This window comes from Actinomyces sp. W5033 (assembly GCF_051303165.1).
In genome coordinates, this window is sequence record NZ_JBPPGD010000007.1 from 74,322 (window position 1) to 130,573 (window position 56,252).

The window sequence follows — 56,252 nt, forward strand, 5'->3', positions numbered from 1 at the left end:
TGCGCGCCCAGGTACTTGCCGCCGGACAGCAGCCCGATGGCGCCGGGCACGCCCTCGGGCGCGACCGAGTAGCCGTGGTTGTCCGCCGTGTACTCCTGGGCACGCGACAGGGCCTGGCTGAGGAGGGGGATGTTGGAGGCCAGCATCGTCGCGACGATCCGGAACCAGGAGACGTGCCCGGCTGCGAGGTGGCCCACCTCGTGGCCGATGACGAAGCGCAGCGCCTCGGGGTCGCGTGCCTTGCCGCCGATCTCGAACAGGTCTGAGTGGACGACGATGAAGCGCCTGAACCCGTGTCCTGAGGCGAAGGCGTTGATCGTGCCGTTGCCGAGCACGACGTAGGCGTCCGGGACGCGGCGCAGGCCGAAGTGCTGGGCCGCCTCGACCACCATCCGGTACCCCTCGGGGAACTGGGTGGGGCTCATCTGGACGGCCAGGGAGCGCTGCTGAGCGTAGAGCAGAGCGCGCACGACCCACACGATGACGGGAATGAGGGGGACGAAGAGGAGGAACTGCGCCCCGTAGGACGTGGCGTCCCCGACGAGGAACTCGCGGACCTCAGCGAGCCAGCCGGTGGGCTCCGGCACGGTGAGGAGCCAGCCGCACAGCACGGCCCACAGGCCCAGGCCCAGCCCGCTGAGGAGGACGCTCGCCCACAGCAGGGGCAGCTCGGCAGGGTGCCGCAGCGGCTTGATGCCCCCAAGCCCGTGCACGGTGGCTCCGTTGAGGAGGGTTGGCGGCGTGGCCTCGGGGGCCGGGACCCCCGCGGGTGGCACCGGCGCGGTGCTGGAGACGGGTGAGGGGCCTTCGGGGGCAGGGGAGCCGGGTCCGGGGACCTGAGGGGTGAGGTGATCGGTCATGATCTCACGCTATGGCTGTGCACCGGTCCACTGGATGGGCCGCGGAGACGATCTGCCACCGGTGCGGCGTCCTTCTGCAGCAGGAGCACTGTCGTCCTCCTGGGGGAGGAGCGCCAGCCGGGGCGGGGCCTGGGTGCCTCCGGGCACGGGCGGCGCCAGAGCGTGGGGCGAAACGCCTGCGATAGGGCGGGGCTAGGGTCGGGCGCGTGACCGACCCGCAGCCAGGACCCGCCGCCGTGCCCGCCATCGCCGTGACCGGGGCCCCGGCGCCGCCGGCCTCCCCTCTTGACCCCGGTGCCGAGGTCGCGCCCGGGACCGAGTGGGGCATGCAGGTCACGGTGCGCTACGACAAGGTCCACCCCTCGCGCCGCATCGACGTCGCCGAGGCCACCGCGCGCGCCGTCGTCGCCCTGCTCGCCTCAGCCGAGGCCGCCCCCGGCGGGCCCTGGCACGACGCCGTTAGCTACTGGCACGACGGGCGCATCCGCAAGCTGGTGCGCCGTGCCCGCGGCCGACGCTGGGACGAGGTCCAGCGCCTGCCAGGAGTCACCGTCACCCAGGACGGCCCCCTGGGCTGGGCCCCCGCCGCTGCCCGCGCCCTCGTCCCGGCCCCCGTGCGCCCGTTGCCCGCGGCACTGGCCAAGACGCAGGTCGAGGGCACGCACTTCCCCCACGGCGACGAGCTGCCGCCCCCGCCTGCTGCGGTCACCGCCGCGGTCCACCGGGCTGGGGGTGCGTGCCGGACGGAGGAGCTGCTGGCCCTGGGCAGTGCCTCGACCTCGCAGCGAGCGCTCGTCACCATCGAGGTGACCCCGCTGCACGAGATGACCTCCGGCAAGCTCTGCGCCCAGGTGGCCCACGCCGCCCAGCTGGCCTGGCAGAGCCCGCAGATGCCATCGAGCCTGCGCAGCGCCTGGGCCGCGGACGGCTACCGCGTGCGCGTCGTCCTGCCCGGGCCCGGCTCGTGGCGCTCGACGCCCCGTCCGGTCTCGGTCACGGACGCAGGGCTCACCGAGCTCGAGGGGCCGACGGAGACGACCCGCGCCTTCTGGTGACGTGTCGCCCATGGATCCCGTTCGTCCGCGATCCTGGCCGGCCGCCGGGGCCACGGACGAACGGGACGCAGGCCTTGCGCCCGGGTTGCGGGACTCAGAGGGCGACGGCGGAGGACACGCTCACGGCAGCCTCCGTCTGCACCGGCTCGGCCTCCTCCACCGGCTCAGGCGTACCCCTGAACACCCACAGGCGCATGAGCGTGTACAGGTACAGGCCCTCGCAGCAGGCCGAGACGACGCGTGCGAGCTCGGCGTTGACACCAGCCAGGTGCAGGAGGCTCGACAGCCCCACGATGAAGATGGCGTACTGGCTCACGAGCCCGACGACGTAGCGGCCGCCCTGAGAGGACAGCGAGCCGTGGGACTGGAAATTGAGCCACCGGTTGAGCACTAGCGAGTAGGCTCCGGCCACGAGGTAGCCGAGGGTCACGGCCAGCGGGTAGAACCAGTGCAGCCGCTCGTACATCACCCACAGCAGGCAGATGTCGATGACGAAGGCGGAGCCGTTGATGAGGGCGTAGCCGATGAAGGTCACGGGCACGAGGGCGCGCAGACGCCGGGGCAGGACCCGGTGGATGCGGGAGATGACCTTGAGGAAGGCGCGCGGGGCGCGACGCGAGGGGTCGTCGAGGACGTCGAGGCGGCCCCGAAGCCGGTCACGCACCGCGCCGGTCGCCGTCCGTGCCGCTACCGACATCACGTCCTCCTCCTGCGGCCTGCCACCTGCTGAGCGCCGCACGACGACGAGTCTTCCCTGCCCCGTCCGGTCCGGCAAGACCGCCAGGATGAGATCAGGGACGCACCCGGGTCCTCCCTGAGGAGGGGCTGCTCCTCACGCCGTCGCAAGGTGCCCCTCACGAGGGCTGCGAGAGCGCCTCGACCACGCCTCGGCGCAGAACCTGGCCGCCGGCGTCCGCCGGGTGGTGCAGGACCCGGAGCCCCACGGTGCGGGCCGACTCGATGTTCTGTGCGTTGTCGTCCACGAAGAGGGCCTCGTGGGCGCTCACGCCGACCAGGCGGACCACCGTCTCGAAGTAGCGCGGGTCCGGCTTGGCGACCCCGAGCGTGCAGGAGTAGGCGTCGATGTCGCACAGCCCGTCGTAGCCCAGCTGCGAGCGCATCCACCCCATGCGCTCGACCTGCTGGTTGGTGGCCAGCACCGTCACGTACCCGGCGGCCCTGAGGTCGCCCACCAGCTGGCGGGCGAGCGGGTCCGGGGTCGCCCGCCACCACACCTGCAGGAGGTCCTCGACGCTCGACGTCAGGTTCAGACGGTGCACGAGCCTGTCGAGCACGGCCGCAAGGGGTTCGCGGCCCTCCAGCGCGGGGTGCTCGGAGGCGAGGAACTGGTCTGCGAAGTCCTCGCCGCCCACCTCGGCCAGCGCCTGGTGCCAAGGGGTGCCGATGATCTGCAGGACGCCGTCGGCGTCGAGCAGGACGGCGCGCACGGGGCCGGTGCCCAGCGGGGGGACGGTGGGCTCGATCGGGGAGCCGGGCCCGCCGGCCGTGGTGGGGCGGCCTGAGGGGCGGGAGCTGAGGGGCTGAGGCGTCTCGGCACGGGGCATGGGCCGATACTGCCCGAGACGGTCCGACGGCGCAGCCGCCCGGGGCGGCCCACGCGCGGGGCGGTGGGACACTGGGCGCATGCATGAGCACGCCACCGACGCCACCGGGCGCGCGGCCGCGGTCCTCACGGACGCGGACGCCTACACCTCCTCACTCATCGAGCTCGTCACCGCCTCGCCGTCGAGCTACCACGCGGCAGCGGCCACCGCTGCCCGGCTGGCGGCTGCGGGCTTCGCCCAGGTGGACGAGACCTCCCCCTGGGGAGAGGACCTGCCCCGGCGCGGCTACGTGCTGCGCGACGGCGCCGTCGCCGCGTGGATGCTGCCCGACGCTGCCGGCCCCGGCACCGCCTTTCGCGTCGTCGGCTCCCACACGGACTCGCCGGCCCTCAAGCTCAAGCCCGCCGCTGCCGTCACCCGCGAGGGACACCAGCTCATCAACGCCGAGGTCTACGGCGGCCCGCTGCTCAACTCCTTCCTCGACCGCGACCTCGGCCTCGCCGGCCGTCTCGTCACACATGACGGCGCCGTCCACCTCGTGCGCACCGGCCCGGTGGCGCGCGTCGCCCAGCTGGCCCCGCACCTGGACCGCAGCGTCAACGAGGACCTGCACCTGGACCGCCAGGCCCACCTCATGCCCCTGTGGTCCCTGTCCAGCCAGGCGGCCGGTGCCGAGGACGCCGCCAGCCGCGGTGCGGCCGACGCCGTCGAGCAGTACCTGTGCGAGCTGGCGGGGATCGCGCCCACCGAGCTCGCCTCACACGACGTCCTCACCTACCCCACCGAGGCCCCGGGGCGCCTCGGCCGCCACAGCGAGATGCTCGCCTCCTCGCGCCTGGACAACCTCAGCTCCGTGCAGGCCAGCCTCGTGGCCCTTGAGTCCCTGGCGGCCGGTGTGGGCGTCGGCGCGGACGGCACGCAGAGCTGGGAGGCGGCCACGGCGCGCGACGCCGTCGTCCTCATCGCCAACGACCACGAGGAGGTCGGCTCCGAGACCCGCTCCGGCGCCGCGGGACCCTTCCTCGAGTCGGTGCTGCGCCGCCTCGCGCGCCGCATGGGCCTGGAGGGTGAGGACTGGGAGGCGCTCCTGGCCCGCTCCGTGTGCGTGTCCGCCGACGCCGGCCACGGTGTCCACCCCTGCTACCCGGACAAGCACGACCCTGCCGTGCGCCCGGTGCTGGGAGGCGGCCCCCTGCTCAAGGTCAACGCCAGCCAGCGCTACGCCTCCGACGCCGTGGGCGCGGCCGTCTGGGAGCGGGCCTGCCGCGCCGCCGGTGTTCCGCACCAGGTCTTCGTGTCCTCCAACGCCGTGCCCTGCGGCTCGACCATCGGGCCCATCACGTCCACCCGTCTGGGGATGACGACGGTGGACGTGGGCCAGCCGCTGCTGTCCATGCACTCCCAGCGAGAGCTGTGCGCCGTCGTGGACGGTCCCTGGCTCGCTCAGGCGCTCGCGGCCTTCTGGGCGGGGCTGTGAGCGCAGCGCTCTGGCGCGACGTCCCGCCCGTGCGCAGCGCCGGGGCGCGCCCCACCGACCCCTGCCCCTGCGGCAGCGGCCAGGGCTTCACCGACTGCTGCGAGCCGCTGCTCGACGGCGCGCCCGCGCCCACCGCGCAGGCGCTCATGCGCTCGCGCTACACGGCCTTCGTCGTCGGCGACGAGGACCACCTGTTTCGCACCTGGCACCCGCGCACCCGACCGCCCGGCCCCTACTGCCAGCCGGGCACGCGGTGGCTGGGCCTGACCGTCCACGAGTGCGTCGGGGGAGGTGGCGAGTCCGCCGACGGCGAGGAGGCCCTCGTCGAGCTCACCGCCCGCTACGAGGCACCTGACGGGCGCGGCGGGACCGTGGTCAACGCGCTGCACGAGCGCAGCACCTTCCTCAGGCGCGCCGGCCGCTGGCTCTACGTCGGCGGCGAGCACCAGGCACTGCGCTGAGCCGCCGTGCCGGCGCGCCCGCCGGCTCAGTGCCAGGTGCCGCGCCAGTACTGCTCGGGGAAGCCCGCCTCCTGCCAGCCGTCCACACCCAGCTCGTGGGCCCAGCGCAGCGGCGCGTACGGGTCGCGCAGCGCGTAACGGCCCACCGCCACGGCGTCAGCCTGCCCCGTCATGAGCACCTGCTCCGCCTGCGCCCCGTTCTCAATGCGTCCGACGGCGACCACCACCGGGGCGGTGCCGCCCGGCGTCGTCATCCCCGCCACGGCCGCCCTCACCTGCGCCGCGAAACGCACCTGGTAGCCCGGACCGCTGGGCAGGTGCGCCGGGACGTTGCCAGCCGTGGAGACGTGCAGGACATCCACCCCCGCCTCGACGAGCTCGGGCGCCAGAACGGCCGTGTCCTCGCCGGTCAGACCGCCCTCCACCCAGTCGGTCGCCGACAGACGGATACCCAGCACCCGGCCCTCGGGCCCCGCGCCGAGCGCCTCGCGCACGGCCCGCACTGTCTCCAGGGCGAAGTGGCGGCGTCCCGTGACCGAGCCGCCGAACTCGTCATCACGCGTGTTCGACAGGGGCGAGAGGAACTCGTGGATGAGGTAGCCGTGCGCCCCGTGCAGCTCGATGAGGTCGTAACCGGCGGCGACAGCCCGCCGGGCAGCCGCCGCGAAGGCCTCCACCACCTCGTAGGCCTGCGCGGTGCTCAGGGCCCGCGGCACGGCGTGCCCCGGGTAGGCGATGGCCGAGGGCCCCACCAGGTCCCAGCCCTCCAGGGTGCTGGTGCGTGCCCCGGCGCCGTCCTCGGCCGCCGTCGGCCGCCACGGCGGGGTGCCGGCCTTGCGGCCCCCGTGACCGAGCTGGATCCCGGCGAGCGCGCCACCGGCGTGGATGGCGTCGACGAGGCGCCGGTGACCCTCCACCTGGGTGTCCTGCCACAGCCCGAGGTCCTTGGGGGACAGGCGGCCGCCCGGCGCCACCGCCGTCGCCTCCACGACGACCGTTCCGAAGCCGCCCTGGGCGCGGGTCGCGTAGTGCAGCAGGTGCCAGTCGGTGACCACGCCGTCGTCGGCGCTGTACATGCACATGGGCGGCAGCCACAGGCGGTTGCGCGCCGTCACCCGGCGCATGGTCAGGGGCTGGAGCACAAGGGGCGTGCTCGCTGAGGTCCGTGTGGAGGTCCGTGCGGTTGTGCTCATGTGACCGACGCTACGTCAGGTGCCCCCGCGTGCGGCAAGGGCCGGGCGGCAGGGGATCCGGGCGGTGAGCGCACCGTGTGGGGCAGGCCTCAGTGACCCCGGGCGCCCCGGCCCCGATAGCCTGCGTGCGATGACCACCTCCGGCCCCTCGCTCCGCTCCCGTCCTGTCCGCTACGGCCTAGCCGGCCACGCCCCCGCCCCCGTCACCACCGAGGTTGACGGCGTCGCCCTCGTCTTCGAGGGAGGGGGCATGCGCGGCACCTACACAGCCGCGCTCGTGCAGGTCATGCTCGAGGCGGGCCTCGCCTTCCCCTGGGTAGGGGGCATCTCCGCCGGCTCGACCAACACCGTCAACATGGTCTCGCGGGACCTGTGGCGCACCCGCGAGGCCTTCGTCGGCCTGCCTGCTGACCCCGAGGCCGGTGGCTGGTCCTCCTTCGCCCGCGGGCAGGGCTACTTCAACTCCGAGCACATCTACCAGCACACCTCGCTGCCAGACGAGCGCATCCCCTTCGACTGGCCCGCCTTCGCCGCCTCGACCTCCACGGTGCGCATCGGCGCCTTCCGTTGCGACACCGGTGAGGAGGTCTACTGGGGGCTGGAGGACATGGCACAGCTGACGGACCTCACGGCGCGCTGCCAGGCCTCCTCCTCGATGCCGCTGCTCATGCCGGTTGTCCACATCGACGGCGTGCCCTACCTCGACGGCGCCCTGGGGCCGACCGGCGGCTTCGCGACGGACGCGGCGCTCGCCGACGGCTACGAGCGCATGCTCGTGGTCTCCACCCGGCCGGCGGGCTACCGCAAACCGCCGGAGAGGCGCGCCGCGGCCTACCGGCACCTGTTCCGCCGGATGCCGGCGGTGGCACAGGGCATCATCGAGCGCCCGGACAGCTACAACCGGACGGTGGAACGGCTCGAGGAGGAGCAGCGGGCGGGACGCGTCTACCTCTACCGGCCCGAGCGCATGCCCATCGAGAACGGCGAGCTGCGCTACGACCGCGTCTCGGGCGCCTACGAGGCGGGGCTGGTGCAGGCGCGCCGCGAGCTGCCGCGGATCCTGGAGTTCCTGGGCCTGTGAGCCGGCCGGCGCGGGCGAGCCGGGCCGCGGCCCGCCACGCGCGCCGTCAGCCGCGCGGCCCCTCGGGACGCCCCCCGTCGAAGCCGAAGACCGTCACCGCGGGCACCCGCGGCCCTCCGCGCAGCTGCGCGGCCAGCAGGTCCATGACCTGCCGCTCGTGCGGAGGGACCCGGCTGGGCAGGGCGTCGAGCGGGTACCAGGCGAGCCCCGCGCTGCGCGCCGCCTCCGCCCGGGTGGGCTCGCCCTGCCAGCGCCACAGGGCGAAGAACCAGTCGACGCGCTGCTCGATGGGGTCTGCGCCGAGGTCGTTCGTACGGTGCGTGACCGTCAGAGGATCCAGCGCCGCCGCCTCGACGCCGACCCCCAGCTCCTCGCGGGCCTCACGCACCGCCGCGTCGAGGACGGACTCGCCGGCCTCCACGTGGCCGGCGGCACCGCAGGCCCAGTAGCCGTCCATGTAGCCGGTGCCCAGGCGCAGCTGGAGCAGGACCTCAGGCAGGGCGTCAGGCCCGGCGCCGGGGGGCTCGCGCAGGAGCAGGACGTAGGCGGCGGGGACGAGGGCGAAGCGAGGCAGGGGCACAGCCACACGCTACCGGCGGCGCAGGCGCTCACAGGCCGGCCACAGCGCGCTCATGCCCGGCTGAGAGCGCGGCCGCACAGGCTCGTGGTGCGGCGCCCGCACGGCCCCGGACGCCGCAGCGCCGTCACCAACACGCTAGGAGCTGCCATGACCCGCTCGCACCGTCTGCCCGCCTCGGCAACCGCCACCCCCAGCACCTCACACGTGCCCGCCCGCGTGCCCGGTGGGCCGCTGCTGCGCCGGCGTGGAGTCCTGCTGGGTTCCGTCGCCCTGGCCACCACCGCCGCAGCCACCGCCACCGACCGTGGCGCCCTCACCGTCCACCGTCACCGTCAGCGGCGCGGCCGGGTGGGCCGCGGGCGGCATCCGCCAGAGCGCTCTTGTGGTAATCCTACAAGCATTGGCTCATGTCGCCGACGTCGTCGTGGGATGTCCCGAGGCGTGTGGAGGTCTACGGTTGTCGCATGTCGCTGAACGAGAACCGATCCTCCTCCCAGTCCCGCCTGCGTGCGGCGGGTGCGGCCGGGGCCGCTGTCAGCGCCGTCCCGACGGCGCGCGCCACCTCCGCCTCCCTCCTGGGCGTGCTCGCCCGCGAGAGCCTGCTCGTCATCGCCGGCACCGGCGCCATCGCCCTCGTCGGCCAGCTGCGGGTGCCGCTGCCCTTCACACCCGTCCCGGTCACGCTGGGCACGCTGGCCGTCCTCGGGGTCGGCGCCGTCCTCGGCTCGCGGCGCGGTGCGACCTCCGCCCTGCTGCTGGCCGCGGCCGCGGCCCTGGGACTTCCGGTGCTCCAGGGCTTCACGAGCGGTGTCACGGCGTCCTTCGGCTACGTCATCGGCTACGCGCTGGTGGCGGCCCTCGCCGGGCGGGCCGCGCGCGCCACCTCCTGGCCCCGCCGCCTGGGCCTCATGCTCCTGGCCTCCGCGCTCGTGTACGTGCCTGGCCTGATCTGGCTCGCCGTGGCCACCGGCGCCCCGCTGGGCGCGGTCATCGCGATGGGGCTGGCGCCCTTCGTCGTTGGCGACGTGCTCAAGTCGCTGCTGGCCTCGCTCCTGCCCGCCCGCCGCCAGGCTCTGTGACAACGTTCCCCCTCCCCTCCCTGTGCGGCGGCCTGCTGCGCGGTGCGGTGCCCTCGGGCGCTGCCCGGGCGGCAGGCCGCCGCGTCCCACCGTCACCGCCCCTCGGTGGCCTAGCCTGAGGCACATGCCCTCCAGCGCCCCGGTCCTGTCCGTCCTCGACCTCGTCCCCGTCAGCGCCGGACGCAGCCGGGCCCAGGCGCTGGCCGAGATGATCGAGCTCGCCCACACCGCCGAGGCCAGCGGCTACCACCGCTACTGGATCGCCGAGCACCACGGCTCGACCACCTACCTCGCTGCCGCCACCACCGTCCTCATGGGGCAGGTGCTGGCGTCCACCGAGCGCATCGGCGTCGCCTCGGGCGGCATCATGCTTCCCAACCACGCCCCGCTCGTGGTGGCTGAGCACGTGGGCACCCTGGCCGAGCTCTATCCCGGCCGCGTCGGCCTGGGTCTGGGGCGGGCCCCCGGCACCGACCCGCTCACCGCCTCCGCCCTGCGCCGCCGCGCGGCGGACCCCCGCTCCTTCGCCCAGGAGGTCCTAGAGACCCTGGCCTACCTCGGGCAGGTGCCCGACGGCCTCGCCGCCGCCGTCCCGGGCTCCCTCCTGCCCGGTGGTGGCTCGCCCGCGGCCCCCGTGTGCCGGGTGCGTGCCGTACCGGGGGAGGGCACCGACCCTCAGACCTGGGTGCTGGGCTCCTCCGTCAACGGCGCCCGCGTGGCCGGCGCCCTCGGGCTGCCCTTCGCCGTCGCCTCGCACTTTGCCCCCGCCCAGGCGGAGGCTGCCGTCGTCACCTACCGCTCCGTCTTCGACGCCTCCGCCCCCACCTCGCCCGAGGCCCGCCCCCGCGTGGCCGCGGTCGTCAACGTCCTGGTCGCCCCCACCGAGGCGCAGGCGCAGCACCTGTTCACGACGGCGATGGCCGCCGCAGCGCGGGTCGTCGGGGGCTGCCCCGCCCCGCTGGACCCTCCCAGCAAGGACCTCGAGGCCTGGCGCGACCTGGCCCCGGGCCGGCAGGACGCCGTCGAGCAGGTCATGGCACTGTCCTTCGTGGGCACGCCCCCCGACGTCGCCGCCCGGCTACGGGCGCTGGCCGAGCGCTGGGGCCTGGACGAGGTGCTCGTGCTCAGCCACGCGCACGACGCCCGCGCCCGGCGCCGCTCCTACGAGCTGCTGGCCGGCGCCTGGGGGACGTGATCACTCTCACGATGCATCATCATGCGTCAGGCGCTGCGGGAGCTGAGCGGCCTCGCTATCGTCCTGAACGTGCATTCGTGCTCTCAACCGAGGTGACGGCTCTGGTCGCCCCCTTGGCCGTGCCCGTGTATTCTCATACGGTCCACGGTGTATATAACCTCGACAACAGCCTTGCGCACCCCGCCGAGGCTGGCGCGTGACCCACCGGCCAGGCGCCATCCCACCCCATCGGAGGTCCCCATGACCACTACACAGATCTCTCGCCGCATGTTCGGCGGCCTCGGTGCCGCAGGCATCACGGCCCTTCTGCTCGCCTCCTGCGGTTCGAGCTCCTCCGGCTCCGGCTCCTCCGAGGGCTCCGGCCAGGCCGCCTCCACCGCCGGCAAGCTCACCCTCGCCTACAACTCCGACGGCCCGCACAAGGCCTGGGTCGAGGCCGTGTGCAACTCCGTGTCCAACACGCTGGGCGTCACCATGGAGCCGCTGCCCTTCGCCCAGTTCTCCGAGATGCGCGCCCAGATCACGGACCACACCCTCGTCGGCGCCTTCCGCACCGGCTGGCAGGCCGACTACCCCTCGATGGCCAACTTCCTCGGCGCCTGCTACCAGACCGGCGCCGGCGCCAACGACTCGCGCTACTCCAACAGCGAGTTCGATGAGGTCCTCGACGAGGCCGCCGCCGCCAAGACCGACGACGCCGCCCTCGCGCTCTACCTCAAGGCGCAGTCCATCCTCCTCAAGGACCTGCCCGCGGTCCCGCTGTGGTACCAGAACGGCTTCGGCGGACACTCCAACAACGTCTCCAACGTCGTCTTCAACTGGCGGTCCGTGCCCGAGTACCACGCGATCAAGACCACCGCCCCCAACGGCATCATCACCGCCAACGACACCGAGCCGCAGAACGCCCTCATCCCCTCCAACACCAACGAGGTCGGTGGCGGGCGCATCGTTGACCTCGTCTTCGCCAACCTCGTGCGCTTCGAGACCGACGGCACGGTCGTCAACGAGGTCGCCGAGTCCATCGAGACCGAGGACAACCAGACCTACACCGTCAAGATCAAGTCCGGCTGGACCTTCACCGACGGCACCCCCGTCACCGCCGACTCCTTCATCAAGGCGTGGAACTACGGCGCCCTGCTGTCCAACGCCCACCTGTCGAGCTACTTCTACGAGGTCATCGAGGGCTTCTCCTACGACAAGGACTCCGAGCTCACCGGCCTGACCAAGATCGACGACCTCACCTTCACGATCAAGCTCACCGCCCCCGCCTCCGACTTCAAGCTCCGCCTGGGCTACTCCGCCTTCGCGCCGCTGCCCGAGGCCGCCTTCGCGGACATGGAGGCCTTCGGCCAGGCCCCGATCGGAAACGGCCCCTACAAGGTGGACAGCTGGACGCACGACACCGAGATCGTCCTGTCCAAGAACGCCGACTACAAGGGCGGGCGCACCGTCGCCAACGAGGGCATCACCTTCACGATGTACACGGACTACGACTCCGCCTACAACGACCTTCTCGCGGACGCCCTCGACGTCATCGACGCCCTGCCGGACTCCGCCCTGTCCTCCTTCACCGAGGAGCTCGGCCAGCGTGCGATCAACCAGCCGGGCGCCGTCGTCCAGCTCTTCGCCATCGACTGCGAGTCCGAGCACTTCAAGATGGACGAGGAGGGCCGCCTGCGCCGCGCCGCCCTCTCGCGCGCCATCAACCGCAAGGAGATCTGCGACACGCTGTACTTCGGCACCCGCACCCCGGCCTCCGACTTCACCTCCCCGGTGATCGCCGGCTGGACGGACGATGTCGAGGGCAACGAGGTCCTCACCTTCGACGAGGCCGAGGCCAAGAGCCTGTGGGACCAGGCCAACGCCATCGCCGAGTTCTGACGCTCACGTGAGACCGTCTCTCAGGCCCTGACGGCCGGACGGTCCCACCCTTCACCGTGCACCGGGCCCGTACCCTGCGAGGTGCGGGCCCGGCGCACGTCGGGACCAGCCCGACCTGCCCGTCCCACTCCCGACCCACCCAAAGGAGACGCCGATGGTCCGCTACGCCGGACGCAGGCTGCTGCAGATGATCCCCGTCTTCTTCGGGGCCACCCTCCTGATCTACGCGATGGTCTTCGCTCTTCCCGGGGACCCCGTCGCCGCCCTCGGAGGCGAGCGTGCGCTGAGCCCCGCCGTGCAGGAGCAGATCCGTGCCAGCTACAACCTCGACAAGCCCTTCCTCGTGCAGTACCTGCTGTACCTCAAGGGCGTGTTCACCCTCGACCTGGGCACCACCCTGCGCGGCTCGCGCCCCATCGCTGAGGTCCTGGCCGGCGCCTACCCGGTGACCATCAAGCTCGCCCTCATGGCCCTGACCTTCGAGGCCGTCGCCGGCATCACGGTCGGCTTCATCGCCGGCGTGCGCAAGGGCCGCTGGTTCGACGCCACCGCCCTCGTGCTCTCCCTCGTCGTCATCGCGGTGCCGACCTTCGTCATCGGCTTCCTGCTGCAGTTCTTCATCGGCGTGCGCCTGGGGTGGCTGCCGGTCACCGCCGGCACGAGCCCGGGCCTCAAGGAGCTGCTCATGCCGGCCCTCGTGCTCGGCGCGGTCTCCTTCGCCTACGTGCTGCGCCTGACGCGCACCGAGGTCGCTGAGAACCTCTCCGCCGACTACGTGCGCACGGCCCGTGCCAAGGGGCTGTCCGGCACGCGCGTCATGGTGGTCCACGTCCTGCGCAACTCTCTCGTGCCCGTCATCACCTTCCTCGGCGCGGACCTCGGCGCCCTCATGGGCGGGGCCATCGTCACCGAGGGCATCTTCAATATCAGCGGCGTCGGCGGCACCCTCTACCGCGCCATCCTCCAGGGTGAGGGCCCCACCGTCGTGTCCTTCACGACCGTCCTCATCCTCGTGTTCATCATCTCCAACCTCGTCGTGGACCTGCTCTACGCCGCTCTCGACCCGAGGATCCGCTATGCCTGACAACCAGCACACCCTCGCCCGCCCCGGCCAGGAGCGCTTCGTCGCCGAGATCGACGAGCAGGGCCTGGGCGCCGTCGACGCCGTCTCCGACGAGTCCGCCCCCTCCTCCATGTGGGGGGAGGCCTGGAAGCAGCTGCGCCGCCGCCCGATCTTCTGGGTCTCCGCCGTCCTCATCGTCGGCGCCCTCCTGCTGGCCGCCGCCCCGGGGCTATTCACCCGCGTGGACCCGACCTTCTGCCAGCTGCGCGACTCCTACGGGCCCGCCGCGTCCGGCCACCCCTTCGGCTTCGACCGGCAGGGCTGTGACATCTTCTCGCGCACCATCCACGGTGCCCGTGCCTCGGTCACCGTCGGCGTGCTCACCACGCTTATCGTCGTGCTCATCGGCGCCGTCATCGGGTCCCTCGCCGGCTTCTTCGGCGGCTGGCTGGACGCGCTGCTCGCCCGCTTCACCGACATCTTCTTCGCGGTGCCCTTCGTGCTGGCCGCCATCGTCGTCATGCAGATGTTCAAGGGCCGTTCCTCCATCGCCACCGTCGTGCTGGTGCTCGCGGTCTTCGGCTGGCCCCAGATCGCCCGCATCACCCGCGGTGCCGTCATGAGCGTCAAGAACGAGGACTTCGTCACCGCCTCGCGCTCACTGGGATCGGGCCGGATCGCGATCCTCGTGCGCCATGTCCTGCCCAACGCCGCGGCCCCCATCATCGTCACCGCGACCGTCCAGCTCGGCGCCTTCATCGTCTCCGAGGCGACCCTGTCCTTCCTCGGCGTCGGCCTGCCGCCCTCGATGGTCTCCTGGGGGGCGGACATCGCCTCCGCGCAGGCCGCGCTGCGCGACCACATCTCCGTCCTCCTGTACCCGGCCGGGGCCCTGGCGCTGACCGTCCTGGGATTCATCATGATGGGTGACGCCGTGCGCGACGCCCTCGACCCGAAGGCCCGCAAGTGACTACCGCGAACACCCCCACCACCGCAGGAGCGGACACCTCCGCCCTCCTTGAGGTCCGCGACCTCGAGGTCGCCTTCCGCTCCTCCACCGGGCTCGTGCCCGCCGTGCGCAAGGCCAACCTCACGCTCTACCCGGGACAGTCCGTCGCCATCGTCGGTGAGTCCGGCTCCGGCAAGTCCACCCTGGCCTCCGCGGTCATCGGCCTGCTGCCCGGCACCGGGCGGGTCACCGGCGGCACCATCACCTTCAACGGCAAGGACATCACCCACGCCGGCGCCCGCGAGTACCAGGCCCTGCGCGGCAGCGAGATCGGCCTGGTCCCCCAGGACCCGATGAGCAACCTCAACCCCGTGTGGTCCATCGGGTTCCAGGTCAAGGAGGCCCTCAAGGCCAACGGCCTTGCCGGTGTCGCCGACGACCGCCTGGCCGCCCTGGCCGCTGCCGAGAAGGGCGACGAGGTCTCGGCCGGCGCGCGCATCGGCGTTGACGAGCAGGTCGCGCTCCTGCTGGAGGAGGCGGGGCTGCCCGACGCCGCACGTCGCGCCCGCCAGTACCCCCATGAGTTCTCCGGCGGCATGCGCCAGCGTGCCCTCATCGCCATCGGCCTGGCCGCCCGCCCCAAGCTGCTCATCGCCGACGAGCCCACCAGCGCCCTGGACGTCACCGTCCAGCGCCGGATCCTCGACCACCTCGGCGAGCAGATCCACCGCCTGGGCACCGCCATGCTGTTCATCACGCACGACCTGGGCCTGGCCGCCGAGCGCGCCGAGCACATCGTCGTCATGCACCGCGGCCGCGTGGTCGAGTCCGGTCCCTCCGTCGAGGTCCTTCAGGACCCCCGTCACCCCTACACCCAGCGCCTGGTCCAGGCGGCCCCGTCACTGGCCTCGCGCCGCATCCAGACAGCTCACGCCGCCGGTATCCAGGTGAGCGAGGACGAGCTCGGTGTGCACGAGATCCCCGACGACGTCGATGAGGTCCTGCGCACCGAGCACCTGACGAAGATCTTCAACATCCGCGGTGCCAAGGGGGAGGCCAAGACCCTCAAGGCCGTGGACGACGTCACCTTCGGGGTGCGCCGTGGCACCACGACGGCGCTCGTGGGGGAGTCCGGCTCCGGCAAGTCCACGGTTGCCAACATCATCCTCAACCTCCTGGACCCCACCTCGGGCAGGGTCCTCCACAACGGGGTTGACCTGTCCACGCTGGGTGACAAGGAGCTCTTCGCGCTGCGCCGCATCATGCAGCCGGTCTTCCAGAACCCCTACGGCTCTCTCGACCCCATGTACTCGATCTTCCGGGTCATCGAGGAGCCGCTGCGGGTGCACCGAGTCGGCACCCGGCAGGAGCGCGAGAAGCGGGTGGCTGAGCTGCTGGACCTCGTGTCCCTGCCGCGCTCGGTCATGCGCCGTTACCCCAACGAGCTCTCCGGCGGCCAGCGCCAGCGCGTCGCCATCGCCCGAGCCCTGGCCCTCAGGCCCGAGATCATCGTGCTGGACGAGGCGGTCTCGGCCCTCGACGTCCTCGTCCAGGCGCAGGTGCTGCGCCTGCTGACGGACCTGCAGGCCGAGCTGGGCCTGACCTACCTCTTCATCACCCACGACCTCGCCGTGGTCCGCCAGATCGCGGACGACGTCGTCGTCATGGAGCACGGGCGGGTCGTGGAGTCCGGGCCCTCCGACGAGCTCTTCGATCACCCGCAGCAGGAGTACACGCGAGAGCTCATCAACGCCGTCCCGGGAGCCTCCATCCCCTTGTTCGGCGCCTGAGCCCTCACGGGCCCTCTCCACGCCGTCGGGCCGCCCCGCGCAGGGGCGGCACGAAGGCGTGAGAGGGGGCACAAGGGAGGTGTCGTTTCCGTCATGGCGAGGCCCTGAGCCAGCCCCGTACCCTGGCGACGGTGTGCCCGTCGCCTGCGGACACCGGTCCCCAGGCGCGCCGACCGACCCTGGGCGCGCCTCCCGGATGGAGGAAGAGCCCCATATGACCGTGCGCCAGGACCTGCGCAACGTCGCCATCGTCGCCCACGTCGATCACGGCAAGACCACCCTCGTCGACGCGATGCTCTGGGAGGCAGGGGCCTTCGGCACCCGCGCCACCCAGGAGAACACGGCCGAGCGTGTCATGGACTCCGGAGAGCTCGAGCGCGAGAAGGGCATCACCATCCTCGCCAAGAACACGGCCGTGCACTACGCGGGGCCAGCCGCGGTAGCCGCCGGGCTGCCCGAGGGCCTGACCATCAACGTCATCGACACCCCCGGCCACGCCGACTTCGGCGGTGAGGTCGAGCGCGGCCTGTCGATGGTTGACGGAGTCGTCCTGCTCGTGGACGCCTCCGAGGGACCGCTGCCCCAGACGCGCTTCGTCCTGCGCAAGGCCCTGGCCGCGAGCCTGCCGGTTATCGTCGTCGTCAACAAGGTGGACCGCCCCGACTCGCGCATCAGCGAGGTGGTCGAGGAGACCACGGACCTGCTGCTCGCCCTCGCCTCCGACCTGGCAGACGAGCACCCCGACATCGATCTCGACGCCGTCCTCGACGTGCCCGTCGTCTACGCCTCCGCCAAGGCCCGCCGTGCCGACACCGTCCAGCCGGCCGACGGCGAGCTGCCCGCCAACACGGACCTCGAGCCCTTGTTCCGCACCATCATCGAGCGCATCCCCGGCCCGTCCTACGACGAGGGAGCCCCGCTCCAGGCGCACGTGACCAACCTCGACGCCTCCCCCTTCCTGGGGCGTCTGGCGCTGCTGCGCATCCACAACGGCACCCTGCGCAAGGGCCAGACCGTTGCCTGGGCGCGCCATGACGGCACCATGTCCAGCGCCCGCGTCTCTGAGCTGCTCGTCACCGAGGGCCTGGACCGCGTTCCCGCCCAGGAGGCGCACGCCGGTGACATCGTCGCCGTCGCCGGCATCGAGGACATCACCATCGGCGAGTCCCTCGTGGACCCCGAGGACCCGCGCCCGCTGCCTCTCATCACCGTGGACGACCCCGCCATCTCGATGACGATCGGCATCAACACCTCCCCGATGGCCGGGCGCACCAAGGGCGCCAAGGTCACGGCCCGCCAGGTCAAGGACCGCCTGGACCGTGAGCTCGTCGGCAACGTGTCCCTGCGGGTGCTGCCGACCGACCGCCCCGACGCCTGGGAGGTCCAGGGACGTGGGGAGCTGGCCCTGGCGATCCTCGTTGAGCAGATGCGCCGCGAGGGCTTTGAGCTCACCGTCGGCAAGCCGCAGGTCGTCACCAAGATGATCGACGGCAAGCGTCATGAGCCCGTCGAGCGCATGACGATCGACGTGCCGGAGGAGCACCTGGGCGCCGTCACCCAGCTCATGGCCGCGCGCAAGGGCCGCATGGAGACCATGACCAACCACGGCACGGGGTGGATCCGCATGGAGTTCCTCATCCCGGCGCGCGGGACCATCGGCCTGCGCACCCAGTTCCTCACCGAGACCCGTGGCACGGGCATCGCCTCCTCCATCGCGGAGGGCTACGAGCCCTGGGCGGGGCAGATCATCTCGCGCACCACCGGTTCGCTCGTCTCCGACCGTGCGGGAGCCGTCACCGCCTACGCGCTCGTGCGCCTGCAGGACCGTGGCACCTTCTTCGTCGAGCCGACGCAGGAGACCTACGAGGGGCAGGTCGTCGGAGAGAACCCCCGCAACGAGGACATGGACGTCAACGTCGTGCGTGAGAAGCAGCAGACGAACATGCGCTCGTCCACCGCGGACTCCTTCGAGGCCCTCACCCCGCCGCGCCGTCTCACCCTGGAGGAGAGCCTGGAGTTCGCCGCCGAGGACGAGTGCGTCGAGGTCACCCCTGAGGCGGTGCGCATCCGCAAGATCATCCTCGACACGCAGGAGCGCTTCAAGGACGCGGCCCGTCGTCGTCGTTCCGAGGCCTGACCGGCCCGCAGCGGACCTCCACCACGACCCTGCCCAGGAGCGCCCCATGGACAGCACCCCGACCCCCGACGACGCCACTACCGAGGCCCCGGACCCGGCCGAGGAGCCGGCCGAGGCCCCGGACCCGGCTGAGGAGCCGGCTGAGGCCCCGGACCCGGCCGAGGACCCGGCTGAGGCCCTCACCGCCGAGCTCACGCCCGTAAGCGAGGAGGGCGCCGTCGGTGCCGAGGACGGTCCTGCCCGGTCCTACGGCTGGTGGCCCCCCAGCTCGTGGCCCCGCGGCCGGTGGTCCCTGAGCAGGGTCCTGGGCCTGGGCGCCGCGGCCCTCCTCCTCATCGTGTGGGGCGGCACCGCGGTGGCCACCACCCAGCACGTCTTCACAGGCTCGAGCGTCTCGGGCGTCGCGGTCGGCGGCATGAGCGCCTCCCAGGCCGAGCACGTGCTCACCCAGGCCATCGGGGAGCAGCTCGCCCAGAGCGTCACCGTCGCCGTCCCCGGCGACGACTCCACCCCCGTCGCCACCGACACGCTCGTCCCCGACCAGTGCGGCGTCAGCCTCGACGCCGCGGCGAGCATCGACACGCTGACCTCCTTCACCCTCAACCCCGCCACCCTCATCGACCGTCTCACCGGCGCCCGGACCCAGGCCGTCACCACCGTGGACGCCCAGGCCCTCACGGCCGCCCTCAACGCCAGGCTCGACACCCTGTCCCAGGGCACGGTGGACGCCACCGTTACCCTCGACGGCACCACGCCCGTGCTCACCCCCTCCTCCGCCGGGACCGGCGTCGATGTCGCCGCCTCCGTCCACGCCCTGAGCCAGGGCTGGCCACTGGGGCAGGAGACCGTCACCCTTGTCGCCGGCCGGACCGAGCCAGCCATCACCGACGCCCAGGCCCAGGCCCTCATCGACGGCGTCCTGACGCCCCTGCTCGCCTCGGACGTCACCGTCAGCGCCGCCGGCACCGAGGTGGCCTCCCTCGCCCAGGCCGACGCCGTCCTCAGCCCCGCACAGCTCGCCGGCGCCACCAGCGTCGTCAACGAGTCCGGGACCCTGTCCGTCCACCTCGACCCGGCACTCCTGCGCGAGGACGTCCTGGCGCAGATGGGACCCGCGGTGGAGACCGCGGTCGTCGAGGCCACCTTCACCATCGAGGCGAGCGCCTCCGCCAGACCCGTCTTCGTCCCCGGCACCGCCGGGCGCGGCATCGACGGCGAGGCCCTGGCCTCCGCGGTGCTCGGCACGGCCACCGGCCCGCGCACGGTCACGCTCCCGGTGGCTGTCACCGAGCCTGAGCACACCGAGCCGCAGGCGCAGTGGGGCATCACCGAGGTCGTCGGCGAGTACGCCACACCCTTCTACTACGACCCCCGGCGCACCCAGAACCTCATGGCCGGGACAGCCGCCATCAACGGCACCGTGGTGATGCCAGGGCAGACCTTCTCCCTCACCGAGGCCCTGGGGCCCGTGGACGCCGAGCACGGCTTCGCCTCCGCCGGCGTCATCACCAACGGCGTGCACTCCGACGCCGTCGGAGGTGGCCTGTCCCAGGTGGCCACCACCGTCTTCAACGCCGGCTTCGAGGCCGGGATGGACGACGTCGAGCACCACCCCCACAGCGTGTGGTTCCCCCGCTACCCGGCCGGGCGCGAGGCCACCTTGTGGACGGGCTTCCTCGATGTCAGGTGGACCAACTCCACCCCCTACGCCGTCCTCGTCCAGGCCTGGGTGTCCGAGGACGACGTCCACGTGCGCCTGTGGTCCACCCACTACTACGACGTCACCATCGTCTCGGGCGAGCACACCGGCTACCGTCCGGTGCGCACCGAGACCTCGACCGCGCCCGGCTGCGAGCCCTACGGGGGCGGCGAGCCCGGCTTCGACATCACGGTCACCCGTACCCGCAAGGCACCTGACGGCACCGGCCCCGACGACGACGTGCTCACCACCTCCTACGCGGCCGACAACATCCTGCGCTGCGTGGACCCGAACGCGCCCGCCACCGTGGCCCCCACCGCCTCGCCGGGCGTCTAGCGCGTGGCGGGGCGGTGGGGGCCACGTGCCCGCCACCACGGCCGACTGCCTTGGGGTGCGTCCACGCAGCGGCACATACTTGCCACAGACCCACCGCCGCGGACCCCGCCTCCTGCGGCAGCCGGCCCGAGGAACGAGGAGAGCACATGACCTACGTGATCGCCCAGCCCTGCGTCGATGTCAAGGACAGGGCCTGCGTCGATGAGTGCCCCGTGGACTGCATCTACGAGGGTGCGCGCACCCTCTACATCAACGCTGACGAGTGTGTGGACTGCGGGGCCTGCGAGCCCGTGTGCCCCACCGAGGCGATCTTCTACGAGGACGACGTCCCCGAGGAGTGGATCGACTACACGCGCGCCAACATCGACTTCTTCGAGATCAAGGGGCTCGGTGCTCCCGGCGGCGCACAGCGTGTGGGCCCCCTCGACTACGACGACCCCATGATCGCCGCCCTGCCCCCGCAGAACGAGGAGTGGAAGGCCGCGAACGGCTGACGTCCTGCGGTCGGTGGCCGCCCCGCCCGCCAACCGTCCCGGCCGCCGACCGTGCCGGGCGCCGCCCCGCCCGCTGGGACACAATCAGGCCATGACCTCCACGACCCCCGCGCTGCCCAGGCCGCTGGCCCTGCCCGACTTCCCGTGGGACTCGCTCGTGCCCTACCGCCGGCGGGCCGCCGAGCACCCCGAGGGCACTGTTGACCTGTCCATCGGCACCCCCGTTGACCCCACCCCCGCCCTCGCCCGCGAGGCGCTGGCCGCCGCCTCCGACGCGCCCGGCTACCCGGCCGTCGTCGGCACCCCGGCGCTGCGCGAGGCGGCTGTGCGCTGGTTCGCCCGCCGTCGCGGCGTCACAGGCCTCACCGGCTCCCACGTCATCCCCACCACTGGCTCGAAGGAGGCCGTCGCCCTCCTGCCCAGCCACCTGGGTGTGCGTCCCGGAGACCTCGTCCTGCACCCCCGGGCCGCCTACCCCACCTACGACGTCGGTGCCCGTCTGGCCGGGGCCACACCCGTGCCGGTCGATGTCGAGGCCGACCCCACCACCTGGAGCCTGCCCGAGGGCAGCCCGGTCATGGTGTGGCTCAACAGCCCCGGCAACCCGGACGGCCACGTCCTGTCCGTGGAGCAGATGGCGCGCGTCGTCACCTGGGCGCGGGCGCGCGGCGCCGTCGTTGCCAGCGACGAGTGCTACGCCGAGCTCGCCTGGGCCGAGCCGTGGGCCAGCCAGGGCGTGCCCAGCCTGCTCGACGCCCGCGTCAGCGGCACCCTGCCCGACGGCGCGCCCGACCTCACCGGGCTCATCGCCCTGTACTCCCTGTCCAAGCAGTCCAACCTCGCCGGCTACCGCGCCGCCCTCATGGCCGGCGACCCGCGCCTGCTCGCCGCCGTCACCGAGGTGCGCAAGCACTCCGGCCTCATGGTCCCCGCCCCCGTCATGGCGGCCATGACCGCCGTCCTGGCCGACGACGCGCACGTGGACGCCCAGCGCGAGACCTACCGGCGCCGCCGGGAGCTGCTCCTGGAGGCCACCCACGCCGCGGGCCTCGTCAACGACGAGGACTCGGCCGCGGGCCTGTACCTGTGGCTGCGCGGCCCCGCGCACATGAGCGCCTTCGACCTCGTGGGCGCCTTCGCCGAGCTGGGCATCGTCGTCGCCCCAGGGGACTTCTACGGGCAGGCCGGCGCCGGACGCGTGCGCGTGAGCCTGACGGAGACCGATGAGCGCGTCGAGGCCGCCTGCCGGCGCCTGGCGGCCACCGACCTCCTGCGAGCCTGAGGCGACCGCTCCCACGACCCTGCCGCTACAGTGACAGACGGCTCAGTCCCCCGCTCACGTCAGGAGGAACCATGACCAACCTCAACGACGCCGACGGCCCCGGCGTCCTCACCATCGAGGACACCAGCCTCGTGCTGCCCCGCGTCCACGCCACGGACGGCTCCGACGGCCTGGGGATCTCCACCCTCTTGGGCGCCACCGGCATGGTCACCCTGGACCCGGGCTTCACCAACACCGCCTCCACCACCTCGGCCATCACCTACATCGACGGCGGCGCCGGCATCCTGCGCTACCGCGGCTACCCCATCGCCGAGCTCGCCCGCTCCTCCACCTTCACCGAGGTCTCCTACCTGCTCATCAACGGCGAGCTGCCGGACGCCGACACCTTCGAGCGCTTCGAGCGGCGCATCGCCCGCCACCGCCTGCTGCACGAGGACTTCCGCTCCTTCTTCACCTCCTTCCCGTCCTCCGGGCACCCCATGGCGATCCTCCAGGCCGGTGTCGCCGGGCTTGCCACCTACTACGAGGACACGCTCAACCCGCACGACCCCTACGAGCGCGAGCTCGCCACCGTGCTGCTGCTGAGCAAGGTGCCCACCATGGTGTCCTACATCGCCCGGCGCGCCATCGGCCTGCCCCTGATGTACCCCGACCCTCGGCGCGGCTACGTCGAGGACTTCCTCCACATGACCTTCGGCATGCCCTACCAGAGCTTCGACATCGACCCGAGCGTCGTGCGCGCCCTCGACATGCTCCTCATCCTCCACGCCGACCATGAGCAGAACTGCTCCACCTCCACCGTGCGCCTGGTCGGCTCCTCGGACGCCAACATGTACGCCTCCGTGGCGGCCGGCGTCGGCGCCCTGTCCGGACCGCTGCACGGCGGTGCCAATGAGGCCGTCCTGCGGATGCTCGACCGCATCCAGAACGACGGCATGAGCACCGCCGAGTTCGTCCGCAAGGTCAAGGACAAGGAGGACGGGGTGCGTCTCATGGGCTTCGGGCACCGCGTCTACAAGAGCTACGACCCCCGTGCGGCCCTCGTCAAGGCCGCCGCCCACGACGTGCTGGCCCGCCTGGGCTCGGACGACGGCGACCGCAAGCTCGAGATCGCCATGGAGCTCGAGCAGGTCGCCCTCAGCGACGAGTACTTCGTCTCACGCAACCTCTACCCCAATGTGGACTTCTACACCGGGCTCATCTACCAGGCGATGGGATTCCCGACGACGATGTTCACCCCGCTGTTCGCCCTCGGCCGTCTGCCGGGCTGGATCGCGCAGTACCGCGAGATGATCTCCGACCCGGCCAAGCGCATCGGCCGCCCCCGCCAGGTCTACACCGGCCAGGTCGAGCGGCACTACGTCGCCATGCACCGCCGCGAGCGCGACGCGCACGAGTACCCGGACTTCCGCAGCGGGCAGCACGAGATCGACCGCGTCAACCGCGTCTGACGCGCGCGGCTCAGTCGTCGCGCCCCGCACCGACCGCGGCCGCGCGCAGCACCTCACGGCCGACCAGCGCGATGGCCTCCAGCGGGATGCCCGCCGGGCACGTCGGCACGCACTCGCCGTACAGGGAGCAGGGGCCGAAGACCTCGTCGAGCACGTGGCTCATCGCGCGGGCCCGCTGGGCCCGCTGCCCGGAGGCGGCCGGGATGAGGGACAGGTGCGCGAGCTTGGCGCCGGCGAAGAGCATCGCGGACCCGTTCGGGCAGGCGGCCACGCAGGCCCCGCAGCCGATGCAGGAGGCGAAGTCGAGAGCCCTCTCGGCGCGCGCGTGGGGCTGGAGCACGCTGTCGGCGTCCGGGGCAGTGCCCGGGGCGACGTCCACCGTCCCCCCGGCCCGGATGAGCTCGTCGAGCGCGGAGCGGTCCACGACGAGGTCACGGATGACGGGGAAGGCCCCGGCGCGCAGCGGCTCGAGGCGGAAGTGCGTGACGCCCGGGAAGACGCGCAGGTGCTGGCGGCAGGCGGGCGTGTGGTCCGCGGGCCCGTGCGGGCGCCCGTTGACGAGGAAGCCGCACATGCCGCACACGCCCTCGCGGCAGTCGGACTCGAAGACGACGGGCTCGCGCCCCTCCTCGACGAGCGTGTCGTTGAGCCGGTCGAGCAGCTCGAGCAGGCTCATCTCCGCGGTGGCGTCCTCGACCGTGTACGACTCGAAGCGGCCTTCGGCGCGTGGGCCGTCCTGGCGCCAGACCGACAGCTCGACCCTCATCGGTAGCTCCTCACCTGCATCGGGACCATGGAGAACTCGAGCGGCTCCGAGCGGCGCACGTGCCGCCCGTCGCGGTCCGTTAGCCAGGCCGAGACCGTGCACCAGTGCTCGTCGTCCCGGCGGGCCTCGCCAGAGTCCTGGAACTCCTCACGGAAGTGGGCCCCAGCGGACTCGCGCCGGTCGAGGGCGTCGAGGACCATGATCTCGGCCAGCTCGAGGAAGTCGGCGACGCGCAGCGCCTTCTCCAGCTCCTGGTTGAGGCGCTGCGCGTGGCCCGTGACCTTGACCTCGCGCCAGAACTGCTCGCGCAGGGCCCGCACCTGCTCCAGGGTCTCGCGCAGCCCCTCGTGGCTGCGCGAGACCCCGCAGCCGGCGTAGAGGATCTCCCCGAGCCGACGGTGGAACCACACGGGCCGGCGCGTGCCGGGGCAGGCGAGGAGGGCATCGACGCGCGCTCGGGCCTGCGCGGCGGTGGCCAGCGCCTCCGGGGCGTCGGGCGCCAGCGGCGCCGTCCCCACGAGACCGGCGAGGAAGTCGGGCACGGAGAGCGGGAGCGTGAACCAGCCGTCCACCGAGGCGCTCAGCAGCGAGTTCGCGCCAAGGCGGTTGGCGCCGTGGTAGTTGTTCGAGGCCTCGCCGCCCACGAAGAGCCCTGGGATGGTGGACATCTGGTTGAAGTCCACCCACAGGCCTCCCATCGTGAAGTGGGCGCCTGGCGCGATGCGCATGGGGACCTCGTAGGGGTCCTCGCCGGTCGCGTCGAGGTACATGGCGAAGAGGTTGCCGTAGCGCGAGGCGATGACCTCGCGCCCGACGCGTGCGATCGCGTCGCGGAAGTCGAGGTAGACGGAGTTCCTCAGCGGCCCGACGCCGTGCCCGGACTCGATCCGCTCGCGGGCGTTGCGCGAGGCCACGTCGCGGGGCGTGAGGTTGCCGAAGGCCGGGTACCTGCGCTCAAGGTAGTAGTCGCGCTCGTCCTCGGGGATGTCGTTGGCCGGGCGCGGGTCACCCGGCTGCAGCGGCACCCAGATGCGGCCGTCGTTGCGCAGCGACTCGCTCATGAGGGTCGTCTTGGACTGCCAGCTGGAGGAGACGGGCAGGGCCGTGGGGTGGAACTGCACGAGGGAGGGGCTCGCGAAGGCCGCCCCGCGCCGGTGCGCGCGCCAGGTCGCCGAGGCGTTCGAGGCCATGGCGAGCGTCGAGTAGTGGTAGACGCTGCCGTAGCCGCCGGTGGCGAGGATGACGGCATGGGCCGTGTGGACACCGATCTCGCCGGTGAGCAGGTCGCGTACGACGATGCCCTGGGCGCGCCCGTCGGCGACCACGAGGTCGAGCATCTCCGTGCGCGTGTGCATGTGGACGCGGCCGGCGGCCACCTGCTCCTGCAGGGCCTGGGCACAGGCGATCTCGAGCTGTTGGCCCGTCTCCCCGCGGGTGTAGTACGTGCGTGAGACCTGCACGCCACCGAAGGAGCGGGTGGCGAGCCTCCCGCCGTACTCACGGGCGAAGGGGGCGCCGATGGCATCCATGTGGTCGATGACGCGCACGGACTCCTCGGCGAGGCGCACGACGTCGGCCTCGCGGGCCCGGTAGTCGCCGCCCTTGACGGTGTCCTTGACGAAGCGGTGGAGGGTGTCGCCGTCAGCTTGCCGGGCGCGGGCGGCGTTGATCCCTCCCTGGGCGGCGACGGAGTGGGCGCGGCGTGGGGAGTCGTGCAGGCTGAAGCACTCGACACGGTAGCCCAGGCGCCCGAGGGTGGCGGCGGCGCCGGAGCCGGCCAGGCCCGTGCCGACGACGATGACGGTCATCGTTCGCCGGTTGGCGGGGCTGACGAGCCGGTACTCGTCACGGCGCCGCTGCCAGGCCTGCTCGCTCGGGCAGTGGGGCAGGTGCGCGTCCAGGTCCTCGCCGACGTCGTAGAGGCCGTCGACGGGGGCTGGCACGCGGGGGCTGCGGCTGCCCGGCTGCCCGCGGTCCCCGGGGTGCGCGCTCATGAGATGACTCCTGTCAGGACGAGGACCGGCAGCGCGCCGTTGGCCACCGCGACCGCGAGGGCGGCCGCGACGGCGACGACGGCGAGGAGGGTGCGCAGGCGGTGCCCCGTGGCACCGAGGTCGTGGGCGACGCTCCACAACCCCTGGGCCAGGTGGAGACCGAGGGTGAGCATGATGAGCGTGTAGAAGACCGCCATGCCGGGGCGCGAGAGGGAGGCGAGGAGGTTCTCGTAGGCGTGGGCGGTGACCTGCCCGCTGGAGCGGGCGGCCTCCTGGAAGGAGGCAGGGCAGACGAGCCGACCGATGGTGAGGTCGAGCAGGTGGACGACGACGAACACGAGGACGAGGCCTCCGGTGACGGTCATGGAGCCCGCCCCGAGCGCTGCCGGCCTCAGGCCACGGCGACGGAATGCGCCCCGGGCGCGCCGGCCCCGCAGCCGCAACGTGAGGCCCGCGGTCACGTGCAGGAGCAGGCAGACGCCCAGGACCGCTCGCAGCGCCCACAGGACGCCGTCGTGGGGGACAAGCGGGTAACCGACGTCGCGCAGCCAGGCCGCGTAGGAGTTGTAGGCCTCGGCCCCCTGGAAGGCCTTGAGGTTGCCGACCATGTGGACGAGGACGAAGGCGCCCATGATGCTGCCCGTCACGGCCATGACCGGCTTGAGAACGGCGTTGGAGACCCACCGGGCACGCCGACGCCCCGGGCGGGGGACCGGAGCGTCGCCCAGCGGGTCGCGTCGTGCGGTGGCCGGCGTCATGAACGTTCCTCGGGCTCGACGGGGGTCCTCAACTATAGCGCAGATCACACTGCGCCGTGGGCTGGTTGAGGCTGTCCGCCCGTCTGGCCCAGGGCCCGTGGCCGGGCTCAGGCGGACGGAAGAGTGATCTCCTTGCCCCCGCGCGGCATGGCCTCAACGGCCCCGGACTGGGAGTTGCGGCGGAACAGGACGTTCGAGGCGCCCGCCAGAGCCCGCGCCTCGACCACGCGCGGCTGGCGGAACTGCCCGTGCGGCCCCGGGACGACGCCGCCCGAGGGCAGCAGGGCCACGCGCGTGTCCGCGGTGAGGTAGAGGCCCGCCTCGACCACACAGCTGTCCCCCAGCGGGATCCCCAGGCCGGAGCTGGCTCCCAGCAGGCAGCCCTCACCCAGGCTCACGCGGGCCATGCCGGGGGCGAGGGTGCCCATGGTCGAGGCGCCGACGCCGATGTCCGAGCCCGCCCCGATGACGACACCGTGGGCGACGCGCCCCTCGACGAGGGAGCGGCCCAGGGTCCCGGCGTTGTAGTTGACGAAGCCGGACTGCATGACCACCGTGCCCTCCGACAGGTACGCGCCCAGGCGCACGCTGCCGGCGTCACCCACGCGCACGCCCGAGGGCATGACGTAGTCGAGCATGCGCGGGAAGCGGTCCACCGAGCGGACCGTCACCGGGTGGCCGAGCTTGGCCAGCAGGCGCGTGCGCGTGGTCTCGAAGTCCTCAGCCGCGCAGGGCCCCTCGCTCGTCCACACGACGTTGGCCAGGCGCGAGACGATCCCGTCGAGGTTGACGGTGCCGGGCAGCACGAGGCGGTGTGACAGCAGGTGCAGGCGCAGGTAGGCGCCCGCCACCGTCTGGGGGGCGTCGTCCAGGTCCGACCACGTGCGCACGACCGTCGTGCGCACGCCACGGGCCTCGTCGCGCCGCTCCATGGCAGACAGGGTGGCGCGCAGGTCGGCGTGGCCGTCGGCGGGCTCGTCGCCCAGCACCGGCCTGGGGTACCACACGTCCAGGGTGTTGCCGTCGTCGGTCACGGTGGCCAGGCCCAGCCCCCAAGCGCTGCGAGTCGTCATGGCTCACACGATACGGGAGGTCATGAGGGCCGTGGGGGCAGCCAGCCGGGCGTGAGAGGATCGCGCCATGGCGAGCACGGCACGCACGACGATCCACCTCATGAGGCACGGCGAGGTCCACAACCCCGAGGGCGTCCTCTACGGGCGCATGCCCGGGTACCACCTGTCCGCGCTGGGCCGTCAGATGGCCTCCCAGGTCGCTGACGTCCTGTCCTCCTCCGGCCACGACCTCGCGGCCGTCATCACCTCCCCGCTCGAGCGCGCCGTCGAGACCGGCGCCCCCACGGCCGCGGCCTTCGGCCTCGAGGCCCAGACGGACGTGCGGCTCATCGAGGCGGACAACCACTTCGAGGGCGTGCCCGTCAACGCCAACCGGCTGGTCCTGGCCCACCCCGGCCACTGGCGCTACTACCTCAACCCCCTGCGCCCCTCCTGGGGTGAGCCCTACACCGAGCTCGTCGCCCGCGTCAGCGCCGTTGTGCGTGAGGCCCGGGCGCGCTACGAGGGCCACGAGGTGCTGCTCGTCTCCCACCAGCTGCCCGTGTGGGTCACCCGGCTGTGGCTCGAGGGACGCCCGCTCGCCCACGACCCGCGCCGTCGTGAGTGCTCGCTCGCCTCCCTGACCTCCCTCACCTTCGACGGCGCCACACTCACGGGCCTGGCCTACTGGGAGCCCGCGGGCGACCTCCTGCGCCGTGCGCAGGACATGGTCCCCGGCACCTCGGCCGCCAGCGAGGCGATGCCCGAGGGAGCCGGCAGGTGACCTCCCCCGACGCCCAGGAGCCCGAGGTCCTGCGGCCCGGTGAGCACCCCGGGGGGGCGCTCGTGCCCAGCGCGCCCGCCCCCCTCATCGGCCCCGGGCGGCCCCGGCCCCAGCGATCGTGGACCGGTCAGGACTTCGTGTGGTGGCACACCGCCGGTGTCCTCGGCTCGCTGCGCAGGGGCCAACGGCCCAACCCGGTCTCGCCGGTGGTGGACCCGGTGCGCCGGGCCTTCGCGGCCGACGAGGTCATGCTCGCCTCCTGCGACGCCGAGATGCTCGTCTACAGGCGAGGGGACGCGACCTACAACCCCTCGCGCGGGTTCTTCCTCGCCGGCGGCCCTGTGGGCCTGGCCCTGACGGCCGCCTTCCTCGGAGGGCAGGCCTACCTCAACAACCGGCGCCGCAAGGCCGCCGAGGCGGACGCCGTGGAGCGGTGGCGCCACCTGGCCGACGCGCGCCTGACGGTGTCAACGCACGGGATCTACATCGGCACGGGCGAGGGGATCATGCCGGTGGCCTTCCACGACGTGCAGGAGGTCATGCTCACCGGCACCGGCGAGGTCGTGATGGCGGCGGCCAACAGCAGCGGGTCAGCGCGCTGGAAGCTGCGCGCGCAGTGGGCCGAGCTCGTGCTCGTCCTGTGGTCCGCCCGGTACATGCCGCAGCACCCGCAGGTGGTGGCGGGCACGTGGCTGCCGCAGGACTGGTTCGTGCACGCGGCCGCGCACGGCTACGAGGTCTGAGGGACGCTGCCCGCCCGGGTCAGTCCTCGTCCCCCGCGCCCTGCCCGTCCTCCTTCTTGCGCCGCCTGATGTCGCGCTCCAGGCCGCGAAGGAACTCAGCGTCGTCGTCGGGCGCCACCGGCGTGGGCCGCTCGGGGCGACGCAGCCTGGTGCCCTCACGCGAGGACCACACGGTCGGCTCGACGTAGCCCCCGCGCTCCTCAGCCGCCTTGACCCGGCTCGTGATGATCCAGGCAATCGGCCCCACCACCGTGATGGCGGCGATGATGAGGATCCACAGGAACTTCGGCATCCTGGCCGGCATGGACCCGTCAGGCGTGCGCGCACAGTCCAGCAGAGAGTAGATCGTCAGGGCGATGACGAGGACGGTGAGGATCAGGCGCATGACCCACACCCTAGCCGACGGCGTGCCCCCGCCCTCAGGCGCGGCCCGAGGCTCTCGCTCACGGCGCACGAGCGTGGTGTGCGACGCTGGGACGGTGACCGTCTGCCCTCCCGCCCGTGAGGTCCTGCCGCTCGTGGGCGGCACCCGTCCCGGCGACGTCGCCCTCCTGCACCGGGCCCTGGCGCGCGCGGCGGCGCGGCCGGGGCACGGCCCCCTGCTCCTGCCCGTGGCCCAGGGTGAGGACCCTTCAGCTCTCGTGGACCTGGCGCGTGAGGCGGCCGCCCGCCGCCCCGGGCTCGCCGGGCGCGCCGACGTCCTGCTGCGCACCTCGGGCTCGACCACCGGAGCCGGCAGCCTGGTCGCCATGGGCGCCCGGGCGCTGCTCGCCTCGGCGCGCGCCACCCACAACCGCCTGGGGGGACCCGGGGCGTGGGTCCTGGCCCTGCCCGCCCACCACGTCGCCGGCCTGCAGGTGCTGCTGCGCAGCGTCGTCGCCGGCACCCGCCCGCAGGTGCTCGACACCTCGGCGGGCTTCGAGCCCGAGGCCCTGGCCGGCCTGCTGGAGCAGGTGCGCGCGCCGGATCGCGCCGGTGGGCGAGCTCGCCTGTACCTGTCCCTCGTGCCCACCCAGCTGCGCCGCTGCCTCGACAGCCCCCGTGGCGCCAGCGCCCTGGCGCGGTGCTCGGCCGTCCTGGTGGGAGGTGCCGCCACCGGCCAGGACCTGCTCGCCCGCGCCCGCGCGGCGGGCGTGCGCGTGGTCACCACCTACGGCATGAGCGAGACCGGAGGCGGCTGCGTCTACGACGGCGTCGCGCTCGAGGGCGTGGGTGTGGGCATCGAGGACCCGGGGCCGGACGGCGCAGGGCGCGTGGTCCTCACCGGCCCGGTGCTGGCCGAGGGCTACCTGCTCGGCCCGGCCGGCGCCACCACCTCCTTCCGGCCCTCCTCAGGCACGGCGCCGCGCGCGGTCGTCACGGCCGACCGCGGCCGCCTCGAGGGCGGTCGCCTCACCGTGCTCGGGCGCCTTGACGACGTCATCGTCACCGGCGGCGTCAAGGTGGAGCCGCGTGAGGTCGAGGAGGTGCTCACACAGGTGCCGGGCGTGGCCCAGGCCTGTGTCGTCGGCCTGCCTGACGAGCAGTGGGGCAGCGCCGTCATCGCCGTCGTCGTCGCCCGGCAGGGGCCGCAGGTGAGCGCTGAGGCGCTGCGCGCCGCCGCGCGCGCCCGGCTCGACGGCGCCCACGCGCCCAAGGAGGTCGTCGTCGTCGGCTCGTTGCCCGAGCGGGGGCCGGGCAAGACGGACCGGCGGGCGGTGGCCCAGGTCGCGGCGCAGGCCCTGGCCAGGAGGGCGGAGCCCGCCCCTTGCTAGGCTCCGCTCAGCCAAGATGAGGAGAGGAACCTCGTGACTGAGCCCACCAGTGCCGCCGCGTCGCAGCCGTCCGCCACGAGCTGGGCGGAGGTCGTGCGCCTGCGTACCCTGCCCGCCGCCGTCGCCCCGGTCATCCTCGGAGGCGGGGCGGCGGTGGCCCTGGGCACCTTCTCCCTGCCGCGCACCCTGCTCGCGGCGGGCGTCGCCCTCGCCCTGCAGGTCGGCTCCAACCTCGCCAACGACTACTCCGACGGCGTGCGCGGCACCGACGACGATCGCACCGGCCCGCCCCGGCTCACCGCCAGTGGCCAGGTGGCCCCGTCCGCCGTCAAGCACGCGGCCTTCGGCTGCTTCGGCCTCGCCGCGCTGCTGGGGCTGGCCGTCGTCCTGCTGACCCAGCAGTGGTGGCTCCTGCTGGCCGGCGTGGCCGCCGTGGCCGCCGCCTGGTTCTACACGGGCGGGCCGCGGCCCTACGGCTACGCGGGCCTGGGGGAGGTCTTCGTCTTCGTCTTCTTCGGCCTCATGGCCACCTGCGGCACCGTTTACATCCAGTACGCCGCCGACGGCGCCGGGCCCTCGGTACCCGGCTGGGTGTGGCTGGCGGCCTGCGGCATCGGGCTCATCGCCTGCTCGCTGCTCATGGTCAACAACCTGCGCGACATCGACACGGACCCGGCCCACGGCAAGAGGACCCTGGCGGTGCGCCTGGGGGCCGAGCGGGCCCGGACCGTCTTCGTCGTCATGGTGACTCTTCCCGTCATGCTGGGGGTCGGGTCCGTCGCCTGGGTGCAGATGGCGCACGGGCGTGGGACGGGGTGGGCCTCGCAGGTGCCGGTCCTGCTCGTGGCGCTGCTGGTCCTGTCCTGGGCGGCGCAGAAGGTCACCGGTCCCGTCGTCAACCGTGCCGTCGGCCGGGACCTCATCCCGGTGCTGCGCGACGCGGGGCTGTACGAGCTGCTCTACGGCGTCGTCATCGCGGCCGGGCTGGTGGCCGTCGCCTGAGGCCCCGGGCCGTCGGCGGTGGAGGTCCCGCCGTTGGAGGTGCCGGACCCGGCGGCGCTCAGACGGCAGGAACCCGGTCCTCGCGGCGGCGCCCCCGCCACATGACCAGGCCGGCGCAGGCCAGGACCACGACGGCGCTGATGAGCGAGTCGCCGAAGCCGCCGTCACCGCCGGTGAGCAGGGGGTTGTCGTCGGTGACGACGTAGTTGAGCAGCGCCCTGTCGGAGGGGGCGGCCGCGATGCTGGTGACGTTGAGGACGAGGTTCCACACGACGTGCCCCCAGGCGGCGCTCCACACGGAGCCGGACTGCTCCACGACGTAGGCGAAGTAGACCGCGATGGCTGTGGCCGTGAACATGAAGCAGGCGGCGCTCAGCGGCGTCCAGCCGCCGTTGGTCATGTGCGCCACCGCGAAGACGACGCCGGTGACGACGGCCGACCACCAGGGCGACAGCCACTTCTTCATCAGGGGGTACATGAGGCCGTGGAACACGACCTCCTCGACGATCGAGCCGAACATGCCCACGTAGATGATGAGGCCGACGACGGTGTCCACCGGCTCCCAGCTGGTGCCGGGAGCCTGCCAGCTCCCGGGGGTCACCAGGGTGATGAGGCCGATGCACGCCAGGGGGACGACGAAGGCGGCGACGGCCCACAACGGGGTGAGCACCGGCCCGCCGAGCCCGTAGGTGCGTGGGCTCCCCTTGAGCAGGAAGCGGATGATCGCCCACACGCTGGCGATGACGAGGACGTTGTACAGGATCGTGGCGAGCAGGAGACCGAGGTACTCGTTGGTCGCCAGCACCGGCGTCAGCGGCACCATGACGAGGACCTGTGCGACGAAGAAGGACATGATGCCTAGGACGATCGCCCAGACGGCACGACCGGTGGGGATCTTGGCGAGGGTCTCGGTCAGAGGGCTGGGAGCGGCCGGGGAGCTCGTGGGGAGCATGGGAGAAAACTACCAAACGGGCAGCGGCGCGCTCAGCGGGTGGCCTCGGCGAGGGGGACCTCGGCGTCGGGCTCGTGGGTGATGCGGTTGCGGATGTCGCGACGCACGATCTCAATGGACCACAGCCACACGATGTGGCCCCAGAGCTCAGAGAAGTGCTCGGACCAGGTCTGCGGCCCGTACTGGTTGACCCCCTCGAGGGCGACGTCGGCCCAGGGGAAGGGGTTCGGCGCCCAGCCCAGCAGCGGCATGACGATGACGTGCGCGAAGACGTAGACGAGGATGCCGAAGACGGCGCCCTGCCACATCTTGACCCGCGGGAAGTACTCAGCAGCGACGCAGTAGATGAGGGCGAAGACGATCGCGAAGCTGAAGTGGACGATGAAGGACATGATCGGCAGCTCGGTGTTGGAGAAGGACACCGTGGCGTGCGACTGGTCGTAGCTCATGCCGAACCACTCGAGCATGGCCTGAGGCGGGTTGGTGATCTGACGCTCGGGCGTGCGCGGCGGGAAGGGGACCTCCCAGCCGAACTTGACGATGGCGGAGAAGAAGCCACCGATGACGCCGACGATGACGGCCGCCTTGAGGCGACGTCGCGACGGGTCGGTGGAGCCGAGGAGTGTGGTGAGCCAGGTGGGCATGGGAACCTCCGGTAGGGGACCGGCTCGGGTGCCGGTGGAGCGGGCGGCCTGGGGTGCCGACCGTCCTGTGAACCCTTTCATGAAATGACAAGTGGTCCAAGCACCGTTGCCATGACGTAGGTCAAACGTGCGTCATACCGGGTGGGCCGACCGCCTCAGAAGTAGTAGGGGTACGGCGACCAGTCCGGCTCGCGGCGCTGGAGGAAGGCGTCGCGGCCCTCAACGGCCTCATCGGTCATGTAGGCCAGGCGCGTGGCCTCCCCGGCGAAGACCTGCTGGCCTGCCAGGCCGTCGTCGGCCAGGTTGAAGGCGAGCTTGAGCATGCGGATCGCCTGCGGGGACTTCGCGGTGACGGCGGCGGCGTACTCCAGGGCCCGCTCCTCCAGCTCGGCGTGCGGCACGGCCTCGTTGACCACGCCCCAGCGCTCGGCCTGTGCGGCGTCGTAGGTGCGCGCGAGGAAGAAGATCTCCCGGGCGCGTTTGTCGCCCGCCTGACGGGCCAGCAGGGCGGATCCGTAGCCGGCGTCGAAGGAGCCGACGTTGGCGTCCGTCTGCTTGAAACGCGCGTGCTCGATCGAGGCGAGCGACAGGTCGCACACGACGTTGAGGGAGTGCCCGCCGCCGGCCGCCCACCCGCTGACGGCGGCGATGACGACCTTGGGCATGGTGCGGATGAGCCGCTGGACCTCGAGGACGTGCAGGCGCCCTGCCCGGGCGGCGTCCACGCGCGCCTGGCGGGCCGAGACCTCAGCGTCGTGGGCAGCGGCTTGTGCTCGGTCCGCCGGGCTGCCGGCCTCGACCGTCTCGTAGTGGTAGCCGTCGCGCCCGCGGATGCGCTGGTCGCCGCCGGAGCAGAAGCCCCAGCCGCCGTCCTTGGGGGAGGGGCCGTTGCCGGTGAGGATGACAGCCCCGACGTCCCCGCTCATGCGCGCGTGGTCGAGCACCCGGTAGAGCTCGTCCACGGTGTGGGGACGGAAGGCGTTGCGCAGCTCGGGCCGGTCGAAGGCGACCCGCACGACCGGCAGGTCGCGCAGCCACGTGCCGTCGGCGTCGCGATGGCAGCCACGGTGGTAGGTGACGTCGCTCAGGCCGCCCGGAACGGTGGAGCGGTTGGCGAAGCCCTCGACCTCCCGCCAGCGGGTGGGGTCGAAGACCTGCGAGACGCGCTCGGGCAGCGGGTGGTGGGAGGCGGCGGGACGAGGGGCGCTCATGCGCCCAGGGTAGGGGCGCCTCGTGCCGGGCGCCGGTAGCCTGAGGCCATGACGCTCACGACGCCCATCTCCACCGCCCCGGACCCTGCCGCCCGCGCGGTCATCGCCGCGGAGGCCGGAGGCGGTCTCGTCGCCTCGGAGACCGGGCGCCTGCGCGAGGTCATCGTCCACCGCCCGGGCAGCGAGATCGCTCGCATCACCCCGATCAACGCCAACTCCCTGCTGTTCGACGACGCCCTCAACATCGCCCGCGCCCAGGCAGAGCACGACGCCTTCACCGCGATCCTGCGAGCCGAGGGCGTCATCGTCCACGACTTCCGTGACCTGCTCACCGAGGCCCTGGCGGTGCCCGAGGCGCGTGCGCTCGTCCTGTCCGAGACCGTCGGGCCGCAGGCGGTGGGCGTGTCCACCTCCGAGGTCCTTACCGACTACTTCCAGTCCCTGCCCGACGCCGACCTGGCCGAGGTCATGCTCGCGGGCATCACCCGCGCCGAGCTGCGCGAGCGGCTGACGCCGTCGGACGCCGCCACGCTGTTCTCCACGACCTTCCTGTCCACCCTGGAGGGGCAGTTCGTCGTCACCCCCCTGCCCAACCACCTGTTCACCCGCGACACCTCCTCCTGGCTGTACGGAGGGGTGAGCGTCAACACGATGGCGCTGGCGCCCCGGCGCCGCGAGGCCGTCAACTACGAGGCGGTCTACCGCTACCACCCGGCCTTCGCCGGACGCGTGCGCCTGTGGACCGAGGAGCACGCGGCGTCGTCGGCCACCGTCGAGGGCGGCGACTTCCAGGTGCTGGGCAACCGAACTCTCGTCATGGGGCTGACGCACCGCTCCTCGGCCGCGGGGGTCGAGCGGCTCGCCACCCGGCTCTTCGACGACGGCGTGGCCGACCGGGTCATCGGCATCCACATGCCCGACCGCGCCTTCTACACCGAGCTCGACGCCGTCATGCACCTGGACACCCTCATGACGATGGTCTCGCCGGACACGTACCTGCGCTTCTCCGGCTTCACCGACGTCACCACCGTCGAGATCGAGCCCGGCGCGGACCACGGCTCGACGAAGGGCCCGGCTCTGCGGGTCACCGTCCACGACGGCACCGACATGGACCGGGTGCTCGCCCGCGCGGCCGGCATCGACTCCTTCCGCGTCATCAGCCCCGACATGTCAGATGAGGCGGAGGCGCTGCGCGAGCTGTCGCGCGACTCGTGCAACGTCGTCGCCCTCGCCCCCGGGCGCGTCATCGGCTACGCCCACAACCAGGCCGCCAACGACGCCCTGCGGCGCGCTGGCGTCGAGGTCCTGGAGACGCCGGGCGTCGAGCTCGTGCGCGGGCGCGGCGGGGCGCACTGCATGACCTGCCCCGTCACCCGCGACGCGGCCTGAACCGCCCCGGCTCCCGCCCCGCGCCCCGTCCCCGCCCGCGCCCAACTCATCGGTTTGCGCGCGAGCGTACGGTGATACGCCGTACTTTCGAGCGCGAAGTGATGAGTTGGGCGGGGCCCGCCCAACGAGTCTCGCCGCTCGGTTGCCTGCGGGACCCTCGCCCGTTAGGGTGTCGTCCGGTAGCTAGGGATGAGACAGTGCCCCGAGCGCCGATTCGTAGGAGCCCCGCACCCGGTGCGGGGTTCCTTCGTGTGAGATCACGCGAGGAGATCCGTGCTGCTGGCATACATCGACGAGGTTGGTGAGCCGGGGGCGTTCGTCTCTCCCGAGCACAACAGGTTCAACACCAGTGCTGCCTTCGGTTACGCCGGCTTCGTCGTCCCGGAGGCAGCGGCGCGTGACTTCGGCGCTCGATTCACTCATGAGAAGCGAATCCTGTTCGCGCCTGATCTGGCGGACGCTGAGCATCCGGGTCGGTGGGAGATCAAAGGGGCGCAAGTGTTCCGGCCGACAACCCCCGAACGCTACCCGCAGCAGCTGAGGGTCTTCAACGCCCTCGTGAGGCACCTGCGCAACGAGAAGGGGAGTCTGTTCTACTACGTCGATGAGAAGCCACTGGGGACGCCCAAGCAGACCCGGCTGGATCCCGAGGCGCGTGAGACGCAGGCGATGGAGGAGTGCCTCAACCGTCTCGCCCGCCACGCCAACGGGCGTAACGAGAACATCCTCATCATGATTGACCAGATCAACGAGAAGACCCGATCAGACCGTCTTCCGAAAATGTACAGCCACATCCTCGGCCGGGCGAGCCGGCATCCTGAGATGCGTCGCATCGTCGAGCCCCCGATGCACATCGACTCCGTACTGAGCTCCAGTATCCAGTTCGCAGACTGGGTAGCGGCCTGTGTGAGCCGCGCGGTCGACTACCAGCTCGTGAGGACATCACGGCACCGGTGGGTCGTCGAGACGGATCTGTTGGGAGAGCTCAGAGGCTCGTTCACCTACGAGTCGAAGGTGCACCTCCACGAGCGGGCCGTGGACGACATCCTCCACTCCGAGCTTTTCGAGCGACGTCGTCGTCTGTTCCCGACGCCGAAGGGCCAATGCGTGGGGCTCTCGATCGACCCGGATGTTGCGCGCAAGATGCGCGGTATCGCCGAGAGCCCCAGGCACTGAGCTCAGGACAGGCGCTCGGCGCTGGGCCCCGGGCGGGTGACGAGGCCCGAGGCCCGAGGCCCCACCTCCGGGAAGGCGGCTCGGTAGCGCTCGAGCCACTGGGCGGCGAAGGCCTCGGCGTCTGCACGCGGCACGATGGAGTACACCGAGCCGCCCCAGCCGGCCCCGAAGGCCGAGGCGCCCAGCGCCCCCATCTCACGGGCCAGGGACACGAGCGCCTCCGTCTCGGGCACCTGGTTGAGCAGGTGCGATCCCGCCAGCGCGTGCGAGTGCTCGAGCACCTCGCCCACCGCCGTGTCGCCGGCCGCGATGGCGGCCGCGCCCGCCGGCACGAGCACCAGGGACTCCTGGAGGAGCTGCTCGACGCGGCGGCGCTCATAACCGGGCTCAGCCAGTGACAGCAGCGGCTCGAGCGCCGGGTCCGCGGCCGCCTCGGCACCCGTCGCCTCACCGATGAGGCAGGCCACCGCCTGCGCCAGGAGCTCGTCCGAGCGGCCGGTCGCCTCGTTCCAGCGGGCCAGCACCCCGCGCAGCGTGAGCGGCCCCCGGTTGTAGTCCTCCAGGGCGGCCCCCGTCTTCTCCGCCGCCACGCCGCTGACGCCGACGACGAAGGCCCAGTCCTGCGGGAAGGGGACGGTTGTCAGGACCTCCATCGGGGCGAAGCGGGCCAGGAGCAGCGTGTCCGGGGCGCCGCAGAGCATGCCCGTGTGGTCCTCGCTGCCGCCCTGCGTGCCCACGCCCTCAGCGCCCAGCAGCTCGCGCCACGGGCGGCCGGCCTCGACGCCGGCGAGGTAGCCGGCCGTCGCCAGACGGTCCGGCACGTTGCGCGCCCACAGGTCGCTGGCACTCCAGCCGTTGAGGTCCGCCAGGGCCAGGGCGCTGGCGCACACGAGGGCCGAGGACGAGCTCATCCCGGAGGCCGGCGGCAGGTCGGAGGTGATGGTCAGGCGCGCGGCCACCGGCGTGGACAGGGCCGCGAAGTTCTGCGCGAGGCGGTCGAGGACCGTCTGCAGGTAGCGTCCCCAGTGGCCGCTGGGCAGAGCGGGGTCGGTGCCGGCGACGAGGGTGACCGGTTCGCCGCCCGCCGTCGTCGTCGCCGTCAGGGACCCGGCGGGGCCGTCCACCACCTCGGCGGTGGCCGTGACACCCCGGTCCACGGCGCCCACGAGCACACGCCCGCCGGCGTAGTCCGTGTGCTTGCCCAGGACCTCGATGCGTCCCGGCACGCGCCAGGTGACGGGTGCGCTCACAGCGCGACCGCCGTCCCGGCCAGGCGGGCCTCGACGTCGGCGACGTCCTCACGGCGCGACAGGTCCAGGACCGGCGCCTGGGTGGTGACGACGGCGACCGGGCCGCTCAGGGCGCGCACGGCATCGACGATCTCGTACTCTCCGCGCGCCGAGGGGCCGATCGAGCGGCAGGCCTCGAAGATCTCGGCAGTGAAGCCGAAGCAGTTCATCGACACCAGGGCGTGCGCGCCGGCGGCCTCGACCACCTCGGGGGCGGGCTTCTCGATGATGCCGGTGAGCACGCCGTCGCGGGCCTCGACCAGGGCGAAGGCGGCCACGCGCTCAGCGGGGATGTTGGAGCCGGCCACGAGGGCTGCCCGGTCAAAGCCCAGCAGCGCGTTGCCGCCGCGCTCGGCGAGCTCGCGCATGCCCTCGACGGGGTAGTAGTTGTCCCCGTTGACCATGAGGAAGGGCTCGTCACCGATGACCTCGGCGGCGGACAGGACGGCGTCGGCCGTGCCCCGGGGCTCGACCTGGACGGCGAGCTCAACACGCAGGCGGCTCAGGCCGAGCGAGTTGATGTGGGCGGTGAAGTCCGCGTGCTCGGGGCCGACGACGAGGACGACGCGCTCGATGCCGGCGTCGGCCAGGGCGCTGAGGCAGTAGTCGATGAGGCGGTGCCCTCCGATGGGCATGAGGGCCTTGTAACCGCAGGCGGCGGCCGCGGCCTGGGCGGCCGTCATGTGCGAGGCGCCGCAGGCGGCGCGCATGCGCGTGCCCAGCCCCCGGGCCAGGACCAGGGCCGTGCGGGTGCGGCCGGGGGCCGCTGCGGTGTTCTCGGTCATGTCCTCAGTCCAGTGCGTAGTAGGTGGCGACGGCCTCGACGACGGCCTGCGCCTCGTCATGGGTGGGCATCTCGCTGAAGACGCGCAGCAGCGGCTCGGTGCCGGAGAAGCGGATGGTGGTCCAGCCGCCGTTGGTGAAGTACACCTTGCAGCCGTCGTCCCAGGTGACCTTGGCGGTCTCGTGGCCCAGGGCGGCGAAGTCCGGCAGGTCGTGGGCCTGGAAGACCCGTGCGGTGAGCTCGCTGCGGCGCTCGGTGGTGAATCCGTAGGCGGCCTCGACCATGACGAGCTCGCCGTAGCGCTCGACGAGGTCGGCGTAGAGCTCGGAGAGCTTCTTGCCGGAGGCGGCGACGGCCTCGACCAGCAGGCTGCCGGCGTAGACGCCGTCCTTGCCGGGGATGTGGCCGCGCACGGTGAGGCCGCCGGAGGACTCCCCGCCGATGACGGCGTCGGTGGCAGCCATCTTGGCGCTGATCCACTTGAAGCCCACGGGCACCTCGTAGCAGACCTGGCCGTGGGCCTCGGCGACGCGGTCCAGCAGGTGCGTGGTGGACATGTTGCGCACGGCCGGCCCGGACCAGCCCTTGCGGGTGAGCAGGTAGTCGTAGAGCAGGACGAGGACCTGGTTGGGGGTGAGGTAGTGGCCCGTGTCGTCGATGATGCCCAGGCGGTCGGCGTCGCCGTCGGTGGCGATGCCCAGGTCCGCGCCGGAGTCGAGGACGGCGTGGCGCAGGGCGGTGACGGTGCCCTCGGTGGGGGAGGGCATACGGCCGCCGAAGAGGGGGTCGTGACGGTCGTGGATGACGTCGACCTGGCAGCGGGCGGTCAGGAGGATGGTCTGCAGGCTCGTCTCGGACACGCCGAACATGGGGTCCAGGACGATGTGCATGTGCGCGTGGCGGATCGTCTCGATGTCGAGCTTGTCGATGATGGCATCGAGGTACCAGTTGAGGGACTTCTGGATGGTGACGAGCCCGCTCGTGCGCGCCACATGGGGCTCGACGGAGCGGACGTCGGCCTCGGTGAGGGTGCTGATGTGGGAGGTGAGCTCGTCGGTGACCTCGACGTCGGCGTCGCGCCCGCCGGGCAGGAAGATCTTGATGCCGTTGTAGACAGCGGGGTTGTGGGAGGCGGTGACGGCGATCCCGTAGGCGGCGTCGAGGTTGCGCACGGTCCACATGGTGGTGGGCGTGGGGCAGGGGCGGTCGATGATGGTCACGGGCACGCCGTTGGCGACGAGGACCTCGACCGCCCACCAGGCGGCGGTGTCTGACAGGAAGCGCCTGTCGTAGCCGATGACCACCCGCCCGGGCTGGCCGTCGGGGCGTGAGGCGGCCTCCTCGTTGACGCGGTCGGCGAGGCCCTGCACGAGCAGGCGCACGTTGGCCTTGGTGAACTCGTCGCCGATGACGGCTCGCCAGCCGCCGGTGCCGAACTTGATCATGGGAGTGTCTTTCTCGCAGGCTCGTGCGGTTCTCGTCGTTGAGCGCCGTCGTGGTCGGGCGTCCCCGCCCCGAATACTTCGGACTTCGAACAAACTACCGGACGTACCCGCGACACGCCAGTGCCCGCAGCCCGTCCATCGACGTCGGGTCCTCGAGCACCGTCTCCAGCGCCACCCGTGCCGCTCCCCACGACGGCGCCCACTGGCCCAGGGCCGAGACCTCAAGCCTCACGAGCGAGCGCACGTCCAGGCGCCGCGCCTCCAGGGCCGCCGCCGTCGGGGCCAGCAGCACGTCCGCGAAGACCGGCAGCCAGCCCGACAGCACGATGACCTCCGGGTTGAGCACGTCCACGAGCACCGACAGGCCCCGCTCCAGGCTCGTCTGCGCCTGCTCCAGCCGCCGCTCAAGCACCGGGTCCCCCTGCTCGAAGCGCTCGCGCAGCAGCGCCGTGCGCTCACCCACGGGCTGGGAGGCGTCACGCACCGGGTCGTCCTCGGGGTACACCGCCACCACGGACTCGAAGCCGATGAGCGTCTCCCAGCAGCCGCGCCGCCCGCACCGGCACCACTGCCCGTCCGGCTCCACCGGCATGTGCCCCACCTCGCCCGTGTAGCCCAGCCACCCGTGCAGCACGTGACCGTCAGCGACGATGCCCGCGCCGATGCCCTGCCCACTCGACAGGTACAGGAGGTTGCGCACCTGCGGGAAGGCGTCGTGGACAGCCAGCGCCGCCAGCCGGGCGTCGTGCTCGATGAGGACCGGCGGCACCGGGATCTGCGCGCAGCCGGCCTCCGTCAGCGACAGGCTGACCGCCCGGCTCACCCCGGCGGCCAGGTCGACGTCGTGCCAGCCGAAGGTCGCGGAGTAGTGGACACGTCCCGTGCCGTAGTCCAGCAGGCCCGGCTGTGCCAGGACGACGGCGGGCACCACGGTCCCGGCGGAGGCCAGCCGCACGAGCTCCTCGGCCAGCACGACCCCGATCCGTGCGATCACCGCCTCCGGGTCGCGGCTGGGGTCCTGGACAGGCTTGGAGCGCTGGGCCAGCACCTGGCCGGTGAGGTCGGTCGTCGTCAGCAGCAGGCAGTCGGGGCTGATCTCCAGGCCGACGCCGGCGACCGCGCCGGCGGCCACGTGCAGCGAGGTGCTGGGCCGTCCCACGGCACCGGAGGCCGCCGTCCTGCCCTCGGTGACCAGCCCGAGTCCCGTGAGGTCACCCACCAGCGTGGAGACCGTCGCCTTGGACAGACCGGTGTGCTGGGACAGCGCCGTGCGCGAGAGCGGCTTGTGCCTCAGGCTGCGCAGGATGAGGGACAGGTTGGACACGCGCACGTCCGTGTGGGCCCTGGGGCCGGCCGGACGCGTGGCGGCCAGGAGGGAGGCACTGGACAGGTCCGTGCTGGGCGGGACCACTCCTGCCACGTCCTGCCTCCCTTCGCCCGACGCGGACACCATAGTGCCTGCGGGCCGCCCGCGGGCCGAGTGGCGGGCGTGGGCGATACTGGGCGGCGGCACACCGACGAGAGGACCACCCATGACCTACACCCTGCCCGCCCCCGACGCCACCCTCCTGGCCGGCCTCAAGGGACGCAGCTTCCTGCGCGAGCTGGACTTCACCCCAGCCGAGTGGATGACCCTCATTGAGCTCGCGGCCGAGCTCAAGGCAGCGAAGAAGGAGGGGCGCGAGACCCGCAGCCTGCGGGGGCGCAACATCGCCCTGCTGTTCGAGAAGACCTCGACCCGCACCCGCTGCTCCTTCGAGGTGGGCGCCCACGACCAGGGCGCCCACGTCACCTACCTCGACCCCTCGGGCTCCCAGATGGGCCACAAGGAGTCCGTCGCCGACACCGCCCGAGTCCTGGGCCGCATGTTCGACGCCATCGAGTACCGCGGTGACGAGCAGGCCAAGGTCGTCCAGCTCGCCACGCTCTCCGGTGTGCCCGTGTGGAACGGCCTCACCGACGACTGGCACCCCACACAGATGCTGTGCGACTGCCTGACGATGATCGAGCACGCGGGCAAGGCCCCGCAGGAGATCTCCTACGCCTACGTCGGTGACGCCCGCTTCAACATGGGCCGCTCCCTGCTCGTGGCCGGCGCGATGATCGGTGCGGACGTGCGTATCGTCGCCCCCAAGGCGCTGTGGCCTGACGAGGACTGCGTGGCCCAGGCCCGCCGCGTGGCCGCCTCGACGGGTGCGCGTGTCACCCTCACCGAGTCCGTCGAGGAGGGCGTGACCGGCGTTGACTTCGTCCACACGGACATCTGGGTCTCCATGGGCGAGCCCAAGGAGGTGTGGGACGAGCGCATCGCCATGCTGCGCCCCTACCAGGTCAACGCCGACCTCATGGCCGTCGCCGGTGAGCAGGCCAAGCTCATGCACTGCCTGCCCGCCTACCACAACCGCGAGACCGCCATCGGCGAGGAGATCTACCAGGCCACCGGCATGGACGGCCTTGAGGTCACCGAGGAGGTCTTCGAGTCCGAGGCCTCCATCGTCTTCGACCAGGCCGAGAACCGGATGCACACCATCAAGGCCGTCATGGTGGCGACACTGGGCGACTGAGCCCCCAGGCGGCGGGCGCCCAGCCCGCCGCCTGGGGGCCGGGCGCCCGCCGGCTTGCCCTCCGCGCCCGTGGACCACCCCTGTGCCGGTGCGTGGGGGCCATCTCCTGGGCCCTCACGCCTGCCACCGGGCACGGCGCCGTCGCGTCACTGACACGATCGACGCGGCCACGTGCCGGGACGCCAGCGCCCGCGGCCGTATCCTGCGACCATGACCCCCTCAGTCGCAGGCGAGATCGACCTCGCCGCCCTGCGCGAGCAGGACCGCACCGGCCTGCTCGACGGCATCGACCGGGCCGTCGTGTGGGACCTACCCCTGCGCACACGCTTTCGCGGCCTGACCCGGCGCGACGGCGTCCTCCTGCACGGGCGCGCCGGCTGGGGCGAGGTCGCCCCCTTCTGGGACTACGGCGCTGACGCCTGCGCACCCTGGCTCGCCAGCGCCCTCGAGCAGGCGGTGACCGGCTACGCCGACCTGCCGTCCCACCGCACGAGCGTGGACGTCAACGTCACCGTCCCCGAGGTCAGCGAGGACCGCGCCCACGCCCTCGTCACCATCTCCGGCGCCACCACCGCCAAGGTCAAGGTTGCCGGCTCAGAGGCCACACTCACCGCCGACCTCCTGCGCCTGGGCGCCGTGCGCGATGCCCTCGGCCCCGACGGTCGGGTGCGCATTGACGTCAACGGCGCCTGGGACCTCGCCACCGCCCGGCGGGTCCTGCCCCTGATGGACGAGGCGGCCGGCGGGCTCGAGTACGCCGAGCAGCCCTGCGCCCGCGTCGAGGACCTCGCGGCCCTGCGCGAGGCCGTGAACGTGCCCCTGGCCGCCGACGAGTCCGTGCGCCTGTCACACGACCCCCTCGCCGTGCGCCGCCTGGGCGCCGCCGACGTCGTCGTCCTCAAGGCCGCCCCGCTGGGCGGCGTGCGCCGGGCCCTGGCACTCGCTGAGCGCCTGGCCCTGCCCGCCGTCGTGTCCTCCGCGCTGGACACGAGCGTGGGCATCGGTGCCGGCAGCGCGCTCGCGGCCGCTCTCGCCGACCTCATCCACGCCTGTGGCCTGGGCACGGTCAGCCTGCTAGGTGCGGACGTCGCGGTGCCCAGCGCCGTGCCCCTGGGCGGACGGCTGCCGGTGAGGACCCCGCACGTGTCACAGACGATGCTCGCCGCCGCGCGTGCCGACGCCGGGCTCACCGCCCGTTGGCACACCCGCCTGGGCCACGTGCTCGGGGCGCTGCGGGCCCGCCGTGAGCGGGAGGCCGCCGGTGCCGAGGCCGTCGGGGGAGTGCCCCTGTGAGCACCGGGGGCGCCCGGGCCAGGGCGGTCCAGAGCACCGACGTGGTGGGGGGGACGGCCCGTGTCGGCTCGCCCGCGCAGAGCCCCTCCGTCCTCGCCGCCCGCGCGGTGACGGGAGCGCTCGTGCGCGCGGGCGTGCGCGACGTCGTGCTCTGCCCGGGCTCACGCTCGGCCCCCTTCGTGCCCGTCCTGGCCGCCGCCCAGGCCCAGGGGCTGCTGCGGCTGCGAGTCGTCCTGGACGAGCGCAGCGCCGGCTTCGTCGCCCTGGGGATGTGCCGCGCCGCGCTCCTCGAGGGCCGCCGTGAGCCGGCCGCCGTCGTCACCACCTCAGGCACGGCCGTGGCCAACCTGCACCCTGCGGTCCTCGAGGCCGACGCCGCCGGGGTCCCTCTGCTCGTCGTGAGCGCCGACCGCCCCCACGAGCTCGTCGGCACGGGAGCCTCCCAGACCACGGAGCAGACGCGCCTGCTCGAGCCGGGGGTGCGTCTCGTGGTGGACCTGCCCGCCGACGTCACGGCTGACCTGGGGGAGGGCCGGGGGACGACGGCGATCGAGGGCCAGGTGCGCCGCGCCGTCGAGGCCGCCCGTGGCGGCCTGAGCCACGACCCCGGTCCGGCCCAGATCAATGTCCGTCTGCGCCCTCCCCTCGTGCCCGTTGCCGGTGCGGTCCTGGGGCTCGAGACCGCGGACGGGGACCCGGTGCCTGCTGCCCGCGCCCCTCATGAGGGCACCGACCTGCCGACCGCCGCGCCCACCGGGCGGCCCCTCGCCCCGCAGGGGGCCGCCGAGCGCGGCCTCGTCGTCGCGGGGGACAGCCCGCACGGCGTCGGCGCCCTGGCCCGGGACCTCGCCGAGCACCTGGGCTGGCCCCTGCTCGCCGAGCCCACCTCGGGTGCCCGCGGCGGCCGCCTCGCCCTCACCCGCTACGCCGAGCTCCTGTCCACCCCGGCGGGCCAACGGCTCGCCGCCCTGGCCGAGCACGTCCTCGTCCTCGGCCACCCCTCCCTCACCCGCCCCGTCAGCGCCCTGCTGGCACGCACCGACGTCCCCGTCGAGGTGCTCGCCTCCACCCCGCGGTGGACCGACGTCGCCGGCGCCGCCACCCGGGTCACCCCGGTCCCGGCCGGGGGGGACGTCGGTGCGGCGCGCCTGGCCCACGCCCTGGCCCTGCGCCCCGCCCCCGCCGGGTGGGCCGGGCAGTGGCACGACGCCGTCGCCGCGCTCCCGGCCGCCGTCGAGCCGGGTGCCCTCACGAGCGCCTCGGGCGCCCTCGCCGTGTGGGAGGCCGGGCTGCGGCCCGGCGCCCCGCGCCTCGTCATCGGCTCCTCCATGGCCGTGCGCCACCTCGACCGCCTCGCCCGTCCCGCCGAGGGCCCGGCCCCGGCACCGGTGGCCAACCGCGGCCTGGCGGGCATCGACGGCACGCTGGCCACCGCTGTGGGGCTGCACCTGGCCACGGGGGACCCGGTGCGGGCCGTGGTCGGGGACCTCACCTTCCTCCACGACGCCATGAGCCTGAGCCGCGGGAGGCTGGAGAGCGAGCCCGACCTCCAGGTCGTCGTCCTCGACGACCGGGGAGGAGCGATCTTCTCCACCCTGGAGTACCCCGGTGCGCTGGAGCCGGAGGTCGTGGAGCGCTTCCTCACCACGCCGCAGGCCACCGACGTCGCCGCCCTCGCGGCCGCTCTCGGCGCCCAGGTGAGCCGGCCGGGAGGGCTGGGGGAGCTCGAGGAGCTGCTGGCGCGCCCGGTCAAGGGGCTCAGCGTCGTCCACCTGCGGCTGTGAGAGGGGCGCCCTCGCCCGCTCACAGGAAGGTTCCAGGTCGAGGTCGGCGAGAGTTCAGACGTCAGGAGTTGTCTTCAGTCGTTTGCCACGCAGGCTGTCAACAAGGGCCACGCGCCCGGGGAGGACGAGATGAGCACAAGGGACGAGTGGAGCGACGGACAGGAGCGGGTCTGGGCCGCGGGCTCCGGGGACCCGCAGACGGCGGGAGCCGGGAGCGCGCCGGGAGCTGGTAGCGCGTCAGGCGCCGGGGCGGCGGGAACCGGGACCGAGACAGGTGCCGGGACCTGGGCCGCCGCAGCAGCCGGGACGCCGATGAGCCCGTACACCGGTGCGGGCTCCCCCCACTCGTCCGGCGCCGCCACGAGCCGCTACGCCTCGGTTCCTCAGGCGCCGGCCGGTTACTCCTTCGACCGCGCACCGGCCGCCTCCTTAGCCCCGGACCCCTTCTCCGCCCGCCCAGGCTGGGCCGCCCCTCAGACCGCGACCGGCCCGGCCTCCGACGGGACCCAGCCGTCCGGCTCCGGGCAGCGCCGCGGACCCGGCTGGAGCGGCGTCATCGCCACCAGCCTCGTGACGGCGATGCTCGCCTGCGGCGGCACCGTCGCGGCACTGCACCACCTCGACGACGCCCAGGCGGGCACGACCGCCGTCAGCACCGCCTCCGCCCAGCCCACCGGCGGGACCACGCAGGTCGTCGCCCCGTCCGGCACCTCACCCGACTGGGAGACCGTCACCCAGGCGGTCGCCAACTCCGTCGTGTCGATCACGGTCGCGACACCCTCGGGAACCTCCGTCGGCTCTGGGGTCGTCTACGACGCCGCGGGGCACATCCTCACCAACCACCACGTGGTCGCCGGCGCCACCCGGATCCAGGCGACCCTCGCCGACGGGCGGATCTATGACGCCGAGCTCACGGGCTCCGACGCGGCCACCGACCTGGCGGTCATCCAGCTCGTCAACGCCCCCGGCGACCTCACGGTGGCCCGCTTCGGCGACTCGGACGCCGTCGTCACCGGACAGGACGTCATGGCGATCGGCAACCCCCTGGGGCTGTCCTCCACCGTGACGACGGGCATCGTCTCCGCCCTCAACCGTCCTGTCGTCACCTCACGGCAGCAGGACGAGGTCTCCTCGCAGGTGGTCACCAACGCCATCCAGATAGACGCGGCCGTCAACCCCGGCAACTCCGGCGGGCCGCTGTTCGACGAGTCCGGCTCCGTCATCGGCATCACGAGCTCGATCGCCTCGATGGGCTCCTCCGGCGACTCGGGCTCCATCGGCATCGGCTTCGCCATCCCCTCGATGCTGGCGACCAAGGTCGCGGACCAGCTCATCGAGACCGGGACGGCCACCCACGCCTTCCTGGGCGTGTCCATCACCAACGGTGAGGCCCGCACGGACACCGCGACCTACGCGGGAGCGCTCGTGGGCGCGGTCGAGTCCGGCTCGCCGGCGGACCGGGCCGGCGTCGAGGAGGGCGACGTCATCACGGCGGTCAACGGCAAGGCGACGAGCCAGTCGGCGGCACTGACCGGCTTCGTGCGCCAGTTCTCGGCGGGCCAGGAGGTCACGCTCACGGTGGTGCGCAGCGGTCAGACCCTGGAGCTGACCGCCACCCTCGCTGAGCGACGGGACTCCTGAGCCGGGGCACCGGGCTCAGCCGAGGCCGAGGGCGCACAGCACCGGGCGCATCTTGGCCCGGGTCTCGGCGAGCTCGTCGGCGGGGTCGGAGTCCGGCATGATGCCGCCCCCGCCGAAGACGCGCGCCGGCGCGCCGGGCCCGGCCCCCTGGCCACTGAGCTCGGCCGAGCGCAGCGCGATGCACCACTCGCCCTCGCCGTGCCAATCGACCCAGCCGACGGGCCCCGCGTAGCGGCCCCGGTCCATGCCCTCGAGCTCGTCGATGAGAGCCACCGCGGCGGGGGTGGGGGTGCCGCCCACGGCCGCCGTCGGGTGCAGCGCCCCCACAAGGGACAGGGCCCCCGTGTCCCCGGCCACGACGCCGCAGATGTCGCTGGCGAGGTGCAGCACGTTGGGCAGGGTGAGGACGAAGCGCTCGGGGGCCTCGACCACCGAGCACAGCGGCTCCAGCGCCTCGATGGCCGAGGCGCGCGCCAGGGCGTGCTCCCGGTTGTTCTTGCTGTCCGCCTTGAGCCAGGCCGCCAGGCGCGCAGCCTCCTCCTGACGCTGGTGCCCGGTGCCCGGCCGACGGCGGGCCGTGCCCGCCAGGACCCGGCTCTCCAGACGGCGCTGGCGCAGCCGCACCAGCAGCTCGGGGCTCGCCCCGACCATCCCGTCAACGCTGAAGGTCCAGCAGGAGGGGTAGTCGTGGGCGAGGCGGGCCAGGATGTCGCCGGTGGGCAGGTGCCGGGCCGGCGTGGCGAGCACGTCACGGGCGATGACCACCTTGTCCGCCTCGCCAGCGCGCATGCGCTCCTGCACGGCGCGCAGCCCCTCGAGGTACTCGGGCTCTGTGCGCGAGGCGGCCGTCACGGCGGCGCCAGTGGCGGGGGCGCCGGCTCCGTGCCCTGAGGGCACCCCACCGGTGCGCCCGGCCGGGGCGGGACCTGGCCGGGCTGGCCCGCTGCGCTCCTGCCGGGCCAGGACCTCGGCCACGACCTCGTCGGGTGAGGCGGGCTCCTGGCCGCTCAGCGCCGCCGTCGTCACCCAGGCGCCCTCGTCGTCGAGCCCGATGAGCACCTTCGGCACGAGCAGCACCGAGCGCTGCGCCGAGCGTGCCGAGAAGGTGATCGTGCCCAGGGCGACGGGACCGGTGCCCGGACGCACCAGGGGGTCGCGCCACCAGGAGGCGTAGACGACCTCGCGCCAGGCGGCGCGCAGCTCCTCCACACGCGCCGTGCCCCGTGCCTCGATCTCGAGCAGGCGCCCCCAGCCCACGAGGCCGAGCCCGTGGCGCACCCAGGACAGCGCGTCACCGCGCCCGGCGAGCAGACGCATGAGCCCGCCCGGTGCGTCGAGGCCGAGGGCGCGGACCTGGGCGGGGCCGAGCCGGTCGGTGCTAAGGACCAGGCGGGCGGGACGTGCGCGCGCGGCGGCGGCCCCGACCACAAGGGGCACGGCGTCCGCCGGGGTGGGGGCCGCCACGGCTCAGGCGGCCGGCCGTGTGGCGCGGTGGACGGCCACGATGCCGCCGGAGAGGTTCTGGTAGGCGACCTCGCGCCAGCCGGCCTGCTGCATGAGCGCGGCCAGGGACTGCTGGTCCGGCCAGGCGAGGATGGACTCACCCAGGTAGGAGTAGGCCTCCGCGTTCGGCGTCAGCACGCGTCCCGCGGCCGGCAGGACGCTGTCCAGGTAGAAGCGGTACGCCTCGCGCAGGGGCCGGCGCACGGGGGTGGAGAACTCCGCGATGACGACGCGGCCGCCGGGGCGCGTCACCCGCCTCATCTCGGACAGGGCGGCGAGCGTGTCCTGGACGTTGCGCAGCCCGTAGGAGATGGTGACGACGTCGAAGGAGGCGTCCGCGAAGGGCAGCGCCATGGCGTCCCCGGCGACGAAGTGGATCTCGGGGTGGCGGGCCTGTCCCTCGGCGACCATCCCGCTGGAGAAGTCGCAGGCGATGACCTCCGCGCCGTCGTCGGCGTACCCGACGCTCGAGGCACCGGTTCCGGCGGCGAGGTCGAGCACGCGCGTGCCGGGCCTGGCCGCGACGGCCGCACGGGTCGCGCGGCGCCACATGCGCACCTGCCACAGGCTCATGACGTCGTTGGTGAGGTCGTAGCGGCGCGCGACGGTGTCGAACATGCTGGCGACCTCACGGGGGTCCTTGGCAAGGGTGGCTCGGCTCATGAGCCCATCATGCCGGACGTGGTGCCAGCGGCGTCCGGGCCTGCAGCGGGCACGGGGAGGTGTCGGGGTCGCGCACGCGCGTGCCGGACGCCGGGCGGGTGCACCGGCCTGCCCGAGCAGGGGCCCGGCGCCCGCTCCCGGGGCCGTCAGGCCCACCCCGCCAGGGCGCGCGGGACCCAGGTCCCGGTTCGGATCGTGAAATTCGTGAGGGCCGCAACACCTAAATCGGGACGGCTCGCCTGCGCCACGAGAGCCCCCGTCCGCCCCCAGAGCGCGGGAACACAGCGGAATGTCGCGGTCCGCTTGCCCCGGCACGAGCCCTGTTCCCGTCTCGGTACATTCGCCGCAGGCGCCCTCTGCCCGGGGCGCGTCGATGACCCCGCGACGAACACTGTTTCCCTGAGGAGGTGCACAGGCCCGTGAGCGCAAGCGTCCGCTGCCACCGCCCACGGGCCGGAGCCGCCAACCGCGGGGGCCTGACAAGGACGGTGCCGCAAGCATGAACCCCTACGTCTCCCTGCTCATCATGGCGGCGGTCGCCGTCGTCGTCGCCGTCGGCGGCCTCGCGCTGAGCGCCGTCGTCAGCCCCAACAGGCGCAACCGGGTCAAGACCGCCAACTACGAGTGCGGCATCGACCCCACGCCCGCCAACACCGAGCACGGGCGCTTCCCCGTCGGCTTCTACCTCGTGGGCATGACCTTCATCATCTTCGACGTCGAGGTCGTCTTCCTCTACCCCTGGGCGACCGCCTTCGCCGGGCTGCGCGTCTTCGGCATGCTCGCGGCCCTCCTCTTCATCGCCCTCATCACGGTGCCCTACGTCCTGGAGTGGCGCCGCGGCGGCCTCGACTGGGACTGACCCGACCGCCCGCACCGCCCGACGCCGCACCCCACGAAGAACAGCGAGCCACAGCATGGACAAGACAGAGTTCAAGGCCTACAGGGCCAAGATGCTCGACATCCCCTCCAAGCGCGGGGACCTGCGGGCCGAGGCCGCCGAGTCGGTCGAGACCCCCGGCTTCCTCCTCACGAGCGTCGAGAGGCTCGCGGGCCTTGCGCAGGCCCGCTCCCTGTGGCCCGTCACCATGGGCCTGGCCTGCTGCGCCATCGAGATGATGGGCACCGCCGGCCCCCGCTTCGACCTGTCGCGCTTCGGCTGGGAGGTCTTCCGCGCCTCGCCTCGCCACGCCGACGTCATGCTCGTCTCCGGCCGCGTCTCCCACAAGATGGCACCGATCGTCCGCAACGTCTACGACTCCATGCCCGAGCCCAAGTGGGTCATCTCCATGGGTGCCTGCGCCTCCAGCGGCGGCATCTTCAACAACTACGCGGTGGTCCAGGGCTGCGACCACATCGTCCCCGTGGACATCTACCTGCCCGGCTGCCCGCCGCGCCCCGAGATGCTCATCAACGCCATGCTCGAGCTCACCCGCCAGATCGAGCGCAAGCCCCTGTTCCGCCACCGCGAGGAGATCGCCCGCGCCGTCGAGGCCGCCGCCCTCGCCGCCACCCCGCTGTCCGAGATGAAGGGGGAGCTCGCGTGAGCACCGCACCCGAGAGCGCCGGGGCCGCCCCGGCCCAGGCCGCCGTGCCCGAGGTCGCCGGGCGCGAGGTCCGCCCCGAGCTGCGCCTGGAGGTCGTGTCCACCCACACCGGCCACTTCGGCGCCGCCGACGCCGGCGACACCACCGGCTACGGTGCCACCACCAGCGTCGTCACCCTGGCCCCCGCGGCCACGCGCCCCTACGGCTCCTGGTTCGACGACGCCGTTGACGCCCTCCTGGAGGACCTCGCCGAGGCCGGCGTCGAGCCTGCCGACGCCATCGAGAAGGTCGTCATCGAGCACGGCCAGCTCACCCTCTTCGTCACCCGCGGGCACCTTCTCGACGTCGCCCGCCCCCTGCGCGACGACCAGGACCTGCGCTTCGAGCTGTGCCTGGGCGTCACGGGCGTGCACTACCCCGGCGACGCCGGCCGGGAGCTGCACGCCTGCTACGAGCTCGTCTCCCTCACCCACGGCGGGCGCCAGCTCCGCCTCGAGGTGACCGCCCCCGACGGCGACGCCCACGTGCCCTCCCTCGTGAGCATCTACCCCGGCAACGACTGGCACGAGCGTGAGACCTGGGACCTCATGGGCATCGTCTTCGACGGCCACCCCAACCTCACCCGCTCGGCGATGCCCGACGACTGGGTCGGCCACCCGCAGCGCAAGGACTACCCGCTCGGCGGCATCCCCGTCGAGTACAAGGGCGCCACCACGCCGCCCGCCGACTCCCGGAGGTCGTACCGCTGATGAGCACCGCTTCCACCCAGCCCCGGGCCTCACGCCCCGCGCTCGAGTCACTGGCCGAGGGCGCTCCCCAGTGGACCGCCGAGGGCGGCGACTGGCAGGACATCGCCGACCAGATCGCCGCGCGCGACGAGCGCGACCGCCTCGAGCACGACCGCATCGTCGTCAACATGGGTCCCGTCCACCCCTCCACGCACGGGGTGCTGCGCCTGCTGCTGGAGACCGACGGGGAGAAGGTCACCGAGGTGCGTGTGGGCACCGGCTACCTTCACACCGGCATCGAGAAGAACATGGAGTACCGCACCTGGGTCCAGGGCGAGGCCTTCGTCACCCGCATGGACTACGTGGCCCCGTTCTTCCAGGAGGTCGGCTACGCCCTCGCCGTCGAGGAGCTGCTGGGCATCACCGACCAGGTCCCCGAGAAGGCCACCGTCATGAGGGTCATCCTCATGGAGCTCAACCGCATCGCCTCCCACGCCATCGCCATCGGCACCGGCGGCAACGAGCTGGGCGGCACCACCCTGCTCACCATCGCCTTCCGTCTGCGCGAGAACATCCTGCGCGCCTTCGAGATGGTCTCCGGCCTGCGCATGAACCACGCCTACGTGCGTCCCGGCGGCCTCGCCCAGGACGTGCCCGAGGGCTTCAGCGACTTCGTGCGCTCCACCCTGCCGGAGATCAGGAACGACCTCGGCGAGCTGCGCGCCCTGCTGCTGGAGAACCCCATCCTCAAGGACCGCTTCATCGGCACCGGTGAGATCAGCCTCGCCCACGGCCTCGCCCTGGGCCTGACCGGACCCTGCATCCGCGCCGCCGGCTACCCGCTCGACATGCGCAAGATCCAGCCCTACTGCGGCTACGAGACCTACGACTTCACGGTGCCCACCTACGAGCGCTCCGACGTCTACAACCGCCAGCTCGTGCGCTTCGAGGAGTGCGACCAGTCCCTGCGGATCGTCTCCCAGGCCCTGGACCGCCTTGACGACGTCACCGCCCGCGGGCTCGACCCCTCCAACACGACCATGGTGGCGGACCCCACCATCGCCTGGCCCGCCCGTATGGCCATCGCCACTGACGGCCAGGGGCAGTCCCTCGAGCACGTGCGCGAGATCATGGGCAGCTCGATGGAGTCGCTCATCCACCACTTCAAGCTCGTCACCCAGGGCTTCCAGGTGCCCGCCGGGCAGGTCTACCGCACCGTCGAGCACGCCAAGGGCGTCCTGGGCGTCCACGCCGTCTCCGACGGCGGCACACGCCCCTACCGGGTCCACTTCCGCGACCCCTCCTACTCCAACCTGCAGTCCCTGGCCACCATGGGGGAGGGCGGCATGATCGCCGACCTCGTGCCCACCCTGGCCTCGATCGACCCCGTCCTGGGAGGCGTGGACCGCTGATGACCACCCAGCACACCCCGAGCACCACCGGCGCCTTCGGCTACCCGAGCGAGGACGAGGCCCGTCTGCGCGACGAGTTCGCCCAGATCGCCTCGCGCTACCCCGCCGGCCATGAGCGCAGCGCCCTCATCCCCATGCTCCACCTCGTCCAGAGCGAGGACGGCTACGTGGCCCCCCGCGGCATCGCCCTGTGCGCCGACGTGCTGGGCCTGACCCGCTCCGAGGTCTCCGCCGTGGCGACCTTCTACAGCCAGTTCCGCCGCCACCCCGCCGGTGAGTACCACGTCGGCGTGTGCACCAACGCCCTGTGCGCCGTCATGGGTGGTGACGACATCTGGGAGGCCGTCAGCGCCCACACGGGCCTGGCCAGCGACGAGACCAGCGAGGACGGGCGCATCAGCGTCGAGCGCGTCGAGTGCAACGCCGCCTGTGACTACGCCCCCGTCGTCATGGTCAACTGGGAGTTCTTCGACAACCAGACTCCCGCCAGCGCCGTTGACCTCGTCAGCTGCCTGGAGCGGGGCGAGGACGTCACCCCCACGCGCGGGCCCGAGACCCTGCCCACCTTCCGTGAGAACGAGAGGCTGCTGGCCGGATTCGAGGACGGTCGGGTCGATGAGGGACCCGGCGCCGGCCAGGCGAGCCTGCGCGGCCTGCGCATGGCCCGCGAGCACGGCTGGACGGCCCCCACCGCGGTCGAGGAGGACAGCAAGTGAGCGAGCAGCACACCCCTGAGCCCCAGGCGCCGGCCTTCACCGCGCCCGGCACCCTGACCCCCATCGTCAGCGACATGTGGGACAAGGACCGCTCGTGGACGCTCGACGTCTACCGCGCCCACGGCGGCTACGAGGGCCTGGCCAAGGCCAAGACGCTGAGCACCGACGAGCTCGTCGGCGCCGTCAAGGCCTCCGGCCTGCGAGGACGCGGCGGCGCCGGCTTCCCCACCGGCCTCAAGTGGTCCTTCCTGCCGGCCCCCGACGGCGGGCCCCGCTACCTCGTCGTCAACGCCGACGAGTCCGAGCCGGGCACCTGCAAGGACATCCCCACCCTCATGGCCAACCCCCACGCGCTCGTCGAGGGCATCGCCATCACCTCGCGCGCCATCGGCGGGGACCACGCCTTCGTCTACCTGCGCGGCGAGACCCCCCACGTCTACCGCCGCCTCCTGGCCGCGGTGCGCGAGGCCCGCGAGGCCGGGCTGCTGGACACCGGCTTCGGCCTCGACGGCCGCCAGAGCCTGCGCATCACCGCCCACGCCGGCGCCGGCGCCTACATCTGCGGCGAGGAGACCGCGCTGCTCGACTCCCTCGAGGGACGCCGTGGCCACCCCCGGCTCAAGCCGCCCTTCCCGGCCGTCGCCGGCCTCTACGCCCGCCCCACGGTGGTCAACAACGTCGAGTCGATCTGCCAGGTCCCGGGCATCTTCCGCCACTCGCCCGAGTGGTACGCCTCCATGGGCACCGAGAGGTCCTCGGGCCACGGCCTGTTCTCCGTCTCCGGTCACGTGCGCCGCCCCGGCCAGTTCGAGGCGCCCTTCGGCATCACCATGCGCGAGCTCATCGACATGGCCGGGGGTGTGCGCGAGGGCCACGAGCTGAAGTTCTGGACCCCCGGCGGCTCCTCCACCCCGCTGTTCACGGCCGACGAGCTCGACGTTCCCCTCGACTACGAGTCCGTCGTCGGCGCCGGGTCGATGCTCGCCACCCGCGCCCTGCAGGTCTTCGACGACACCGTCTCCGTCGTGCGCGT

At 72.8% G+C, this 56,252-nt stretch carries 50 protein-coding genes (2 of these 50 cut by a window edge); 31 read left to right on the plus strand and 19 right to left on the minus strand.

Annotation, left to right across the window (positions count from 1 at the left end):
* Positions 1-860: the 5' portion of a M48 family metallopeptidase gene (locus tag ACSJJR_RS06355; RefSeq protein WP_435942736.1), read on the minus strand. The gene continues 376 nt to the left of window position 1, outside the view; only the first 860 of its 1,236 coding nucleotides appear in the window; the start codon lies at positions 858-860; its stop codon lies off the left edge, out of view.
* Between the two features lie 326 nt (positions 861-1,186).
* On the opposite strand from ACSJJR_RS06355, the gene ACSJJR_RS06360 reads away from it, so the two are divergent.
* Positions 1,187-1,915: a peptidyl-tRNA hydrolase gene (locus tag ACSJJR_RS06360; RefSeq protein WP_435942810.1), complete on the plus strand. Its 729-nt coding sequence runs from the start codon at positions 1,187-1,189 to the stop codon at positions 1,913-1,915.
* Positions 1,916-2,009: 94 nt separating this feature from the next.
* Here the strand turns inward: ACSJJR_RS06360 and ACSJJR_RS06365 are convergent, their stop codons facing one another.
* Both ACSJJR_RS06365 and ACSJJR_RS06370 read right to left on the minus strand, forming a co-directional pair.
* Complete coding sequence (locus ACSJJR_RS06365) at positions 2,010-2,612, minus strand: GtrA family protein (protein ID WP_435942737.1); 603 nt, start codon at positions 2,610-2,612, stop codon at positions 2,010-2,012.
* 157 nt (positions 2,613-2,769) lie between these two features.
* Positions 2,770-3,480 (minus strand): HAD family hydrolase, encoded by a 711-nt coding sequence (locus ACSJJR_RS06370; protein ID WP_435942738.1) that lies wholly within the window; start codon positions 3,478-3,480, stop codon positions 2,770-2,772.
* Between the two features lie 79 nt (positions 3,481-3,559).
* Here ACSJJR_RS06370 and ACSJJR_RS06375 point away from each other — a divergent pair, with 79 nt between their 5' ends.
* Both ACSJJR_RS06375 and ACSJJR_RS06380 read left to right on the plus strand, forming a co-directional pair.
* Positions 3,560-4,957, plus strand: a complete 1,398-nt coding sequence (locus ACSJJR_RS06375) for a M18 family aminopeptidase (RefSeq protein ID WP_435942739.1) — start codon at positions 3,560-3,562, stop codon at positions 4,955-4,957.
* On the plus strand, positions 4,954-5,418 hold the full coding sequence (locus ACSJJR_RS06380) for a YchJ family metal-binding protein (RefSeq protein WP_435942740.1): 465 nt from the start codon (positions 4,954-4,956) through the stop codon (positions 5,416-5,418). Before ACSJJR_RS06375 ends, ACSJJR_RS06380 begins: the two co-directional genes overlap by 4 nt.
* A 26-nt stretch (positions 5,419-5,444) precedes the next feature.
* Here ACSJJR_RS06380 and ACSJJR_RS06385 read toward each other — a convergent pair whose 3' ends face one another.
* Complete coding sequence (locus tag ACSJJR_RS06385) at positions 5,445-6,611, minus strand: NADH:flavin oxidoreductase/NADH oxidase (protein WP_435942741.1); 1,167 nt, start codon at positions 6,609-6,611, stop codon at positions 5,445-5,447.
* A 130-nt stretch (positions 6,612-6,741) separates the two neighbouring features.
* Here ACSJJR_RS06385 and ACSJJR_RS06390 point away from each other — a divergent pair, with 130 nt between their 5' ends.
* The gene (locus tag ACSJJR_RS06390; protein ID WP_435942742.1) at positions 6,742-7,692 is read left to right on the plus strand and encodes a patatin-like phospholipase family protein; all 951 of its coding nucleotides are present in this window, start codon (positions 6,742-6,744) and stop codon (positions 7,690-7,692) included.
* 46 nt (positions 7,693-7,738) lie between these two features.
* On the opposite strand, the gene ACSJJR_RS06395 is transcribed toward ACSJJR_RS06390, so the two are convergent.
* Positions 7,739-8,272, minus strand: a complete 534-nt coding sequence (locus tag ACSJJR_RS06395) for an NUDIX domain-containing protein (protein ID WP_435942743.1) — start codon at positions 8,270-8,272, stop codon at positions 7,739-7,741.
* 464 nt (positions 8,273-8,736) lie between these two features.
* Between ACSJJR_RS06395 and ACSJJR_RS06400 the strand changes: the two genes are divergently transcribed.
* The 11 genes from ACSJJR_RS06400 to ACSJJR_RS06450 all read left to right on the plus strand — a co-directional run bounded on the left by ACSJJR_RS06400 (position 8,737) and on the right by ACSJJR_RS06450 (position 23,628).
* Positions 8,737-9,351, plus strand: coding sequence for a biotin transporter BioY (locus ACSJJR_RS06400; protein ID WP_435942744.1), 615 nt, complete (start codon positions 8,737-8,739; stop codon positions 9,349-9,351).
* 124 nt (positions 9,352-9,475) lie between these two features.
* Positions 9,476-10,546, plus strand: coding sequence for an LLM class flavin-dependent oxidoreductase (locus tag ACSJJR_RS06405; RefSeq protein ID WP_435942745.1), 1,071 nt, complete (start codon positions 9,476-9,478; stop codon positions 10,544-10,546).
* Between the two features lie 240 nt (positions 10,547-10,786).
* The gene (locus tag ACSJJR_RS06410; RefSeq protein WP_435942746.1) at positions 10,787-12,427 is read left to right on the plus strand and encodes an ABC transporter substrate-binding protein; all 1,641 of its coding nucleotides are present in this window, start codon (positions 10,787-10,789) and stop codon (positions 12,425-12,427) included.
* Positions 12,428-12,581: 154 nt separating this feature from the next.
* Positions 12,582-13,511, plus strand: a complete 930-nt coding sequence (locus ACSJJR_RS06415) for an ABC transporter permease (protein WP_435942747.1) — start codon at positions 12,582-12,584, stop codon at positions 13,509-13,511.
* Complete coding sequence (locus tag ACSJJR_RS06420; RefSeq protein ID WP_435942748.1) at positions 13,504-14,460, plus strand: ABC transporter permease; 957 nt, start codon at positions 13,504-13,506, stop codon at positions 14,458-14,460. Before ACSJJR_RS06415 ends, ACSJJR_RS06420 begins: the two co-directional genes overlap by 8 nt.
* Positions 14,457-16,229 (plus strand): dipeptide ABC transporter ATP-binding protein, encoded by a 1,773-nt coding sequence (locus tag ACSJJR_RS06425; protein WP_435942749.1) that lies wholly within the window; start codon positions 14,457-14,459, stop codon positions 16,227-16,229. The genes ACSJJR_RS06420 and ACSJJR_RS06425 overlap by 4 nt, the downstream gene beginning before the upstream one ends.
* A gap of 214 nt (positions 16,230-16,443) precedes the next feature.
* On the plus strand, positions 16,444-18,366 hold the full coding sequence (gene typA / locus ACSJJR_RS06430) for a translational GTPase TypA (protein WP_435942750.1): 1,923 nt from the start codon (positions 16,444-16,446) through the stop codon (positions 18,364-18,366).
* 46 nt (positions 18,367-18,412) lie between these two features.
* Positions 18,413-20,401 (plus strand): VanW family protein, encoded by a 1,989-nt coding sequence (locus tag ACSJJR_RS06435; RefSeq protein ID WP_435942751.1) that lies wholly within the window; start codon positions 18,413-18,415, stop codon positions 20,399-20,401.
* 146 nt (positions 20,402-20,547) lie between these two features.
* Positions 20,548-20,895, plus strand: a complete 348-nt coding sequence (gene fdxA / locus ACSJJR_RS06440; RefSeq protein ID WP_435942752.1) for a ferredoxin — start codon at positions 20,548-20,550, stop codon at positions 20,893-20,895.
* A 91-nt stretch (positions 20,896-20,986) separates the two neighbouring features.
* Positions 20,987-22,177, plus strand: coding sequence for a succinyldiaminopimelate transaminase (gene dapC, locus ACSJJR_RS06445; protein WP_435942753.1), 1,191 nt, complete (start codon positions 20,987-20,989; stop codon positions 22,175-22,177).
* A 71-nt stretch (positions 22,178-22,248) separates the two neighbouring features.
* On the plus strand, positions 22,249-23,628 hold the full coding sequence (locus ACSJJR_RS06450) for a citrate synthase (protein ID WP_435942754.1): 1,380 nt from the start codon (positions 22,249-22,251) through the stop codon (positions 23,626-23,628).
* A gap of 10 nt (positions 23,629-23,638) precedes the next feature.
* On the opposite strand, the gene ACSJJR_RS06455 is transcribed toward ACSJJR_RS06450, so the two are convergent.
* From ACSJJR_RS06455 to ACSJJR_RS06470, 4 genes are all read right to left on the minus strand, one after another.
* Complete coding sequence (locus ACSJJR_RS06455; protein WP_435942755.1) at positions 23,639-24,394, minus strand: succinate dehydrogenase/fumarate reductase iron-sulfur subunit; 756 nt, start codon at positions 24,392-24,394, stop codon at positions 23,639-23,641.
* Positions 24,391-26,388: a fumarate reductase/succinate dehydrogenase flavoprotein subunit gene (locus tag ACSJJR_RS06460; protein ID WP_435942756.1), complete on the minus strand. Its 1,998-nt coding sequence runs from the start codon at positions 26,386-26,388 to the stop codon at positions 24,391-24,393. The genes ACSJJR_RS06455 and ACSJJR_RS06460 overlap by 4 nt, the downstream gene beginning before the upstream one ends.
* On the minus strand, positions 26,385-27,146 hold the full coding sequence (locus tag ACSJJR_RS06465; RefSeq protein ID WP_435942757.1) for a succinate dehydrogenase: 762 nt from the start codon (positions 27,144-27,146) through the stop codon (positions 26,385-26,387). Before ACSJJR_RS06465 ends, ACSJJR_RS06460 begins: the two co-directional genes overlap by 4 nt.
* A gap of 107 nt (positions 27,147-27,253) precedes the next feature.
* Positions 27,254-28,219 (minus strand): DapH/DapD/GlmU-related protein, encoded by a 966-nt coding sequence (locus ACSJJR_RS06470; protein WP_435942758.1) that lies wholly within the window; start codon positions 28,217-28,219, stop codon positions 27,254-27,256.
* Positions 28,220-28,286: 67 nt separating this feature from the next.
* Between ACSJJR_RS06470 and ACSJJR_RS06475 the strand changes: the two genes are divergently transcribed.
* Both ACSJJR_RS06475 and ACSJJR_RS06480 read left to right on the plus strand, forming a co-directional pair.
* Positions 28,287-28,982, plus strand: coding sequence for a histidine phosphatase family protein (locus ACSJJR_RS06475; protein WP_435942759.1), 696 nt, complete (start codon positions 28,287-28,289; stop codon positions 28,980-28,982).
* Positions 28,979-29,725, plus strand: coding sequence for a hypothetical protein (locus tag ACSJJR_RS06480; RefSeq protein WP_435942760.1), 747 nt, complete (start codon positions 28,979-28,981; stop codon positions 29,723-29,725). Before ACSJJR_RS06475 ends, ACSJJR_RS06480 begins: the two co-directional genes overlap by 4 nt.
* 19 nt (positions 29,726-29,744) lie before the next feature.
* Here ACSJJR_RS06480 and ACSJJR_RS06485 read toward each other — a convergent pair whose 3' ends face one another.
* Positions 29,745-30,110, minus strand: a complete 366-nt coding sequence (locus ACSJJR_RS06485) for a PLD nuclease N-terminal domain-containing protein (RefSeq protein WP_435942761.1) — start codon at positions 30,108-30,110, stop codon at positions 29,745-29,747.
* On the opposite strand from ACSJJR_RS06485, the gene ACSJJR_RS06490 reads away from it, so the two are divergent.
* Positions 30,109-31,479 carry an AMP-binding enzyme gene (locus ACSJJR_RS06490; RefSeq protein WP_435942762.1) on the plus strand — a complete coding sequence of 457 codons (1,371 nt, stop codon included), beginning with the start codon at positions 30,109-30,111 and terminating at the stop codon, positions 31,477-31,479. The genes ACSJJR_RS06485 and ACSJJR_RS06490 overlap by 2 nt on opposite strands.
* 33 nt (positions 31,480-31,512) lie before the next feature.
* Positions 31,513-32,481: a 1,4-dihydroxy-2-naphthoate polyprenyltransferase gene (locus ACSJJR_RS06495; RefSeq protein WP_435942763.1), complete on the plus strand. Its 969-nt coding sequence runs from the start codon at positions 31,513-31,515 to the stop codon at positions 32,479-32,481.
* Positions 32,482-32,539: 58 nt separating this feature from the next.
* On the opposite strand, the gene ACSJJR_RS06500 is transcribed toward ACSJJR_RS06495, so the two are convergent.
* The 3 genes from ACSJJR_RS06500 to ACSJJR_RS06510 form a co-directional block, all read right to left on the minus strand.
* Entirely contained in the window at positions 32,540-33,433 is an 894-nt protein-coding gene (locus tag ACSJJR_RS06500) for a CPBP family intramembrane glutamic endopeptidase (RefSeq protein ID WP_435942764.1), read from the minus strand.
* Between the two features lie 32 nt (positions 33,434-33,465).
* Positions 33,466-34,077 carry a YagU family protein gene (locus ACSJJR_RS06505; protein WP_435942765.1) on the minus strand — a complete coding sequence of 204 codons (612 nt, stop codon included), beginning with the start codon at positions 34,075-34,077 and terminating at the stop codon, positions 33,466-33,468.
* A gap of 155 nt (positions 34,078-34,232) precedes the next feature.
* Positions 34,233-35,288 carry a 1,4-dihydroxy-2-naphthoyl-CoA synthase gene (locus ACSJJR_RS06510; RefSeq protein ID WP_435942766.1) on the minus strand — a complete coding sequence of 352 codons (1,056 nt, stop codon included), beginning with the start codon at positions 35,286-35,288 and terminating at the stop codon, positions 34,233-34,235.
* Between the two features lie 48 nt (positions 35,289-35,336).
* Here ACSJJR_RS06510 and ACSJJR_RS06515 point away from each other — a divergent pair, with 48 nt between their 5' ends.
* Complete coding sequence (locus ACSJJR_RS06515; protein ID WP_435942767.1) at positions 35,337-36,677, plus strand: arginine deiminase family protein; 1,341 nt, start codon at positions 35,337-35,339, stop codon at positions 36,675-36,677.
* 273 nt (positions 36,678-36,950) lie between these two features.
* Positions 36,951-37,853: a DUF3800 domain-containing protein gene (locus ACSJJR_RS06520; RefSeq protein ID WP_435942768.1), complete on the plus strand. Its 903-nt coding sequence runs from the start codon at positions 36,951-36,953 to the stop codon at positions 37,851-37,853.
* A gap of 2 nt (positions 37,854-37,855) precedes the next feature.
* Here ACSJJR_RS06520 and ACSJJR_RS06525 read toward each other — a convergent pair whose 3' ends face one another.
* From ACSJJR_RS06525 to ACSJJR_RS06540, 4 genes are all read right to left on the minus strand, one after another.
* A complete protein-coding gene (locus tag ACSJJR_RS06525; protein WP_435942769.1) occupies positions 37,856-39,103 on the minus strand; it encodes a galactokinase family protein in 1,248 nt (415 codons plus the stop codon).
* Entirely contained in the window at positions 39,100-39,927 is an 828-nt protein-coding gene (locus tag ACSJJR_RS06530) for a nucleotidyltransferase family protein (RefSeq protein WP_435942770.1), read from the minus strand. Before ACSJJR_RS06530 ends, ACSJJR_RS06525 begins: the two co-directional genes overlap by 4 nt.
* Positions 39,928-39,931: 4 nt before the next feature.
* Complete coding sequence (locus ACSJJR_RS06535; protein WP_435942771.1) at positions 39,932-41,371, minus strand: phosphoglucomutase/phosphomannomutase family protein; 1,440 nt, start codon at positions 41,369-41,371, stop codon at positions 39,932-39,934.
* A 94-nt stretch (positions 41,372-41,465) separates the two neighbouring features.
* Positions 41,466-42,782 (minus strand): ROK family protein, encoded by a 1,317-nt coding sequence (locus tag ACSJJR_RS06540; RefSeq protein WP_435942772.1) that lies wholly within the window; start codon positions 42,780-42,782, stop codon positions 41,466-41,468.
* A gap of 121 nt (positions 42,783-42,903) precedes the next feature.
* On the opposite strand from ACSJJR_RS06540, the gene argF reads away from it, so the two are divergent.
* The 4 genes from argF (at position 42,904) to ACSJJR_RS06560 (ending at position 48,653) form a co-directional block, all read left to right on the plus strand.
* Positions 42,904-43,935: an ornithine carbamoyltransferase gene (argF, locus tag ACSJJR_RS06545; RefSeq protein ID WP_435942773.1), complete on the plus strand. Its 1,032-nt coding sequence runs from the start codon at positions 42,904-42,906 to the stop codon at positions 43,933-43,935.
* Between the two features lie 210 nt (positions 43,936-44,145).
* Complete coding sequence (locus tag ACSJJR_RS06550; protein WP_435942774.1) at positions 44,146-45,228, plus strand: o-succinylbenzoate synthase; 1,083 nt, start codon at positions 44,146-44,148, stop codon at positions 45,226-45,228.
* Positions 45,225-47,012, plus strand: coding sequence for a 2-succinyl-5-enolpyruvyl-6-hydroxy-3-cyclohexene-1-carboxylic-acid synthase (gene menD, locus ACSJJR_RS06555; protein ID WP_435942775.1), 1,788 nt, complete (start codon positions 45,225-45,227; stop codon positions 47,010-47,012). The genes ACSJJR_RS06550 and menD overlap by 4 nt, the downstream gene beginning before the upstream one ends.
* A gap of 312 nt (positions 47,013-47,324) precedes the next feature.
* On the plus strand, positions 47,325-48,653 hold the full coding sequence (locus ACSJJR_RS06560) for a S1C family serine protease (RefSeq protein WP_435942776.1): 1,329 nt from the start codon (positions 47,325-47,327) through the stop codon (positions 48,651-48,653).
* A gap of 15 nt (positions 48,654-48,668) precedes the next feature.
* Here the strand turns inward: ACSJJR_RS06560 and ACSJJR_RS06565 are convergent, their stop codons facing one another.
* Both ACSJJR_RS06565 and ACSJJR_RS06570 read right to left on the minus strand, forming a co-directional pair.
* Complete coding sequence (locus tag ACSJJR_RS06565) at positions 48,669-50,117, minus strand: isochorismate synthase (RefSeq protein WP_435942777.1); 1,449 nt, start codon at positions 50,115-50,117, stop codon at positions 48,669-48,671.
* Positions 50,118-50,120: 3 nt separating this feature from the next.
* Complete coding sequence (locus ACSJJR_RS06570; RefSeq protein ID WP_435942778.1) at positions 50,121-50,819, minus strand: demethylmenaquinone methyltransferase; 699 nt, start codon at positions 50,817-50,819, stop codon at positions 50,121-50,123.
* A gap of 499 nt (positions 50,820-51,318) precedes the next feature.
* On the opposite strand from ACSJJR_RS06570, the gene ndhC reads away from it, so the two are divergent.
* The 6 genes from ndhC to nuoF all read left to right on the plus strand — a co-directional run.
* Positions 51,319-51,678 carry an NADH-quinone oxidoreductase subunit A gene (gene ndhC, locus ACSJJR_RS06575; RefSeq protein WP_435942779.1) on the plus strand — a complete coding sequence of 120 codons (360 nt, stop codon included), beginning with the start codon at positions 51,319-51,321 and terminating at the stop codon, positions 51,676-51,678.
* Between the two features lie 55 nt (positions 51,679-51,733).
* Complete coding sequence (locus tag ACSJJR_RS06580) at positions 51,734-52,363, plus strand: NADH-quinone oxidoreductase subunit B (RefSeq protein WP_435942780.1); 630 nt, start codon at positions 51,734-51,736, stop codon at positions 52,361-52,363.
* Complete coding sequence (locus ACSJJR_RS06585; protein ID WP_435942781.1) at positions 52,360-53,112, plus strand: NADH-quinone oxidoreductase subunit C; 753 nt, start codon at positions 52,360-52,362, stop codon at positions 53,110-53,112. Before ACSJJR_RS06580 ends, ACSJJR_RS06585 begins: the two co-directional genes overlap by 4 nt.
* A complete protein-coding gene (locus ACSJJR_RS06590) occupies positions 53,112-54,503 on the plus strand; it encodes an NADH-quinone oxidoreductase subunit D (RefSeq protein WP_435942782.1) in 1,392 nt (463 codons plus the stop codon). Before ACSJJR_RS06585 ends, ACSJJR_RS06590 begins: the two co-directional genes overlap by 1 nt.
* The gene (nuoE, locus tag ACSJJR_RS06595; RefSeq protein WP_435942783.1) at positions 54,503-55,219 is read left to right on the plus strand and encodes an NADH-quinone oxidoreductase subunit NuoE; all 717 of its coding nucleotides are present in this window, start codon (positions 54,503-54,505) and stop codon (positions 55,217-55,219) included. Before ACSJJR_RS06590 ends, nuoE begins: the two co-directional genes overlap by 1 nt.
* Before the next feature lie 74 nt (positions 55,220-55,293).
* Positions 55,294-56,252, plus strand: the 5' portion of a protein-coding gene (gene nuoF, locus ACSJJR_RS06600) for an NADH-quinone oxidoreductase subunit NuoF (RefSeq protein WP_435942811.1). It continues 328 nt past the right edge of the window; 959 of the gene's 1,287 nt are visible here — the first part of the coding sequence; it begins with the start codon at positions 55,294-55,296; its stop codon lies beyond the right edge, outside the window.

Bases quoted from the DNA above. Each gene is read 5' to 3' on its own strand.
- ACSJJR_RS06360 (WP_435942810.1), top strand. From the start codon at position 1,187: ATGCAGGTCACGGTGCGCTACGACAAGGTCCACCCCTCGCGCCGCATC.
- ACSJJR_RS06365 (WP_435942737.1), bottom strand. From the start codon at position 2,612: ATGTCGGTAGCGGCACGGACGGCGACCGGCGCGGTGCGTGACCGGCTT.
- ACSJJR_RS06370 (WP_435942738.1), bottom strand. From the start codon at position 3,480: ATGCCCCGTGCCGAGACGCCTCAGCCCCTCAGCTCCCGCCCCTCAGGC.
- ACSJJR_RS06375 (WP_435942739.1), top strand. From the start codon at position 3,560: ATGCATGAGCACGCCACCGACGCCACCGGGCGCGCGGCCGCGGTCCTC.
- ACSJJR_RS06385 (WP_435942741.1), bottom strand. From the start codon at position 6,611: ATGAGCACAACCGCACGGACCTCCACACGGACCTCAGCGAGCACGCCC.
- ACSJJR_RS06390 (WP_435942742.1), top strand. From the start codon at position 6,742: ATGACCACCTCCGGCCCCTCGCTCCGCTCCCGTCCTGTCCGCTACGGC.
- ACSJJR_RS06400 (WP_435942744.1), top strand. From the start codon at position 8,737: ATGTCGCTGAACGAGAACCGATCCTCCTCCCAGTCCCGCCTGCGTGCG.
- ACSJJR_RS06405 (WP_435942745.1), top strand. From the start codon at position 9,476: ATGCCCTCCAGCGCCCCGGTCCTGTCCGTCCTCGACCTCGTCCCCGTC.
- ACSJJR_RS06410 (WP_435942746.1), top strand. From the start codon at position 10,787: ATGACCACTACACAGATCTCTCGCCGCATGTTCGGCGGCCTCGGTGCC.
- ACSJJR_RS06415 (WP_435942747.1), top strand. From the start codon at position 12,582: ATGGTCCGCTACGCCGGACGCAGGCTGCTGCAGATGATCCCCGTCTTC.
- ACSJJR_RS06420 (WP_435942748.1), top strand. From the start codon at position 13,504: ATGCCTGACAACCAGCACACCCTCGCCCGCCCCGGCCAGGAGCGCTTC.
- typA (WP_435942750.1), top strand. From the start codon at position 16,444: ATGACCGTGCGCCAGGACCTGCGCAACGTCGCCATCGTCGCCCACGTC.
- ACSJJR_RS06435 (WP_435942751.1), top strand. From the start codon at position 18,413: ATGGACAGCACCCCGACCCCCGACGACGCCACTACCGAGGCCCCGGAC.
- fdxA (WP_435942752.1), top strand. From the start codon at position 20,548: ATGACCTACGTGATCGCCCAGCCCTGCGTCGATGTCAAGGACAGGGCC.
- dapC (WP_435942753.1), top strand. From the start codon at position 20,987: ATGACCTCCACGACCCCCGCGCTGCCCAGGCCGCTGGCCCTGCCCGAC.
- ACSJJR_RS06450 (WP_435942754.1), top strand. From the start codon at position 22,249: ATGACCAACCTCAACGACGCCGACGGCCCCGGCGTCCTCACCATCGAG.
- ACSJJR_RS06455 (WP_435942755.1), bottom strand. From the start codon at position 24,394: ATGAGGGTCGAGCTGTCGGTCTGGCGCCAGGACGGCCCACGCGCCGAA.
- ACSJJR_RS06460 (WP_435942756.1), bottom strand. From the start codon at position 26,388: ATGAGCGCGCACCCCGGGGACCGCGGGCAGCCGGGCAGCCGCAGCCCC.
- ACSJJR_RS06465 (WP_435942757.1), bottom strand. From the start codon at position 27,146: ATGACGCCGGCCACCGCACGACGCGACCCGCTGGGCGACGCTCCGGTC.
- ACSJJR_RS06470 (WP_435942758.1), bottom strand. From the start codon at position 28,219: ATGACGACTCGCAGCGCTTGGGGGCTGGGCCTGGCCACCGTGACCGAC.
- ACSJJR_RS06475 (WP_435942759.1), top strand. From the start codon at position 28,287: ATGGCGAGCACGGCACGCACGACGATCCACCTCATGAGGCACGGCGAG.
- ACSJJR_RS06490 (WP_435942762.1), top strand. From the start codon at position 30,109: ATGACCCACACCCTAGCCGACGGCGTGCCCCCGCCCTCAGGCGCGGCC.
- ACSJJR_RS06485 (WP_435942761.1), bottom strand. From the start codon at position 30,110: ATGCGCCTGATCCTCACCGTCCTCGTCATCGCCCTGACGATCTACTCT.
- ACSJJR_RS06500 (WP_435942764.1), bottom strand. From the start codon at position 33,433: ATGCTCCCCACGAGCTCCCCGGCCGCTCCCAGCCCTCTGACCGAGACC.
- ACSJJR_RS06505 (WP_435942765.1), bottom strand. From the start codon at position 34,077: ATGCCCACCTGGCTCACCACACTCCTCGGCTCCACCGACCCGTCGCGA.
- ACSJJR_RS06510 (WP_435942766.1), bottom strand. From the start codon at position 35,288: ATGAGCGCCCCTCGTCCCGCCGCCTCCCACCACCCGCTGCCCGAGCGC.
- ACSJJR_RS06515 (WP_435942767.1), top strand. From the start codon at position 35,337: ATGACGCTCACGACGCCCATCTCCACCGCCCCGGACCCTGCCGCCCGC.
- ACSJJR_RS06530 (WP_435942770.1), bottom strand. From the start codon at position 39,927: ATGACCGAGAACACCGCAGCGGCCCCCGGCCGCACCCGCACGGCCCTG.
- ACSJJR_RS06535 (WP_435942771.1), bottom strand. From the start codon at position 41,371: ATGATCAAGTTCGGCACCGGCGGCTGGCGAGCCGTCATCGGCGACGAG.
- argF (WP_435942773.1), top strand. From the start codon at position 42,904: ATGACCTACACCCTGCCCGCCCCCGACGCCACCCTCCTGGCCGGCCTC.
- ACSJJR_RS06550 (WP_435942774.1), top strand. From the start codon at position 44,146: ATGACCCCCTCAGTCGCAGGCGAGATCGACCTCGCCGCCCTGCGCGAG.
- ACSJJR_RS06560 (WP_435942776.1), top strand. From the start codon at position 47,325: ATGAGCCCGTACACCGGTGCGGGCTCCCCCCACTCGTCCGGCGCCGCC.
- ACSJJR_RS06570 (WP_435942778.1), bottom strand. From the start codon at position 50,819: ATGAGCCGAGCCACCCTTGCCAAGGACCCCCGTGAGGTCGCCAGCATG.
- ndhC (WP_435942779.1), top strand. From the start codon at position 51,319: ATGAACCCCTACGTCTCCCTGCTCATCATGGCGGCGGTCGCCGTCGTC.
- ACSJJR_RS06580 (WP_435942780.1), top strand. From the start codon at position 51,734: ATGGACAAGACAGAGTTCAAGGCCTACAGGGCCAAGATGCTCGACATC.
- ACSJJR_RS06590 (WP_435942782.1), top strand. From the start codon at position 53,112: ATGAGCACCGCTTCCACCCAGCCCCGGGCCTCACGCCCCGCGCTCGAG.
- nuoE (WP_435942783.1), top strand. From the start codon at position 54,503: ATGACCACCCAGCACACCCCGAGCACCACCGGCGCCTTCGGCTACCCG.